Source organism: Pseudomonas sp. 8Z, assembly GCF_902506535.1.
Classification (GTDB): Bacteria; Pseudomonadota; Gammaproteobacteria; order Pseudomonadales; family Pseudomonadaceae; genus Aquipseudomonas.
Window position 1 is genome coordinate 111,616 of record NZ_LR733827.1, and the last position, 54,190, is coordinate 165,805.

58 protein-coding genes (2 of these 58 running past the window's edge) are annotated in these 54,190 nt (G+C 61.8%); 28 read left to right on the forward strand and 30 right to left on the reverse strand.

The window, feature by feature from the left end:
- The 6 genes from hemA to AERO9A_RS13275 form a co-directional block, all read left to right on the forward strand.
- Positions 1-1,263, forward strand: partial view of a glutamyl-tRNA reductase gene (hemA, locus tag AERO9A_RS13250; protein ID WP_159972428.1) — the 3' portion only. It extends 18 nt beyond the left edge of the window; the window shows 1,263 of its 1,281 coding nt (coding positions 19-1,281); its start codon lies off the left edge, out of view; the stop codon is at positions 1,261-1,263.
- Positions 1,260-2,342 (forward strand): peptide chain release factor 1, encoded by a 1,083-nt coding sequence (gene prfA, locus AERO9A_RS13255; RefSeq protein ID WP_159972429.1) that lies wholly within the window; start codon positions 1,260-1,262, stop codon positions 2,340-2,342. Before hemA ends, prfA begins: the two co-directional genes overlap by 4 nt.
- A 158-nt stretch (positions 2,343-2,500) precedes the next feature.
- Positions 2,501-3,334 (forward strand): peptide chain release factor N(5)-glutamine methyltransferase, encoded by an 834-nt coding sequence (gene prmC, locus AERO9A_RS13260; RefSeq protein WP_159972430.1) that lies wholly within the window; start codon positions 2,501-2,503, stop codon positions 3,332-3,334.
- 4 nt (positions 3,335-3,338) lie between these two features.
- Positions 3,339-4,109, forward strand: coding sequence for a molybdopterin-synthase adenylyltransferase MoeB (locus AERO9A_RS13265; RefSeq protein ID WP_159974049.1), 771 nt, complete (start codon positions 3,339-3,341; stop codon positions 4,107-4,109).
- Complete coding sequence (gene murI / locus AERO9A_RS13270) at positions 4,106-4,900, forward strand: glutamate racemase (RefSeq protein ID WP_159972431.1); 795 nt, start codon at positions 4,106-4,108, stop codon at positions 4,898-4,900. Before AERO9A_RS13265 ends, murI begins: the two co-directional genes overlap by 4 nt.
- Before the next feature lie 90 nt (positions 4,901-4,990).
- A complete protein-coding gene (locus tag AERO9A_RS13275) occupies positions 4,991-5,506 on the forward strand; it encodes an acyloxyacyl hydrolase (RefSeq protein ID WP_159972432.1) in 516 nt (171 codons plus the stop codon).
- Positions 5,507-5,738: 232 nt separating this feature from the next.
- On the opposite strand, the gene AERO9A_RS13280 is transcribed toward AERO9A_RS13275, so the two are convergent.
- The 12 genes from AERO9A_RS13280 to AERO9A_RS13335 form a co-directional block, all read right to left on the reverse strand.
- On the reverse strand, positions 5,739-6,050 hold the full coding sequence (locus AERO9A_RS13280; protein ID WP_159972433.1) for a YkgJ family cysteine cluster protein: 312 nt from the start codon (positions 6,048-6,050) through the stop codon (positions 5,739-5,741).
- A gap of 59 nt (positions 6,051-6,109) precedes the next feature.
- Complete coding sequence (locus AERO9A_RS13285; protein WP_159972434.1) at positions 6,110-6,637, reverse strand: DUF2878 domain-containing protein; 528 nt, start codon at positions 6,635-6,637, stop codon at positions 6,110-6,112.
- Positions 6,630-7,904 carry a cyclopropane-fatty-acyl-phospholipid synthase family protein gene (locus tag AERO9A_RS13290; RefSeq protein WP_159972435.1) on the reverse strand — a complete coding sequence of 425 codons (1,275 nt, stop codon included), beginning with the start codon at positions 7,902-7,904 and terminating at the stop codon, positions 6,630-6,632. Before AERO9A_RS13290 ends, AERO9A_RS13285 begins: the two co-directional genes overlap by 8 nt.
- Positions 7,891-8,691, reverse strand: coding sequence for a DUF1365 domain-containing protein (locus AERO9A_RS13295; RefSeq protein ID WP_159972436.1), 801 nt, complete (start codon positions 8,689-8,691; stop codon positions 7,891-7,893). Before AERO9A_RS13295 ends, AERO9A_RS13290 begins: the two co-directional genes overlap by 14 nt.
- A complete protein-coding gene (locus tag AERO9A_RS13300; protein WP_159972437.1) occupies positions 8,688-9,935 on the reverse strand; it encodes an NAD(P)/FAD-dependent oxidoreductase in 1,248 nt (415 codons plus the stop codon). The genes AERO9A_RS13295 and AERO9A_RS13300 overlap by 4 nt, the downstream gene beginning before the upstream one ends.
- Positions 9,932-10,687 (reverse strand): SDR family oxidoreductase, encoded by a 756-nt coding sequence (locus AERO9A_RS13305; protein ID WP_159972438.1) that lies wholly within the window; start codon positions 10,685-10,687, stop codon positions 9,932-9,934. Before AERO9A_RS13305 ends, AERO9A_RS13300 begins: the two co-directional genes overlap by 4 nt.
- Positions 10,684-11,106 (reverse strand): nuclear transport factor 2 family protein, encoded by a 423-nt coding sequence (locus AERO9A_RS13310; protein ID WP_159972439.1) that lies wholly within the window; start codon positions 11,104-11,106, stop codon positions 10,684-10,686. Before AERO9A_RS13310 ends, AERO9A_RS13305 begins: the two co-directional genes overlap by 4 nt.
- The gene (phrB, locus tag AERO9A_RS13315; RefSeq protein WP_159972440.1) at positions 11,103-12,542 is read right to left on the reverse strand and encodes a deoxyribodipyrimidine photo-lyase; all 1,440 of its coding nucleotides are present in this window, start codon (positions 12,540-12,542) and stop codon (positions 11,103-11,105) included. The genes AERO9A_RS13310 and phrB overlap by 4 nt, the downstream gene beginning before the upstream one ends.
- A complete protein-coding gene (locus tag AERO9A_RS13320; RefSeq protein WP_159972441.1) occupies positions 12,530-13,489 on the reverse strand; it encodes a MerR family transcriptional regulator in 960 nt (319 codons plus the stop codon). Before AERO9A_RS13320 ends, phrB begins: the two co-directional genes overlap by 13 nt.
- A gap of 4 nt (positions 13,490-13,493) precedes the next feature.
- Positions 13,494-14,444 carry a DUF523 and DUF1722 domain-containing protein gene (locus AERO9A_RS13325; protein ID WP_159972442.1) on the reverse strand — a complete coding sequence of 317 codons (951 nt, stop codon included), beginning with the start codon at positions 14,442-14,444 and terminating at the stop codon, positions 13,494-13,496.
- Positions 14,445-14,568: 124 nt separating this feature from the next.
- Entirely contained in the window at positions 14,569-14,799 is a 231-nt protein-coding gene (locus AERO9A_RS13330) for a TIGR02450 family Trp-rich protein (RefSeq protein WP_159972443.1), read from the reverse strand.
- Complete coding sequence (locus AERO9A_RS13335) at positions 14,796-15,782, reverse strand: NAD(P)/FAD-dependent oxidoreductase (RefSeq protein ID WP_159972444.1); 987 nt, start codon at positions 15,780-15,782, stop codon at positions 14,796-14,798. The genes AERO9A_RS13330 and AERO9A_RS13335 overlap by 4 nt, the downstream gene beginning before the upstream one ends.
- A 198-nt stretch (positions 15,783-15,980) precedes the next feature.
- On the opposite strand from AERO9A_RS13335, the gene AERO9A_RS13340 reads away from it, so the two are divergent.
- Positions 15,981-16,880 (forward strand): TIGR01777 family oxidoreductase, encoded by a 900-nt coding sequence (locus AERO9A_RS13340; protein WP_159972445.1) that lies wholly within the window; start codon positions 15,981-15,983, stop codon positions 16,878-16,880.
- Between the two features lie 21 nt (positions 16,881-16,901).
- On the forward strand, positions 16,902-17,924 hold the full coding sequence (locus AERO9A_RS13345; RefSeq protein ID WP_159972446.1) for a ferrochelatase: 1,023 nt from the start codon (positions 16,902-16,904) through the stop codon (positions 17,922-17,924).
- Positions 17,925-17,993: 69 nt separating this feature from the next.
- Here the strand turns inward: AERO9A_RS13345 and AERO9A_RS13350 are convergent, their stop codons facing one another.
- Entirely contained in the window at positions 17,994-18,359 is a 366-nt protein-coding gene (locus AERO9A_RS13350; RefSeq protein WP_159972447.1) for a hypothetical protein, read from the reverse strand.
- Between the two features lie 212 nt (positions 18,360-18,571).
- Between AERO9A_RS13350 and AERO9A_RS13355 the strand changes: the two genes are divergently transcribed.
- Complete coding sequence (locus AERO9A_RS13355; protein WP_159972448.1) at positions 18,572-19,324, forward strand: hypothetical protein; 753 nt, start codon at positions 18,572-18,574, stop codon at positions 19,322-19,324.
- Between the two features lie 43 nt (positions 19,325-19,367).
- Here AERO9A_RS13355 and AERO9A_RS13360 read toward each other — a convergent pair whose 3' ends face one another.
- The 4 genes from AERO9A_RS13360 to AERO9A_RS13375 form a co-directional block, all read right to left on the reverse strand.
- Entirely contained in the window at positions 19,368-19,709 is a 342-nt protein-coding gene (locus tag AERO9A_RS13360) for a zinc ribbon domain-containing protein YjdM (RefSeq protein WP_159972449.1), read from the reverse strand.
- A gap of 142 nt (positions 19,710-19,851) precedes the next feature.
- Positions 19,852-20,325 carry an LEA type 2 family protein gene (locus AERO9A_RS13365; protein WP_159972450.1) on the reverse strand — a complete coding sequence of 158 codons (474 nt, stop codon included), beginning with the start codon at positions 20,323-20,325 and terminating at the stop codon, positions 19,852-19,854.
- Positions 20,326-20,381: 56 nt separating this feature from the next.
- Positions 20,382-21,230: a DMT family transporter gene (locus AERO9A_RS13370; RefSeq protein ID WP_159972451.1), complete on the reverse strand. Its 849-nt coding sequence runs from the start codon at positions 21,228-21,230 to the stop codon at positions 20,382-20,384.
- Positions 21,231-21,364: 134 nt separating this feature from the next.
- A complete protein-coding gene (locus AERO9A_RS13375; protein ID WP_159972452.1) occupies positions 21,365-22,168 on the reverse strand; it encodes an outer membrane protein OmpK in 804 nt (267 codons plus the stop codon).
- An 11-nt stretch (positions 22,169-22,179) separates the two neighbouring features.
- Here AERO9A_RS13375 and AERO9A_RS13380 point away from each other — a divergent pair, with 11 nt between their 5' ends.
- Positions 22,180-22,422, forward strand: a complete 243-nt coding sequence (locus AERO9A_RS13380) for a hypothetical protein (protein ID WP_159972453.1) — start codon at positions 22,180-22,182, stop codon at positions 22,420-22,422.
- 180 nt (positions 22,423-22,602) lie between these two features.
- On the opposite strand, the gene AERO9A_RS13385 is transcribed toward AERO9A_RS13380, so the two are convergent.
- Genes AERO9A_RS13385 through AERO9A_RS13395 form a run of 3 tightly spaced genes read right to left on the reverse strand, consistent with a single transcriptional unit; the run spans position 22,603 to position 24,908 of the window.
- Entirely contained in the window at positions 22,603-23,172 is a 570-nt protein-coding gene (locus AERO9A_RS13385) for a TetR/AcrR family transcriptional regulator (protein ID WP_159972454.1), read from the reverse strand.
- A gap of 48 nt (positions 23,173-23,220) precedes the next feature.
- Positions 23,221-24,357, reverse strand: coding sequence for a thiolase family protein (locus AERO9A_RS13390; protein ID WP_159972455.1), 1,137 nt, complete (start codon positions 24,355-24,357; stop codon positions 23,221-23,223).
- 11 nt (positions 24,358-24,368) lie between these two features.
- On the reverse strand, positions 24,369-24,908 hold the full coding sequence (locus tag AERO9A_RS13395; RefSeq protein WP_159972456.1) for a PaaI family thioesterase: 540 nt from the start codon (positions 24,906-24,908) through the stop codon (positions 24,369-24,371).
- 94 nt (positions 24,909-25,002) lie between these two features.
- Between AERO9A_RS13395 and AERO9A_RS13400 the strand changes: the two genes are divergently transcribed.
- Positions 25,003-26,202, forward strand: a complete 1,200-nt coding sequence (locus AERO9A_RS13400; RefSeq protein ID WP_159972457.1) for an MFS transporter — start codon at positions 25,003-25,005, stop codon at positions 26,200-26,202.
- A 14-nt stretch (positions 26,203-26,216) separates the two neighbouring features.
- Positions 26,217-27,617, forward strand: coding sequence for a dihydrolipoyl dehydrogenase (lpdA, locus tag AERO9A_RS13405; protein WP_159972458.1), 1,401 nt, complete (start codon positions 26,217-26,219; stop codon positions 27,615-27,617).
- Between the two features lie 202 nt (positions 27,618-27,819).
- Here lpdA and putA read toward each other — a convergent pair whose 3' ends face one another.
- From putA to AERO9A_RS22495, 3 genes are all read right to left on the reverse strand, one after another.
- A complete protein-coding gene (gene putA, locus AERO9A_RS13410) occupies positions 27,820-31,755 on the reverse strand; it encodes a trifunctional transcriptional regulator/proline dehydrogenase/L-glutamate gamma-semialdehyde dehydrogenase (RefSeq protein ID WP_159972459.1) in 3,936 nt (1,311 codons plus the stop codon).
- Positions 31,756-32,014: 259 nt separating this feature from the next.
- Complete coding sequence (locus tag AERO9A_RS13415) at positions 32,015-32,614, reverse strand: LysE/ArgO family amino acid transporter (RefSeq protein WP_159974050.1); 600 nt, start codon at positions 32,612-32,614, stop codon at positions 32,015-32,017.
- Positions 32,614-32,742: a hypothetical protein gene (locus AERO9A_RS22495; protein ID WP_256665961.1), complete on the reverse strand. Its 129-nt coding sequence runs from the start codon at positions 32,740-32,742 to the stop codon at positions 32,614-32,616. The genes AERO9A_RS13415 and AERO9A_RS22495 overlap by 1 nt, the downstream gene beginning before the upstream one ends.
- Before the next feature lie 94 nt (positions 32,743-32,836).
- Here AERO9A_RS22495 and AERO9A_RS13420 point away from each other — a divergent pair, with 94 nt between their 5' ends.
- Positions 32,837-33,730, forward strand: coding sequence for a LysR family transcriptional regulator ArgP (locus AERO9A_RS13420; protein ID WP_159972460.1), 894 nt, complete (start codon positions 32,837-32,839; stop codon positions 33,728-33,730).
- Between the two features lie 100 nt (positions 33,731-33,830).
- The gene (locus AERO9A_RS13425) at positions 33,831-34,829 is read left to right on the forward strand and encodes an NAD(P)-dependent oxidoreductase (protein ID WP_159972461.1); all 999 of its coding nucleotides are present in this window, start codon (positions 33,831-33,833) and stop codon (positions 34,827-34,829) included.
- Here AERO9A_RS13425 and AERO9A_RS13430 read toward each other — a convergent pair.
- Positions 34,820-35,107 (reverse strand): hypothetical protein, encoded by a 288-nt coding sequence (locus AERO9A_RS13430; RefSeq protein WP_159972462.1) that lies wholly within the window; start codon positions 35,105-35,107, stop codon positions 34,820-34,822. The genes AERO9A_RS13425 and AERO9A_RS13430 overlap by 10 nt on opposite strands.
- A gap of 347 nt (positions 35,108-35,454) precedes the next feature.
- On the opposite strand from AERO9A_RS13430, the gene AERO9A_RS13435 reads away from it, so the two are divergent.
- The gene (locus tag AERO9A_RS13435; protein WP_159972463.1) at positions 35,455-36,306 is read left to right on the forward strand and encodes an ATPase; all 852 of its coding nucleotides are present in this window, start codon (positions 35,455-35,457) and stop codon (positions 36,304-36,306) included.
- A gap of 951 nt (positions 36,307-37,257) precedes the next feature.
- Here the strand turns inward: AERO9A_RS13435 and AERO9A_RS13440 are convergent.
- Entirely contained in the window at positions 37,258-38,307 is a 1,050-nt protein-coding gene (locus AERO9A_RS13440) for an alkene reductase (protein WP_159972464.1), read from the reverse strand.
- Between the two features lie 30 nt (positions 38,308-38,337).
- The gene (locus tag AERO9A_RS13445; RefSeq protein ID WP_159972465.1) at positions 38,338-38,658 is read right to left on the reverse strand and encodes a helix-turn-helix transcriptional regulator; all 321 of its coding nucleotides are present in this window, start codon (positions 38,656-38,658) and stop codon (positions 38,338-38,340) included.
- A gap of 102 nt (positions 38,659-38,760) precedes the next feature.
- Between AERO9A_RS13445 and AERO9A_RS13450 the strand changes: the two genes are divergently transcribed.
- The 4 genes from AERO9A_RS13450 (at position 38,761) to AERO9A_RS13465 (ending at position 43,944) form a co-directional block, all read left to right on the forward strand.
- The gene (locus AERO9A_RS13450; RefSeq protein WP_159972466.1) at positions 38,761-39,348 is read left to right on the forward strand and encodes an ACP phosphodiesterase; all 588 of its coding nucleotides are present in this window, start codon (positions 38,761-38,763) and stop codon (positions 39,346-39,348) included.
- A 167-nt stretch (positions 39,349-39,515) separates the two neighbouring features.
- On the forward strand, positions 39,516-41,627 hold the full coding sequence (gene lodA / locus AERO9A_RS13455; RefSeq protein ID WP_159972467.1) for a CTQ-dependent lysine 6-oxidase LodA: 2,112 nt from the start codon (positions 39,516-39,518) through the stop codon (positions 41,625-41,627).
- Positions 41,628-41,632: 5 nt separating this feature from the next.
- Positions 41,633-42,994 (forward strand): NAD(P)/FAD-dependent oxidoreductase, encoded by a 1,362-nt coding sequence (locus tag AERO9A_RS13460; RefSeq protein ID WP_159972468.1) that lies wholly within the window; start codon positions 41,633-41,635, stop codon positions 42,992-42,994.
- A gap of 101 nt (positions 42,995-43,095) precedes the next feature.
- Positions 43,096-43,944 (forward strand): universal stress protein, encoded by an 849-nt coding sequence (locus tag AERO9A_RS13465; RefSeq protein ID WP_159972469.1) that lies wholly within the window; start codon positions 43,096-43,098, stop codon positions 43,942-43,944.
- Here the strand turns inward: AERO9A_RS13465 and AERO9A_RS13470 are convergent.
- A complete protein-coding gene (locus AERO9A_RS13470; protein WP_256665962.1) occupies positions 43,941-44,144 on the reverse strand; it encodes a hypothetical protein in 204 nt (67 codons plus the stop codon). The two genes, AERO9A_RS13465 and AERO9A_RS13470, sit on opposite strands and share 4 nt — an antisense overlap.
- Before the next feature lie 34 nt (positions 44,145-44,178).
- Positions 44,179-44,760: a TetR/AcrR family transcriptional regulator gene (locus AERO9A_RS13475; RefSeq protein WP_159974051.1), complete on the reverse strand. Its 582-nt coding sequence runs from the start codon at positions 44,758-44,760 to the stop codon at positions 44,179-44,181.
- 723 nt (positions 44,761-45,483) lie between these two features.
- On the opposite strand from AERO9A_RS13475, the gene AERO9A_RS13480 reads away from it, so the two are divergent.
- The 4 genes from AERO9A_RS13480 (at position 45,484) to AERO9A_RS13495 (ending at position 48,565) form a co-directional block, all read left to right on the forward strand.
- Positions 45,484-46,269, forward strand: a complete 786-nt coding sequence (locus tag AERO9A_RS13480) for an SDR family oxidoreductase (RefSeq protein ID WP_218580154.1) — start codon at positions 45,484-45,486, stop codon at positions 46,267-46,269.
- Positions 46,270-46,334: 65 nt separating this feature from the next.
- A complete protein-coding gene (locus AERO9A_RS13485; RefSeq protein WP_159972471.1) occupies positions 46,335-47,147 on the forward strand; it encodes an oxidoreductase in 813 nt (270 codons plus the stop codon).
- Between the two features lie 31 nt (positions 47,148-47,178).
- Entirely contained in the window at positions 47,179-47,592 is a 414-nt protein-coding gene (locus tag AERO9A_RS13490; RefSeq protein ID WP_178111140.1) for a hypothetical protein, read from the forward strand.
- A complete protein-coding gene (locus AERO9A_RS13495; RefSeq protein ID WP_159972472.1) occupies positions 47,561-48,565 on the forward strand; it encodes an NADP-dependent oxidoreductase in 1,005 nt (334 codons plus the stop codon). Before AERO9A_RS13490 ends, AERO9A_RS13495 begins: the two co-directional genes overlap by 32 nt.
- 177 nt (positions 48,566-48,742) lie before the next feature.
- Here AERO9A_RS13495 and AERO9A_RS13500 read toward each other — a convergent pair whose 3' ends face one another.
- Together AERO9A_RS13500 and olsB are read right to left on the reverse strand one after the other, a co-directional pair.
- Positions 48,743-49,516 (reverse strand): 1-acyl-sn-glycerol-3-phosphate acyltransferase, encoded by a 774-nt coding sequence (locus tag AERO9A_RS13500; protein ID WP_159974052.1) that lies wholly within the window; start codon positions 49,514-49,516, stop codon positions 48,743-48,745.
- Positions 49,517-49,667: 151 nt separating this feature from the next.
- The gene (olsB, locus tag AERO9A_RS13505; protein ID WP_159972473.1) at positions 49,668-50,399 is read right to left on the reverse strand and encodes an L-ornithine N(alpha)-acyltransferase; all 732 of its coding nucleotides are present in this window, start codon (positions 50,397-50,399) and stop codon (positions 49,668-49,670) included.
- A gap of 146 nt (positions 50,400-50,545) precedes the next feature.
- On the opposite strand from olsB, the gene AERO9A_RS13510 reads away from it, so the two are divergent.
- The 5 genes from AERO9A_RS13510 to AERO9A_RS13530 all read left to right on the forward strand — a co-directional run.
- Positions 50,546-51,436, forward strand: a complete 891-nt coding sequence (locus tag AERO9A_RS13510) for an acyl-CoA dehydrogenase family protein (RefSeq protein WP_159972474.1) — start codon at positions 50,546-50,548, stop codon at positions 51,434-51,436.
- A gap of 66 nt (positions 51,437-51,502) precedes the next feature.
- Positions 51,503-52,288 carry an MBL fold metallo-hydrolase gene (locus tag AERO9A_RS13515; protein WP_159972475.1) on the forward strand — a complete coding sequence of 262 codons (786 nt, stop codon included), beginning with the start codon at positions 51,503-51,505 and terminating at the stop codon, positions 52,286-52,288.
- Between the two features lie 74 nt (positions 52,289-52,362).
- Complete coding sequence (locus tag AERO9A_RS13520; protein ID WP_159972476.1) at positions 52,363-53,481, forward strand: serine hydrolase; 1,119 nt, start codon at positions 52,363-52,365, stop codon at positions 53,479-53,481.
- Complete coding sequence (locus tag AERO9A_RS13525; protein WP_159972477.1) at positions 53,478-53,810, forward strand: amidase; 333 nt, start codon at positions 53,478-53,480, stop codon at positions 53,808-53,810. Before AERO9A_RS13520 ends, AERO9A_RS13525 begins: the two co-directional genes overlap by 4 nt.
- Positions 53,811-53,910: 100 nt before the next feature.
- Positions 53,911-54,190, forward strand: partial view of a phosphatidylserine/phosphatidylglycerophosphate/cardiolipin synthase family protein gene (locus AERO9A_RS13530; protein ID WP_159972478.1) — the start only. Its footprint extends 875 nt past the window's final position; only the first 280 of its 1,155 coding nucleotides appear in the window; it begins with the start codon at positions 53,911-53,913; its stop codon lies beyond the right edge, outside the window.

Genomic DNA, 54,190 nt, shown 5'->3' on the forward strand with positions numbered 1-54,190 from the left:
GGTATCAACCACAAGACCGCTTCGGTAGAGGTGCGCGAGCGCGTTGCTTTTACGCCTGAGCAGCTCGTCGAAGCGCTGCAGCAGCTCTGCCGGCTGACGCCGAGTCGTGAGGCAGCGATTCTTTCCACCTGTAACCGTAGCGAGTTGTATCTGGAGCAGGAGCACCTGCAGGCCGATGAGGTGCTGGCCTGGCTGGCTGATTATCACCGCCTGAGCCTCGATGAGTTGCGTGCCTGCGCCTACGTGCACAGCGATAACGACGCGGTGCGGCACATGATGCGTGTGGCCTGTGGGCTGGACTCGATGGTGCTGGGCGAGCCGCAGATCCTCGGCCAGCTCAAGTCCGCCTATGCCGTGGCGCGTGAGGCTGGCACCGTTGGCCCGCTGCTGGGGCGCCTGTTCCAGGCCACGTTCAGCACCGCCAAGACCGTACGCACCGATACCGCCATCGGCGAGAACCCGGTGTCGGTGGCGTTCGCTGCGGTCAGCCTGGCCAAGCAGATTTTCGCCGACCTGCACCGTAGCCAGGCGCTGCTGATTGGCGCTGGCGAGACCATCAGTCTGGTGGCGCGCCACCTGCATGATCAGGGCATCAAGCGCATCGTGGTGGCTAACCGGACGCTGGAGCGTGCCAGCCAACTGGCCGAAGAGTTCGGTGCCCATGCCGTGCTGCTGGCGGATATCCCGGATGAGCTGGTACACAGCGATATCGTCATCAGTTCCACTGCCAGCCAGTTGCCGATCCTTGGCAAGGGCGCGGTGGAAAGCGCGCTGAAAAAGCGCAAGCACAAGCCGATTTTCATGGTCGACATCGCCGTGCCGCGCGATATCGAGCCGCAGGTGGGCGAGCTGGATGACGTCTACCTCTACACCGTCGATGACCTGCACGAAGTCATCGAGGAAAACCTCAAAAGTCGCCAGGGCGCGGCGCAGGCCGCCGAAGAGCTGGTGGCCGTTGGCACCGATGACTTCATGCAGCGCCTGCGCGAGCTGGCTGCGGTGGACGTGCTCAAGGCTTACCGCCAGCAGGCCGAACGTCTGCGCGACGAGGAACTGGCCAAGGCCCAGCGCATGCTGGTCAACGGCGCCAATGCTGAAGATGTGCTGGCGCAACTGGCGCGCGGCCTGACCAACAAACTGCTGCACGCGCCCAGCGTACGCATGAAGAAATTGACTGCCGAAGGGCGCTTCGATGCGCTCAGCCTGGCTCAGGAATTGTTCGCCCTCGACGAGGGTGAGTCGCCGTCTAAAGGTCCGCAATGAAAGCTTCACTGTTGAACAAGCTGGACAACCTCAGCGATCGCTTCGAGGAACTCACGGCGCTATTGGGTGATGCCGAGGTGATCGCCAAGCAGAGCCAGTTCCGCGCCTATTCCAAGGAATACGCCGAAATCGAGCCGGTGATCGCCACCTTCCGTGAGTTGCGCAAGGTGCAGGGCGACCTCGAAGGCGCCCAGGCGCTGCTCAAGGACAGCGACCCGGATCTGCGCGAGATGGCCGAGCTGGAAGTGGATCAGGCCAAGGAGACCCTGGCCATTCTGGAAGACAAGCTGCAGCGCATGCTGTTGCCCAAAGACCCTAACGATGGCCGCAACGTCTACCTGGAAGTCCGCGCCGGTACTGGCGGTGACGAGGCGGCGATCTTCTCTGGCGATCTGTTTCGCATGTATTCGCGTTATGCCGAGAAGCAGGGCTGGCGCGTCGAGGTGCTGTCGGCCAACGAGGGTGAGCACGGTGGCTTCAAGGAGGTGATCGCCCGCGTCGAGGGTGACAACGTCTACGCCAAGCTCAAGTTCGAGTCCGGCGCGCACCGTGTACAGCGTGTGCCGGAAACCGAATCCCAGGGCCGTATCCACACTTCCGCCTGCACCGTGGCGGTATTGCCGGAGCCGGATGAGCAGGCGGCCATCGAGATCAACCCGGCTGATTTGCGCGTCGACACCTACCGCAGCTCGGGTGCTGGCGGTCAGCACGTCAACACCACCGACTCGGCGATTCGTATTACCCACATTCCCACCGGCACCGTAGTGGAATGTCAGGAGGAACGCTCGCAGCACAAGAACCGCGCCAAGGCCATGGCCTGGCTGGCGGCCAAGCTGCAGGATCAGCAGGAAGCGGCGGCGCACAAGGAAATTTCCGACACGCGTAAACTGCTGGTCGGCTCTGGCGACCGCTCCGAGCGCATTCGCACCTACAACTTTCCGCAGGGCCGGGTGACCGACCATCGCATCAACCTGACCCTGTATTCGCTCAGCGAAGTAATAGCCGGCGGTGTGGAAGCGGTGATCGAACCTTTGCTGGCCGAATACCAGGCCGACCAGTTGGCGGCGCTGGGGGACTAAAAGCGGCTGCGGCGCCGTAGGTTGGATGACGCCTTTTCATCCACCATGCTGTTCGGTGGATCGATGCAGCGTGATCCACCCTGCGCCGCTCAAGAACCGTAGCCCGGATGCAGTCCGGGGACGTACTTCCCGGATTGCATCCGGGCTACGAGAGAAATATGGCCACCATCGAATCTTTGCTCAACAGCGCCGACCTGCCCGACTCGCCCACGCCACGGCTGGACGCCGAGCTGCTGCTCGCCGATGCCCTGGGCAAGCCTCGCAGCTACCTGCGTACCTGGCCGGAGCGTGAGCTGGAGGGCGAGCAACTGGTGCGCTTCCAGGCGCATCTAGAGCGTCGCCGCCAGGGCGAACCGGTGGCCTATATCCTCGGCCACCAGGGCTTCTGGAGCCTGGATCTGGAAGTGGCGCCGCATACCCTGATCCCGCGCCCGGACACCGAACTGCTGGTGGAATCCGCGCTCGCACTGCTGCCTGCCACGCCGCTGAGCGCGCTGGATCTGGGCACCGGCACGGGCGCCATCGCCCTGGCCCTGGCCAGTGAGCGCCCGGCCTGGCAGGTGACCGGCGTGGATCGCGTCGAGGACGCCGTGGCCCTGGCCGAGCGCAATCGCCAGCGTCTGCAACTGGACAATGCCCGCTTCCTGCACAGCCACTGGTTCTCCGCCCTGGCCGGGCAGCGCTATGGCCTGATCCTGAGTAATCCGCCCTATATCCGCGCCGATGACCAGCATCTCGATCAGGGCGACGTGCGTTTCGAACCAAGCAGTGCGCTAGTGGCGGGCAGCGATGGGCTGGACGATATCCGCGCGATCATCCAGGTTGCGCCAGCGCATTTGCTGGCAGGCGGTTGGCTGCTGTTGGAGCATGGCTTCGATCAGGCCGAGGCGGTGCGCGAATTGCTGGGCGCCGGTGGTTTCGTCGAGGTGCACAGCCGCCGTGATCTGGGTGGCCATGAACGTATCAGCCTGGGACGTTTCGAGCATGAGTGACGCGATGTTGAACGATGACGAACTGCTGCGTTACAGCCGGCAGATCCTGCTGAAACAGATCGATGTCGAGGGGCAACTGCGCCTGAAGCAGGGGCGTGTGCTGATCGTTGGGCTCGGCGGCCTGGGTTCGCCCGTGGTGCTGTATCTGGCGGCTGCCGGCGTCGGCGAGCTGCACCTGGCCGACTTCGATACGGTGGATCTGACCAACCTGCAGCGGCAGATCGTCCACGATACCGCCAGCATCGGCCAGACCAAGGTGGATTCGGCCATGGCGCGCCTGGCTGCGATCAACCCGCAGATCAGCTTGGTACCGCATCGCCAGGCGCTGGATGTCGATTCGCTGGCTGCTGCAGTGAGCGCCGTCGATCTGGTGCTGGACTGCTCGGACAACTTCACCACCCGTGAGGCGGTCAACGCTGCCTGCTTTAAGGCGGGCAAGCCGCTGGTATCCGGCGCGGCGATTCGCCTGGAAGGCCAACTGTCGGTGTTCGACCCGCGCAACGATGCCAGTCCCTGCTACCACTGCCTCTACGGCCATGGCAGCGAAGCCGAGCTGACTTGCAGCGAGGCTGGCGTGGTCGGCCCGCTGGTGGGGCTGGTCGGCAGTCTGCAGGCGTTGGAAGCGCTCAAACTATTGGCCGGATTCGGCGAGCCGCTGGTGGGGCGCCTGCTGTTGATCGATGCGCTGGGCAGCCGCTTCCGCGAGCTGCGGGTCAAGCGCGATCCGGCCTGCGAGGTCTGCGGTGGGCGTTCAGGCGAGGGCGGTTTGAAATGAGTCAGTCGCAAGCGCCCGTTGGCATCTTTGATTCCGGTGTCGGCGGGCTATCGGTATTGCGCGAGATTCGCCAGTTGCTGCCGAACGAGTCACTGCTCTACGTCGCCGACAGCGGCCACGTGCCCTACGGCGAGAAGAGCCCGGAGTACATCCGCGAACGCTGTGTGCGGATCACCGAGCACCTGCTGGCGCAGGGGGCCAAAGCCTTGGTGCTGGCCTGCAACACGGCCACGGCAGCGGCTGCCGCCGAGTTGCGCGAGCGTTATCCGAACTTGCCTATCGTCGGTATGGAGCCAGCGGTAAAACCGGCAGCGGCCGCTACGCGTACGGGCGTAGTCGGTGTGCTGGCCACCACAGGTACGCTCAAGAGTGCCCGCTTCGCCGCCTTGCTCGACCGTTTCGCCAGTGATGTGCGGGTGATTACCCAGCCCTGCCCTGGGCTGGTCGAGTGCATCGAGGCGGGCGAGCTGCAAGCCCCGGCGACCCGTGAGTTATTACAGAGCTATGTGGCGCCGCTGTTGGCTGAGGGCTGTGACACGTTGATTCTGGGCTGTACGCACTATCCCTTCCTGCGTCCGTTGTTAAGCGCGCTGGTGCCTGCAAGCGTGAGCTTGGTGGATACTGGAGCCGCGGTGGCGCGGCAACTGCAACGTCTGTTGCAGCAGCACGACGTGCAGGGCGTCGGCCCGGCGCGGCCGACGTGCTACTGGAGCAGCGGCGAGCCTGAAAGGCTGCGCAAGGTTTTACCGATCTTGCTGGAGGATGATGGCGAAGTCGCGTTTTTTAACTAAATTTTGTAGATTTTTCTTTGCCTGACGCTTATGGCTTCTATAGGTTGTGCAGAACCTGACCAATCACGTTTCATCATAAGGAATGAGTGCATGAAAAAATTGTGTGCCTTGGCTGCCTTAGCGGCCTTCTCGCTCGGGGTGAGCGGTGCAGCGCAAGCGGCTGACGTTACCGCTGCTATCGGCCAGACGGGTGATTCCACCATGGTCTATCGACTGGGCGCGCAATGGGACTGGGACAAAAGCTGGATGCAGAGCAGCGTCGGTCGCCTGACCGGCTACTGGGATCTGGGTTACACCTACTGGGACGGTGACAAGACCGCGAGCAACCACAGCCTGTCGTTCGCGCCGGTATTCGTCTACGAGTTCGCCGGACAGAGTGTGCGTCCTTATATCGAGGCTGGTATCGGTGTGGCGGCCTTCTCCAGCACCGAGCTGGAAAGCAACGACCTGGGCTCGTCCTTCCAGTTCGAGGATCGCCTGGGCGTCGGCCTGCGTTTTTCCGGTCAGGAAATCGGCCTGCGCGCCATTCACTACTCCAATGCCGGTATCGCGCAGCCTAACGACGGCGTCGAAGCCTACACGGTGCATTACCGTATGAGCTTCTGAATGTAAAAGACCGGGCAAGTCCCTAATGTCAGTCATTTAAGCGTCCATATGGGGCTTGGTTTCCCAGGTTCTCAATCGTGTAGGAGCGAATTTATTCGCGATCGTGGTCAGGCACGGAGCCAAACCCTATCGCGAATAAATTCGCTCCTACAGTGGCAAGCCTTATCTGATCGGCATTAGACAAGCCCCGGTCTTTTTCATTGGTGCGCCCCTGCTAGGCGTGGCGGCAGTGTTATTGATAGGCCAGGGCAATGCCACGACGTTCCTCCAGGCACTCGCTGGCGCCCAGCTCGAATTCCCGGCAGATCAGCGGGCGCACCTCGTAGATGGTGCAGCGCATGCTGTCGCGGTCCAGTGCAGCGCACCAGTTGTCGTCCAGGCGACGCATCACCTCGCCACCCCACTGGTCGGTGTCGATAAAGCGTTGGGGGATGCCGGTCTCGCCAAAGAGCATCACTTCCAGTTGGCAGCAGCAAGCTGCACAGGTGCTGCAACTGATTTCGGGATGATCTGGCAGTTGGGTATGGGGGATGGTCTGGCTCATGGCGCGGCAGTGTACGCGATGCAATCGGTACGCGGGGTTTGGGTTGGCATGCCCGTTCTTTAAGCCGACTGGCGGCTACGCAGGCGCTGCTCGTACTGCGCCTGATAAAGCCTGGCGAAGCCGTGCAATACGGGCATCACCGCCGCCCAGATCACGGCCAGCAGGGCCAATGTTGGCCCGCTGCCCAGTGGCAGGTTGACACCGGCGAGTTGCGCGCCCGCGTAGTAAGACAGCGGCGCGCCGATGGCGCCGAGCAAGCTGGCGCGCCACCAGGGCTTGGCCGTCCACGCCAGGCAGTGGTTGAGGGTGGTGGCCAGCAGTGGCCAGAGCAGGGCCAGCCACAGTGGAATCAGTTGGCGTGGTTCGCCGAAATCGAATACGCCGAGGTTGAGCAGAAAGCTATCCAGCGCACTGCCGACCAGAAAGACGCTGAGCAGCAGTTTGCCTTGCGCAGCCCAACTGCTGACCCACAACAGATGCACCGCCAACGCTAGCCCAGCGACCAGCAGCCAGGGGCCGTCGCCACCCAACACGCAGGCCAGCCAAGCAAGCTGGAACAGGAGGGCGTTGGCGATCAGTTTAGGCATTTAGGTTTCCTAATAGAGGAGCAGGGCGCGCCGCCGGTTTGGCCAGCAGCAGTTGGGCGGTGCCAATGGTGCGTTCGAGAAAGCCCCCCTCGCAATAGCACAGGTAGAACTCCCACAGCCGGTAGAAGTAATCGTCGTAGCCCAGTTGCTCCAGCTTGTGCCGAGCACGGCGCAGATTTTCGTGCCACAGGCGTAGGGTGCGTGCGTAGTGCAGGCCGAAGTCTTCCATGTGATGCAGGTTGAGGTCGGTATGGCGGCTGACCACTTCCAGCATCTTGTGCACCGATGGCAGCGCGCCGCCGGGGAAGATGTAGCGCTGGATGAAATCGACACTGCGCCGTGCCTGTTCGTAGCGCTGGTCGCGGATGGTGATGGCTTGCAGCAGCATCAGGCCGTCGGGTTTGAGCAAGCGCGAGCACTGTTCGAAGTAGGTGGGCAGAAAGCGGTGACCGACGGCTTCGATCATCTCGATGGACACCAGCTTGTCGTACTGGCCGGTCAGATCGCGGTAATCCTCCAGTAGCAGGGTGACGCGGTCTTGCAGGCCCAGCTCGCGGATGCGCCGCTCGGTATGGGCGTATTGCTCGCGTGACAGCGTGGTGGTGGTCACCCGGCAGCCGAAGTGTGTGGCGGCGTGAATGGCCATGCTGCCCCAGCCGGTGCCGATCTCCAGCAGGTGGTCGCTGGGTTTGAGGTCGAGTTTCTGGCAGATGCGTTCGAGCTTATGTAGCTGGGCCTGCATGAGGCTGTCGTCGTTACGGCGGAACATCGCCGCCGAATACATCATGGTCGGGTCGAGGAACTGCTCGAACAGGTCGTTGCCCAGGTCGTAGTGCGCGGCGATGTTCCGCCGCGAGCCGCTGCGAGTATTGCGATTGATCCAGTGCAGGCCCTGGATCAGCGGGCGGCCAAGGCGCGCCAGGCCACCTTCCATGGCGTCGAGCACGTCGAGGTTGGCGACGAAGATGCGGATTACTGCGGTCAGATCCGGGGTGCTCCAGTAACCGTGGATATAGGCCTCGCCGGAGCCAATCGAGCCATTGCCGGCCACCAGTCCCCAGACGGCTGGGTCGTGCACCTGAATCTCGGCACGCAGGCGTGCCTGCGGATCGCCGAAGTGCAGGCTGTCGCCAGCCTCGTGGATGATCAGCAAGCCATGCTGCAAGTTCTGCAACTGGCGCAGCACGGCGCGGCGCAGCAGCCCGGCACCGATGCCGTTGCCACTGCGCACCAGGGTTTTCGCGGAGTTCAGGCTAGAGCTTTTCATGAGGCATGTCCTTCGCTAGCGGGCGAGCGACGCGCAAGCTGCCTTGCGCTGGGCTGTGGTCGAAAATCGGGATGCGTTTGAGCAACAGGCGCAAGGCCTGCCAATAGATGGCCAGCAGGGTCTTGCCGGTCATCCAGGGAAAACTGAGCAGGTAACGGTGCAGGCTGGCGCGGGTTAGCGATTGGCGGTGCAGCGACAGGCTGGCGTCGAACACTTTGCTTTCGCCTTGCCAGTCGGCCATGTGTACGCCCAGGCGCTCGCCCACTGGGCTGAGGCTCATGCGGTACTGCAGCTCGCGCGGCAAAAACGGCGAGACATGGAAGGCTTTGTCCACGCAGACCTGCAGGCGCTCGTCACCATTGGCGGGCAGCACATAGTGATAGCGCTCATGCCAGGGCGTGTTGCTGACTTCACAGAGCACGGCCATCAGCTGTTGTTCGGCGTCGTGGCAGTAGAAGATGCTCACCGGGTTGAACGCCAGGCCCCAACTGCGCGGCTGTGTCAGCACACAGATGCGGCCCTCGGGGCGGATACCGAGGGCCTCTTGCACGCGCTCGCGCACGGCCTCGTGCAGCGGCGTGCCTTGGCGCGTGGCTTCGGGCAGGTAATCGGTTTCGCGGAAGGCGAAGGGCGCCCAGCGGCTGGCACCGGCCAGGCGTGTCAGGGCGAACAGTTGCGCCTGTTCGCTCAGATCCAGATACAGCAGGCCCATGCGGTAGCGAAAGGCATGGGCGCGCGGGGTGAAGCGCCGATGCTGCACCCAGCCGCTGTACAGGGCGCTGATCACCAGCTTTCTCCCAGCTCGCGCGCCACGCGCAGCGCGCTGACCACGCCGTCTTCGTGGAAGCCGTTGGCCCAGTAGGCGCCGCAGTAGTAGCTGTGCGGTGCGGCGAGCAGTTCCTGCCAGCGCGCCTGCGCGGCGATACCGGCCAGGCTGTATTGCGGGTGGGCGTACTGGAAGCGACCAAGGATCTTGTTCGGGGCGATGGCCGCGGTTTGGTTGAGGCTGACGCAGAAGGTGGTGTCGCCCTCGATGCCCTGCAGGATGTTCATGTCGTAGGTGACCGCCGCCGGATGTGCGCTGGGGCCGCCCAGGCGGTAGTTCCAACTGGCCCAGGCCAGAGGGCGCTTGGGCAGCAGGCGGGTGTCGGTGTGCAGCACCACGTCGTTGTTGGCGTAGGGCAGGGCGCCGAGGATCTCGCGTTCGAGCGGCGTCGGCTCGGCCAGCAAAGCCAGGGCCTGGTCGCTGTGGCAGGCGAACACCACCTTGTCGAAACGCTCACTGCCAGCGGCGCTGTGTAGGGTCACGCCCTCGGCGTCGCGCTCGACGCGCAGCACCGGGCAATTGAGGCGGATGCGTTCGGCGAAGCTGGCGGTCAGCGGCGCCACGTAGCTGCGCGAGCCCCCTTCGACCACGTGCCACTGCGGGCGATTGCTCACCGACAGCAGGCCGTGGTTCTTGAAGAAACGCACGAAAAATTGCAACGGGAAGGCGAGCATGTCGACCAGCGACATCGACCAGATCGCCGCGCCCATGGGCACGATGTAGTGGTCGATGAAGCGTTTGCCGTAGCCGTTGCGGGTGAGGTAGTCGCCGAGCGTCATGTCGGCGGCGATACGGCCCTGGTCGAGGTCGTTCAAGGCGCTGCGGTTGAAGCGCAGGATGTCGCGCACCATGCCCCAGAATGCAGGCGATACCAGGTTGCTGCGCTGGGCGAACAGGGTGTTGAGGTCGTGGCCGTTGTATTCCGTACCGCTCACCGGATCGCTGACCGAGAAGCTCATCTCGGTCGGCTTGAAAGGCACGCCCAGTTCGTTCAGCAGGCGGATGAAGTTGGGGTAGGTCCAGTCGTTGAAGACGATGAAACCGGTGTCGATGGCGTAGGTGCGGCCATTGATCTCGACATCGACGGTATGGGTGTGGCCGCCGATCCAATTGCTGGCCTCGAACACTTGGATGTCGTGGTGGCGGTTGAGCAGGTAGGCGCAGGTCAGGCCGGCGATACCGCTGCCGACGATGGCGATTTTCATGGTGTTTCCTCGTTACGCGCCAGGCGGCGGCCGATGGCCAGTTGCAGACGGCTGGGCAGGCTGCCGAGCAGTTTCAGCACGGCGATGAAGGGCGTGGGGAAGGCAATTTCGTGCGGGCGTTTGTCCAGACGCTCGGCGATGTACCGTGCGGCGCGCTGCACCGGCCAGCGCATGGGCATGGGGAAGTCGTTCTTCTGTGTCAGTGGCGTGTCGACGAAACCGGGGCTGACCAGGGAGACGTCGATGCCTTCGCCAGCCAGGTCAACGCGCAGGCTCTGCAGCAGGTAGCGCAGGGCGGCCTTGGAGGCGCCGTAGGCCTCGGAGCGCGGCAACGGCAGGTAGGTCACCGAGCTGCCGACACCGACCAGGTGCGGGCGCTGACCCTTGCGCAGCAAGGGCAGCGCCACCTCGATACAGCGGCTGGCGGAGAACAGGTTGGCGCTTACCACGCGCTCGATCATCGCCGCCTCGAACTGGCTCACCTCGACGTACTCGCAGGTGCCGGCATTGAGAATCACGCAGTCCAGCGCGCCCCAGGCCTGCTCGATGTGCTGGCCGATGGTGTGTACCTGTTTGGCATCGGTGAGGTCGCCAGGCACGACCAACACCTGCTCGCCATAGCGCTCGGCCAGTGCGTGCAGGGGCTCGACGCTGCGGGCGCTGAGTGCGAGGCGATGGCCTGCGCTCAGCAGCTCTTCGGCCAGCGCCGCGCCGATGCCGCTGCTGGCGCCGGTGAGCCAGATGCGTTTCATGCCAACCTCCGTTTCAGCCAACCGATGACCCCGCCAAGAAGCGGCAGGTGTTCGTAGAGCAATGCCCCAGCGTCGAAGTAATCGCGGTGTTGGTAGACCTTGTCGCGCCAGCGCAGGTGCGAGCAGCCCTCGACGGCGATCTCGGTCCCGCCGCGCAGGCGCGGATGGCGGTAGCGCATGCTCCAGCGCAGGTAGCCTTCACCTTCGGCCACTTGATCGAAACCGTGAAACTCAAATTGCAGGGCCTCGACGTTGGCGTACAGCTCGGCGAAATAGCGTCGCACGGCGCTCAGGCCATGCACCTCGTGCAGCGGATCGCGAAACTGCACATCGTCGCTGTACAGCTCGCCGAGCAGGTCGAGGTTGTCCTTGTTCAGCGTTGCGAAACGCTCGCCGAACTGGCGGAGAAAGTTGCTCATGCCAGAGCCTCTGCGCTGCCGGCCAGATTCTTGAAGGCCGCCAGAGCGCGTTCGCGTGAGCGCGACAGATCGACGATCGGGCGTGGATAGCCCGCCGGCGCGAACAGGCCGCCGACGGCTGACGGGTCATGAATGTCGCGCTTGTTCAGTGCCACCAGTTCCGGCACCCATTGGCGGATGAAGCGTCCCTCGGGGTCGAACTTCTGCGACTGGCTGATCGGGTTGAAGATGCGGAAGTAAGGCGCGGCGTCGGTGCCGGTGGAGGCACTCCACTGCCAGCCACCATTGTTCGCCGCCAGGTCACCGTCGATCAGGTGACGCATGAAGAAACGCTCGCCTTCGCGCCAGTCGATCAGCAGGTTCTTGGTCAGGAACATGGCGACGATCATGCGCAGGCGGTTGTGCATCCAGCCGGTGTCACGCAGTTGGCGCATGGCGGCGTCGATGATCGGCAGGCCGGTGCGGCCTTCCTGCCAGGCGGCCAGCTCTTCGGGGGCATGGCGCCAGGGTACAGCCTCGGTATCCAGGCGGAAGGCGCGGTGCATCGACACGCGCGGGTAGCCGACCAGGATGTGTTTGTAGAACTCGCGCCAGAGCAGTTCGTTGATCCAGGTAACGACGCCGGGGTTGCCGCTGTCGAACTCGCCGCCGTTGGCGGCCAGCGCCGCATGCAGGCACTGGCGGGGCGACAGCACGCCAGCGGCCAGGTACGGCGACAATTGGCTGGTGCCGGGCTTGGCGGGGAAATCGCGTGCGTCCTGATAGTCGGCGACTTGCTCGTCGGCAAAGCGTGCCAGGCGCTGCAGAGCCATCTGCTCGCCAGCAGGCCAGAGGCTGCGCAGCGCCTCGCTGGGCCGCGCAAAACCGTCCACGCTGCTTGGCAGTGGGTCGCTGTCGATACGCAGTGGTGCCTGCGCTGCCGGTGGTGCGATGGTTGTAGGCAGTGCCGCATGCAGCCGCTCGTAACAGACCCGGCGGAACTGGCTGTAAACCTGAAAGTAACCGCCGCTGCGCGTCAGCACACTGCCGGGTTTGAAGAACAACTGGTCGAGGTGTGCGTGCCAGGTGATGGCTTGCTGAGCCAGGTAGGCGGCCACGGTGTGGTCACGGCGGCTTTCGTTGACGCCGTATTCTTCGTTGGCATAAACCGCGCAGACGTCATGCTGATGGCAGACCTCGGCAATGACTGCAGGTGCCTCTTGCCAGTCAGCGCAGTGGCGCACCAGTAGCGGCACGTTGAGTGATGCCAGGGTTTTGCTTAGCTCAAGCAGGTTGCGCAGCCAGAAATCGACCTTGCTCGGTGCGTCGTCGTGGCGTTGCCATTGCTGCGGGGTGATCAGGTACAGCGCCAGGGTCGGGCCGGCGCGCATGGCCTGGCTCAGTGCGGTGTTGTCCAGGCTGCGTAGGTCGCTGCGAAACCACATCAATCGGCGCATGGGCTTACCTCCTGTAGGCAGAGTAGGCCCTGATCCATCAACCAGGCATGTGCAGCCAAAGGATCAATGGCTGATTGCAGGTCGATCAGGGCGTCACGGTGAATATGGGCAGCGGGCCCTGCGATCAGCAGCGGTACTGGGCTCTGTTCGGCCAGGCGCGGCAAATGGCGGCGTACCAGCGTGCTGTCTAGCGCCTGTTCGGCGTACAGCAGCACGGCTCGCGGTGCGATCTGTTCTAGTGCAGCCAGGAGTTCATTCGGGGGTAGTGGCCAGTCGAATACCTCGACCGGACATTCGCCCGCGCTGGCCAGCCAGGCACTTAGCCACAAACCGGGCTCCATCGGCGCCTCGCCGAGATTGATCAGCAACAGCGGGGCGCCTGTGCTCTGGCGGTTGCCGTGGTAGATCCGCGTAGCCAGCTTGCTGCGCAGCCAGGAGAAAAAAAACACCTGCTCGGCACGCGCGCCGAACTGGCCCTGCCAACGCTGGCGCAGATCGCCGAGCAGTGGCCAGAGCAGTTGCTCGACCAGAGTGGCCACCGGGTACAGCGCCAGGGATGCATTGAAGCGTTCGTCCAGGTGGCGTTCGTCGAGTTGGACGATGCAAGTCAGCAGCTCGTTGCGCAGGCGTGACCAGTTGTCCGTACTGGGCGGTTGCGGTTCTTGGCCATGGTCGAGCAGCGCCTTGACCTGGCCGACAGCCACGCCGCGTGCCAGCCAGGAGAGGATGGCGTGGATGCGTTCGAGGTTGGCGGGCGAGTAAAGACGGTGCCCCTTGGGGGTGCGGTAGGGCACGATCAGGCCGTAGCGGCGCTCCCAGGCACGCAGGGTCACGGCGTTGATGCCGGTGCTGCGCGCCACTTCGCGAATCGGCAGATAACCTTCGTCGAGGGCTTGCCGGTAATCGGTGCCGACCTCTTCGTCAGCGATGATGTCAGTGCTGGTCATGTTGTCACAATGCGTTGCGCAGGCTGAGCGGTTCCGGGTGCGGCTGCAGATACGCCTGCTCGGCGATGTAGCGATCCGGGTGGCGGCGGAAGTGGTGCTTGAGTAGGGTCATCGGCACTACCAGCGGCACGATGCCGGCGCGGTACTGGCCAATCAGTTGCTGCATTTCCTGTTTTTCATCGGCGCTCAGGGCGCGTTTGAGATAGCCGCTCAGGTGCTGCAGGACATTGCTGTGGGTGCCGCGTGTGGCGCATTTGCGCAGTGCGCTCATCAGCTCGCTGAAGTAGCGCGGCGCCAGGCTTGCCAGGTCGTGCTGAGCGAGGTCGCCGAGCAGGCGGCCCAAGGACTTGTAACGCGCCGGGTCGGTGGCCATCAGCAGGTACTTGTAGCGCGAGTGGTAGGCGATCAGCGCCCGGCGGGTCAGCCCGCTGGCAAGCAATTGCTGCCATTGGGCGTAGGCGTAAACGCGGGTGATGAAGTTCTCGCGCAACACAGGATCCATCAGGCGACCGGCTTCCTCGACCGGCAGATCAGGATGGCGCGCGCAGAAGTGCGCAGCGAAGATGCCGCGCCCCGGCTCGCTTGGGCGCCCGCCGTCCTGATAGACCTTGACGCGAAACAGGCCGCAGGACGGCGACTGCTGCATAAAAATGTAGCCGCTGATTGTTTGCAGCTCATCGGCAATACGTTCGCCGTAGCTGGCCAGCGCCTCGGTCACGTCGCGCGAGCGATCCACCGTTCCCACTGCGCGCGGTGCCTGCGGATCGCCCACCAGGCGAATGGGCTCGCGTGGTGTGCTCATGCCAATGCCGACTTCGGGGCAGACTTTGATGAAGTCGAAGTGCTGGGTCAGCTCGCGGCTGCATAACTGCGAAAGCTTATGGCCGCCGTTGTAGCGGACCTCGTCCCCCATCAGGCAGGCGCTGATGCCTAGGCTGGGCTTGATCGCTTGCATCACTAACCCCCTCTGAACCTGTACTCGGTGGCGACTTTGTACAACTATGAGGGGATCATAGGCATGAACTTGTACATGCACAAGTTTCTTGTATAGCTTTTGTATTGCTTTCTGTGAGGCGCAATCAGCGCCAGCCCTGCTGCCAGCGCTCGCTGTCCAGAAGCAGGCGCCAGTCGATCTGTTCGTTGCGCCCGGTCAATACGGCCTGCAGTTCCACGGCAACGATTTGTTCCTGTTCGTCACGCAGCAGCTTGGTCACCAGGAAGTGGCGTTCGCGGTTCTGTGGGCGGCTGGCTGTCCACTTCGAGAGCAGCAGTTTGCGTGGATTGAGGCGACGCTTGGCGAGGTTGCTCATGCCAGGTGTTCGATCAGGCGGCGTGCGGCATCCTGGCCGCTGAGCCAGGCGCCCTCGACGCGACCGGACAGGCACCAATCGCCGCACGCATACAAGCCCAGGTCGGCATCGGCCAGGGCGCCCCATTGATGCGCTTGTGCCGGGCGCGCGTACAGCCAGCGGTGGGCGAGGGTAAAGCTCGGTGGCGGTACGGCGCAGCCGATCATTTCGGCGAAGGCGCCATGCAGATGTTCGATTACCGCTTCCTTGGGTAGATCCAAATGCTGGCGGCTCCAGGCGCTGGTGGCGTGCAAGACCCAGGTGTCGTGCGAGTGGTCGCGGCCCGGCTTGCTGCGGTCACGCGCCAGCCAATCGAGGGCGCTGTCCTGCACGAAGCAGCCTTCGACGCGGGTATCGAGCGGGGTGTCGAAGGCCAGGGCAACAGCCCAGGTCGGCTCCATCAGCACGCTAGCGGCCGCGCCTGCCAGTTTGGGGGCGGCGGCCAGTAGGGCGCTGGCCTGTGGCGCTGGCGTGGCGACCAGTACGTGACTGAACGGGCCATGGCTCTCGCCTTCGGCGTCGAGCAGTGTCCAGTATTGATCGCCACGGAAAACTTCGGTGATGCGGCAGGAAAAGTGTACCGGCAAGCCGCCGAGCAGGGCGCGGGTGATAGCGCTCATGCGTGGGCTACCGACCCAACGCACCTGTTCATCCGGCGATGGGCTGAGCTGGCCGACCTGGCTGTTGTAGAGGCTGGGCGTCCATTCGGCGACCCAGCCGCGTGCTTGCCATTGCTGAACTACCTCGACGAAGCGCCGATCACGCGCGGTGAAATACTGCGCGCCCAGGTCGAGGCTGCCGACATCGCTGCGCTTGCTGGCCATCCGTCCGCCGCTGCCGCGACTCTTATCGAACAGTTGAACCTCGTGGCCTGCCGCACTGAGAACCTGGGCGGCGGACAGCCCGGCCAGGCCGGTGCCGATGATGGCGATAGATGCGTTCATGCTTACCTCTTCAGCGCTGAATGCTTTACAGGCTACGTTTTAGACAAAACCTGTACAAGAATGTTTTGATGTACAGTATTGCTTCGAGCGCTTCTCTATAAGGTTTAGGTCAAACCCGGCAATGAATAAAGACGCCCGGCTTTTCAACCTGCCAGAGTGTGTAAACGCGCTGATCAATTGCCATGCGAGGAGGATGCCATGCATATCCTGTTGACCGGCGGCACAGGGCTGATTGGCCGTGCCTTGTGCGCCAATTGGGCTGACAAAGGGCACCGTCTGACGGTGTGGAGCCGCGATCCAGCCAAGGTAGCGAGCTTGTGTGGCCCTACGGTGCGCGGCATTGCACGCCTTGAGGAGCTCGACAGCGAGCCGCTCGATGCAGTGGTCAACCTGGCTGGCGCCCCGATTGCCGATCGCCCCTGGACGGACAAGCGCAAGGCGCTGTTGTGGGCCAGTCGCGTCACGCTTACCGAGCAGCTCGTCACTTGGCTGGAGCAGCGCGAGCAACGTCCGGCGCTGCTGTTGTCTGGCTCAGCGGTGGGCTGGTACGGCGACGGTGGTGACTGTGAACTGCGCGAAGACATACCGCCACAGGGCCGTGATTTCGCCGCACGGCTCTGCGCCGCCTGGGAGGTGGCGGCCATGCGTGCGCAGGCGTTTGGCATGCGTGTTGTGCTACTGCGCACCGGTCTGGTGCTGGCGGCTGATGGTGGTTTGTTGGCGCGCATGCTGACGCCGTTCCGCTTCGGCCTGGGTGGGCGCCTGGGTAATGGCCAGCAATGGATGCCCTGGATTCATATTGCTGACCAAATCGAGTTGATCGATTTTCTCTTGCAGCAAGGCGACGCGCACGGTCCTTATAATGCCTGCGCGCCATTGCCGGTGCGCAACGCCGAATTTACCCGTGCACTTGGTCAGGCCCTGAGCCGTCCGACTTTCCTGCCTGCACCTGCCGTCGTGTTGCGTGCCGCATTGGGGGAAATGGCTGGGCTGCTCTTGGGCGGGCAACGTGCCTTGCCGAGCCGTGTGCTCGATGCCGACTTCAGTTTTCGTTTTACCCATCTTGATGTGGCGCTGACAGACCTGCTCGCCCACTGACGTTACCGACTAGGATTTCGCATGACCGATCACGCACTGCTGCTGGTTAACCTGGGCTCCCCGGCGTCTACCGAGGTGGCCGATGTGCGGCGTTACCTCAATCAGTTTCTGATGGATCCGTATGTGGTGGATCTGCCCTGGCCGCTGCGCCGTCTGCTGGTGTCGCTGATCTTGATTAAGCGCCCGGCGGCCTCGGCCCACGCCTATGCCTCGATCTGGTGGGAGGACGGCTCGCCCTTGATCGTGCTCAGCCGCCGCCTGCAGGAGGCGATGAAAGCGCATTGGACGCGCGGCCCGGTTGAATTGGCCATGCGCTATGGGCAGCCGTCCATCGAATCGACCCTGCTGCGTATGGCCGGGCAGGGCATCCGCGAAGTCACCCTGGCGCCGCTTTACCCGCAGTTCGCCGACAGCACCACCACGACGGTGATCGAAGAAGCCAAGCGAGTGGTGCGTGAGCATGGCCTGGACATGCGCTTTTCCATCCTGCCGCCGTTCTTCGAACAACCTGAGTACCTCGATGCTCTGGTCGCCAGCGCCAAGCCGTATCTGGAGCAGGGCTTCGATCACCTGCTGCTGAGTTTCCATGGTCTGCCGGAACGCCACCTGCGCAAGCTCGACGCCACCGGCCACTGCCTGAAAGGGCCGGATTGCTGCCGTACGGCGTCGCCAGAGGTGTTGGCCAAGTGTTATCGCGCCCAGTGTCTGCGCAGCGCCGAGCTGTTCGCCGAGCGCATGGGCTTGCAGACCGGGCAATGGTCGGTGAGCTTCCAGTCGCGCCTGGGGCGTGACAAGTGGATCGAGCCCTACACCGAGAATCGCCTGGACGAGCTGGCCGCGCAGGGGGTGAAGAAGCTGCTGGTGATGTGCCCGGCGTTCGTCGCCGACTGCATCGAGACGCTGGAGGAAATCGGCGACCGTGGCCGCGAGCAGTTCGTCGAGGCCGGGGGCGAGAGCTTGCAACTGGTGCCATGCCTGAACGACCACCCGCAATGGGCCGCTGCTCTGAAGACGCTGTGCGAGCGAGCGCCTGTGGCGGTGTAAGGCGCTGAACTGGCGTTATCTGCATAAGAAAAGCCCGTATCCGAGAATACGGGCTTTTCGTTTTATGGCTTACCAGCGACCGTCATGCCGCCAGCCGCCGTGGTGGTAGCGTGGCGGTGGTGGGTAGGGGCGGTAGCCGGGCGTAACCACTACGGTAGCGGGAGGGTAGTAGTAGGCCGGTGGTGGTGGCGGTGAGTAGTACACCGGCGGCGCGGAGTAATACACCGGCTGCTGCGGGTAGTACACCACGGTTGGAGGCGGTGGTGCCTGGTAGACGGGGGCCGGGCGACTGGAGGCAATCACGCCGCCGATGACCGCACCTGCCACCACGCCGGCGATGGCGGCATCGCTGCGGCCAGACGCCTGGGCGCTGTTCTGGCCGACCAGCGCCAGACTGAGCACCAGGCCGGTGATGAGAGGAATGCGCGAGTGCATGTTGGGTATCTCCTGTGGAAGCGGAAGGTTCCCGCTTGATGACTCAGACAGTATCCGTTCAGCTTCGTTAGCCGTGGCAGTGTAAGTCTTGGGTAAAGGTGCGCTATGTACAGGATTGGCACTGCAGTGCTCGGGTAAGGGAATTTTGCGCTTTACTGGGTATCAGAACGATGCTGCCTATTGGCGGTATCGAAGCTGCAGGGATTGGCGCGATGCGTTCAGAGCGAAACAGGACACCCCTATCCGCACGCTGGCAGCGACTGCTACCGGTGCTGATATTGCTGTGGCTGCTTGCCGGTTGCAGTGGCCGCCTGGATAACGATTCGATCATCAACACGCGTAACCCGGTTCAAGCAGGCGAACTGCTGCAGACCGATGTTGACCGCATGGCGACGTTGGCCATGCGCAACAATCTCAACAGCCTGTATCGTCTGATGCACAAGCTTTACCAGCGTAACCCGCGCGAGTGGCGTAAGAATGCCCAGATCGACAGCGTGGGTATCGAGCGACAGATTCAGTACGCAATCGAGCACAACCAAGACTGGCCGACCCTCGGCGGGCGGCGTGACGTGGCCGCACTGGATTACGCCCTGAGCCCGGCATTTCATGGTGATCGCGTCGCCGCTTTTACCTACGCCATCGGCAGCATGTTGGTGACGGCGCACGGTGGGCATACCGAGTTCTACCTGACCGACAGCTTCAATGCGCAGTTCATTTACAACGCCGCGCGTAATCTGGAGAAGGCTGCCTGGATGCTGGGCCAGCGTCGTGACGCCAGTGGCCAGCCCTTGCTGCTGTCCAACGAAGTGTCCGAACGAACCAGCAACCTCAGCTACGCCGTGGAGTTCGGCAAGATGGTTGCGCGCCTCGATCTGCTCACTCACGTGCTGGAAGAGCGCTACCGGCGTATGGGCGCCAATTATGCGCAGAGTCTGTTTCTGCTGAATTTCCTGCCGGTGCAGTAGATATCCCGAAGGGAAGCGCCGCAGACGCGGCGCTTGCGTGAGGTCAGACCTTGCGGACGAACTCGGACTTGAGTTTCATCGCGCCGATACCGTCGATCTTGCAGTCGATATCGTGGTCGCCGTCGACCAGGCGGATGTTCTTGACCTTGGTGCCAACCTTGACCACCAGCGAGGAGCCCTTGACCTTCAGATCCTTGATCACGGTGATGGTGTCGCCGTCCTGCAGCAGGTTGCCGACCGAGTCCTTGATCACGCGCGTGTCATCATCGCTTGCGCCGGCTTCACCAGCCTTCCACTCGTGAGCGCATTCCGGGCAAACCAGTTGCTCGCCATCTTCGTAGGTGTATTCGGAGTTGCATTTGGGGCAGGGTGGCAAGGTGCTCAAGGGGGATCCTCGGTGATGGTTAGAAACCGCATAGTATATAGGGGTTTACCCTTGGCTGTCCGCTCAAGGTTAAGGGCTGCATGGCGAGGTTTTGACGGTTATCAGGCAGTCATGCTGGCGTAGGGCAAAGATGCGTCTGTCGTCAGTATGGATTGACCTGCTCCGGCCAGGTCAGGGTGCCGCTGTCGCGAAAGCGGTGCGTGCCGAACAGGCCGCCAGCCAGCTTGCCCTGGATTGTGTAGGGCAGGCCCTGGCCCGGTTGGTAGTTCGCCGCGCCCCAGGCCTGACGCACGGCGGAAAATGCCGAAATGCTCAGCGGCACGGTGATTAGCGTTTCGCCAAAACGTGCAATGCTGCCTTGCTGGTCGCTCACGCCACTGGCCAGTGGCTGGCCGTTGATATCCAGATCCAGCGCCACACCGTTGAACTCTACGGCCTGGTCATTGGGGTTTTGCACGCGCAGTTTTACCGCGAAGCGCATCTCCAGTTCCTGGCCGGGCAAGGGCTCCAGCCCGACGAGATCGACGCGCAGTGGATCCTGGTTGGTCAGGCTGGCGCAGCCTGTAATGCCGAGGGCCAGTAGCGTGATCAGGGTAAGGCGCAGCAGATGAGGCACGGAAGTCACCTGTCGATAAGGGGTCAGCACAGCAGACCGCTGTATTGGCTTTTTGCTCACTTTTTCACGTGTGGCTGACGGCTACTGAGCACCAGCGCAATGCCACCGAGCACGGCAACCGCGCTAAGCAGCAGGCGCAGGCTCAGTGTTTCATCCAGCACCAAGCTGCCAGCCAGTGCCGCGAGAATGGGCACGCTGAGCTGAACCGTAGCGGCTTGGCTGGCGCGTAGGCTCGGTAAGGCGCTGTACCAGATGGCGTAACCGATACCCGAGGTGAGCGCGCCAGAAAGCAGGGCATAGAACAGGCCCGGCACATCCCATTGCAACTGCGCGAAAAAGGGCAGAACCAGCAGCAGGCCCAGCGGGGTCGCGCGCAGAAAGTTGCCGGCGGTTACCGCCAGTGGGTCCCCCTGGCCGCGACCGAGCAGTGAGTAGGCGCCCCAGGCTATGCCAGCTAACAGCATCAGCAGAGCAGGGGGCAATGGCGGCGCACTGGCGCCTGGCAATAGCAGAGCCATAAGTCCGGCGCAGGCCATCACTGTGCCGATACTGGCCAAGGCCGGTAGGCGCTCCCCGTGGCAGAGGCCCCAAAGCAGCATGCTCAATTGCACAGCGCCGAACAGCAGTAGGGCGCCAATACCGGTATCCAGGTGCAAGTAGGCGAAGGAGAACGCCGCTGCGTAGACAAATAGTGCTAGAGCGCCGGGCCAGTTGCCGGCCATGGGGCGTGCGCCGCTGCGCAGGCGTAACAGCAAGGCCAGCATCAGCGCCCCTGCGGTTAGGCGCATGGCAGTAAAGCTGGCGGCATCGATCTCGGTTTCACGCAGTGCCAGGCGGCAGAGCAGGGAGTTGCCCGCGAATGCCAGCATGGCGAGTGCGGTCAATAACAGTGTGCGAGCAGGCATCGTCCATCCTCGATAAAAGTCTGGGATAGCCGAGAGCTAAGCACGTTAGATGGGGCGGTGGCATCGGCCGAAGGTCGCAATTTTCGGCGACCTGGGTTAGGCGCGCGCCGCTGTGAAGAGCGGCGCGGCGGGGATCAGAAGTGCACTTTGACCAGCAGGCTGGCGGTGTTCTGGTCGGTCGGGCCTACGAATTCGCTGACGGCGCCGCCATCCTTGATGCCGTACTTGTTCTTCCAATAATCGTATTCGATGCCGACGTAGAGCTGTTTCTCGCCCCACTTCAGCGCCTTGCCCAGGTCGTACTTGATCTGCGGGTTGAAGTGCAGGTTGGCCTGGTATTCGCCGCGGCGGTTCTCGTCGTTATCGACGACCCAGTCCATGAAACCGTCGATAACAATGTCCGACTCGCCCACAGGCAGGGTGTAGCTCCATACCGGGGTGATCTGCCAGACGTTCTTGCCTGGGCGGCTGCTGCCTGGCTTGCGCAGGTAGGTGTTGAGCTGGAAGTAGTCGAAACCGGGGATGTCCAGGTCGACTGCCGGGCCGATCAGGAATGCATCGACGTCTTTCTCGCCGAACTCGTAGGTGGCGGAGATCAGTACGTCTTTGATCGGTCCGAAGGACAGGTCAGCACCGGTGATTTTGCCGAACGACAGACGTGGGCTGAATTCGCCGTAGTAAGTGTGGCCATCGCCATTACCGTTTTGCGCGTCGGTGTTGAATTTGATCACGTCGGTAAAGAAGAACAGGTCACCAAAGCTCCAGCCGCTGGCGTGCTCGAAGGTGATGGTCTGTTGGATTTCCGGGTCAACCTTGAAATCGTGGCCGTAGAGGTAGGTGAGGCTATTGTTCTGCCACTGCAGTAGATCGTCAGCATTGGCCTGGGCACCCGCAAGTAGGCCGCTGGCGAGGATCAGGGTGGAAAGTTTGCGATTCATCGGAGCTCCTGATGGGTGTCGTGCTTTATGGTTATGAACCTGTCCGTATAGTCAGGCTGGTGCTGCCAGAGCAAAAACGGCGCCAATTCTCGTTATTGTGCAGATACGTTGCAAATCAATTAGATGCGCTTGTATTGAGAGGGGTGTTTAGCGCCTCTGATGCACTGTTTTCTGACCAATGGGACAAAAAAGGCCATAACTTGGTGCGTGGCTATTCGGCAGGTGGTATCAGCGAGGTTTTGAGCTGTGTTTGAGCCAGGCCTTGGCGGCTGAATCACAAGGCTTCAGCGTGCCGCGTTGGTCGTGCTGCTGGGGGCGGGGCTGCGGCGAAAGTTCGAGCGCAGTGGTGCCAACGGCCTCTATTGCCGCTGCCGATATTCACGGCGCAGGGGCGCGCTGGCGCGGCTTAGCAGCAAGCGGGCGCTACCCGCTGCTCACGCTTGAACGGTTGCGACTTTTGCCAGCAGTTGCGCGCGCGTGGTCTTGAGCAGTCGGTCGGCCAGTTCTGGATCCTTGACGCTGCGTGATAACAGCAGCGCGCCGACCATTGCCGAGAGCATCTGTACGCTTTCTGCGCTGGCGTCCTCGCCTGGCAGGTGCTGCTCTATGAGCGTCAGCAGGTTGCGTATCAGTGTGTCGGTTGTCTCGCTGGCCTCGCCGCGCTGGCCTAGCTCGGCAGAGATGGTGGGCAAGGGGCAGCCAGCGCCGGGGTTGTCGCGGTGTCGGCTGGATAAGTAGCCTTTGAGCAGGCCTTGCAGCGGCGTATCTCCCTGTGTCATCCGTGCGGTGCTGCGCTCCTGCTCTGCCGCGGCATGTTGCAGCGCAGTTTCCACTAGGTCGTCCTTGGACTTGAAGTGGGCATAGAAACCGCCATGGGTCAGACCCAGCCCTTTCATTAGCGACTGCAAGCCTGTGGCGCCCACACCGTCACGGCGAAAGCGCAGAGCGGCTTCTTCGACGATGCGTTGATGGGTCTTGGCCTTGTGGTCTTCTGAATAGCGCATGGCGATCCTCGTCTTTCAAATGCAGCCGGTCATGTTACACAGGGGCGCTCATATATCGGCAGCTTCGAGCAAGGTCGCTACACCCTGGCCGCCAGCGATGCACTGGGTGGCGATGGCGTAGCGCCCACCGGTACGGCGTAGCAGGCTGGCTGCTTTGCCGGTGATGCGGGCACCCGTTGCCCCGAGTGGATGGCCGAGCGCCATGGCGCCGCCGTCGAGATTGACCTTGGCCATGTCCAGCCCCAACTCCTGAACGCATGCCAGTGATTGGCTGGCGAAGGCTTCGTTGATCTCCACCAGATCGATGTCATCGATCGACAGGCCGGCGCGTTGCAGGACTTTGCGCGTTGCCGCCACCGGCCCCATGCCCATGATTTCTGGCGCGCAGCCTGCTACAGCGACTGCTTTTATCCGCGCCAGCACGCTCAGGCCATGCTCGCGGGCGAAGGTCTCAGTGCAGACCAATACAGCGGCGGCGCCATCGGTCAGGGGGGACGAGGTGGCGGCCGTGACGCTGCCGCCGAAGGCGGGCTTGAGTTGCGCCAGAGCTTCCAGGCTAGTGCCTGGGCGTAGGCAGCCATCCTGCTCGACCAGGCCTTGCGGTGTGTCGATGCTCAGCAGTTCATCGTTGAATAGGCCCAGCTCGCGGGCGCGTACGGCCTTGGCGTGAGACTCGACTGCCATGGCCTCCTGATCTTCGCGGCTGATGGCGTAGCGCCGTGCCACTTCCTCGGCCGTGTGCCCCATGGCCATGTACACCTGCGGATACTGACTCAGTAGCGTTGGGTTGGGCGATATGTTGAAGCCGCCCATGGGTACGCGGGTCATGGACTCCACGCCTGCGCACAGAAACGCCTCGCCCGCGCCAATGGCAATCTGCCCGACGGCGTAATGTACGGCGCTCATCGACGAGCCGCAGAAGCGGTTCAGCGTGGCGCCGCCGAGGGTTTGCGGGAAACCTGCACGGAAACTGGCGATGCGGGCGATGTTCATACCCTGTTCCGCTTCTGGGTAGGCGCAGCCCATGATCACGTCTTCGAGCGTTGCCGGGTCGAGTTGGAGTTTATCGACCAGGCCACGCAGCACCTGGGCGGCGAGGTCGTCCGGGCGCAGATCGATCAGGGCGCCCTTGCGTGCGAAGTGGAAGGGGGAGCGGGCGTAACCGGCAATCACGGCGAGAGTCATGGCGAACTCCTTCAGGACTTCATGTCGAGGATCAGGCAGGTCGTGGAGGCGACGGCGTAGAGACGCTCATCGACATCGTAGAGGCGACCTTCCGCCAGGGCGGTGGAACGGCCCAGGTGAATGATGCGGCCCTCGGCCCGCACGGGGCCGGCTTCGCTGCGCAGGGCGCGGATGTAGCTCACGCGCAGGTCGGAGGTGGTGTAGCCCTGGCCAGGCTTGAGTTGGGTGTGCACGGCGCAGCCCATGCAGGAGTCGAGCAACGTGGCGATGTAGCCGCCGTGCACACTGCCCAGTGGGTTGTAGTGGCGCTTGTCCGGTGTGCCCTGAAAGATGAACAGTCCGCTGGCCCAGTGCACCGGGGTGAAATCGAGCACCGCGTTGATCGGCGGCGAGGGGAGCTCACCTTGGCCAATGCCGTCGAAGAAGTCCATCGGCGTCATGGCCGCCACTTGCGCCAGAGTGAGGGTGCCAGGCGCGGCGAGTTTGCTGCGTACGGCCTGCTCTTCGGCGATCCAGGTGGCGAGTCGGGTGTCTCGTGATTGATCGGTCATTGCGGCTCCAAATAATATGATGGACGACATTTAATGTTTCATATTATGGTCGAAATATAAATGGCCGCCAGTCACTGTCCTGTGGAGCTTTGCCATGCAGCCTTCCCGTACTCTGCTGATCATCCTGATGCTTCTCACGGCGCTGGGGGAGACGTCCACGCAGTTGCTTATTCCCGCGCTGGGCGAGCTGGAGCGCGGGCTCAACGCTGCGCCTGGCAGCAGTTTGCTGGCGCTGTCACTGTTCGTCGGTGCTTTTGGTCTTGGCCAGTTGCTGCTGGGGCCGCTGTCGGATCGCCTGGGGCGTCGCCCGATTCTGTTGGTCGGCTTGAGCCTCTATGTGCTGGCGACTCTGGGCATGCTGCTGGCGCCGAATATCGATGTGCTGATCGGCATGCGCGTACTGCAAGGGCTTGGCGCCTGCGCCGCGCTGGTGCTGGCGCGTGCCACCGTGCGTGATGTGTGGCAGGAACGGGCCGGGCCTGTACTGGCGCTGACGGTGCTCGGTATGTTCGCGGCTATTGTTCTGTCGCCGGTAGTGGGCGGTCTGCTGACGCAGTACGGCGGCTGGCATGGGCCGCTATTGGCCACGCTGGTGCTGGGCAGTCTGGCGTTGCTGGCGACCTTGACCGGCTACCGTGAGAGTCATCTGCAGCGCGACCCACAGGCTGGGCGGCTCAAGGGGTTGCTCGCCAATTATCTGCAGGTGCTACCCAGTTGCCGCGCGCTGGCGCTGACCATCGCCTGTACCTACGGTGCGATGTTCGTCGTGGTGGCCGGTTCGTCATCGGTGTATATCGGTTTGTTGGGGTTGAGTGCGGCGCAGTATGGGCTGACCTTCGGCTTGATCGTTTCCGGCCTGCTCGGTGGTGCGTGGTTCACCTTGCGTAATGTGCAGCGCCTGGGGCCGCAGCGGGTGGTCGGCATTGGCGTGGCGCTGGTGCTGGCAGGCTCACTGCTGACCTCGGCGGTCTATCTGCTGTTCGGTCTGTCGCTGCTGGGGCTGTCGCTACCGCAGGTGCTGGTGACGCTGGGCGGCGGCATGTTGCTGCCTGCGGCTGTGGCCGGTGCGGTGATTCCCAACCCGCAGCGTGCTGGCCTGGCGGCGGGGTTGATGGGCTTCTCGCAGATGGCTGGCGCGACCTTGGCTGGCCTGCTTCTGAGCGCGCTGCAAGATGGCTCGGCTTGGCCTATGGTTGGCTTGAATGCGCTGTTCGCCGTGCTGGCATTTCTTTTGTTCCACCTCTTGCGAGTGCGCCCGGCCGCTACGGCTGCGCTTGCCAGCAAGCTTCCCTGATCTGAGGACAAGCGATGAGCAGTTATGACGTGGTCATTATCGGTGCCGGCCCTGGCGGTTATAACGCCGCCATTCGTGCCGGCCAGTTGGGCTTGAAAGTGGCCTGTGTCGAAGGGCGCGAAACCCTCGGCGGCACCTGTCTGAATGTCGGCTGCATGCCGTCCAAGGCCCTGCTGCATGCCTCCGAGCTTTACGAGGCGGCGGCTGGCGGTGAGCTGAGCGCACTGGGTGTGGAAGTCACGCCAACGCTCAACCTGGCGCAGATGATGAAGCAGAAGGCCGATAGCGTCGAAGCGCTGACCAAGGGCGTGGAGTTCCTGTTTCGCAAGAACAAGGTGGAATGGGTCAAGGGCTGGGGGCGTATCGACGGCCCTGGGCGGGTGCAGGTGAAGCTGCGCGAAGGCGGTGAGCGTCTGCTGGAGACGAAGAACATCGTCATCGCCAGCGGTTCCGAGCCGACACCGTTGCCGGGCGTTGAGATCGATAACCAACGCATTCTCGATTCCACCGGGGCGTTGTCGCTACCCGAGGTGCCCAAACATCTGGTGGTGATTGGCGCCGGGGTGATCGGCCTGGAGCTGGGCTCGGTATGGCGCCGCCTGGGCAGCCAGGTGACCGTAGTGGAATACCTCGACCGCATTTGCCCCGGTCTGGATGGCGAGACGGGCAAAACCCTGCAGCGCACCCTGGGCAAGCAAGGTATGAGCTTCAAACTCGGCACCAAGGTAACGGGCGCCAAGACGGGTAAAAGCGGCGTGACTCTGAGCCTTGAGCCGGCCGCAGGCGGCGCGGCAGAGAGCCTGGAGGCCGACTACGTGCTGGTGGCCATCGGCCGGCGCCCCTACACCGAGGGGCTGGGCCTGGAAAGCGTCGGTCTGAACACTGACAAGCGCGGCATGCTCAGCAATAACAAACACCAGAGCGGCGTACCCGGCGTATGGGTGATCGGCGATGTCACCTCGGGCCCGATGCTCGCGCACAAGGCCGAAGATGAAGCGGTCGCCTGTATCGAGCGCATCGCCGGGCACGCGGCGGAGGTCAACTATGGGGTGATTCCTGGGGTGATCTACACCCGCCCGGAGGTGGCCAGCGTCGGCAAGGGCGAGGAGGAACTGAAGGCCGAGGGCCGTGCCTATAAGGTCGGCAAGTTTCCCTTCACCGCCAACAGCCGGGCGAAGATCAACCACGAAACCGAAGGCTTCGTGAAGATCCTGGCCGATGCCAATACCGACCAGATTCTCGGCGTGCACATGATCGGCCCGAGCGTGGGTGAGCTGATCGGCGAGTACTGCGTAGCCATGGAGTTCTCCGCCTCGGCTGAAGATATCGCGCTGACCTGTCACCCACATCCAACCCGTTCCGAAGCCGGGCGCCAGGCGGCGATGGGCGTGCATGGCTGGACGATGCAGGCGTGAGCGAATAGGCGGGAAAGCGGGCGGGGCGGTTAGCCCCGCGCGATGCGCTGGCCGGGTAGGCTGGCGCAGACCCGAAGGTCGGAAGGAAAAAGCACGACGCCGGGCGGGTAGCCCCTGCAGGCAGTTGCGTCATGTGGCTGCAGCATGCCGTGGCAAGCTTTCAGGCAGCTTCCACGGCATGACTTATCGATGACCCTGGCGCTTAACCAATGGTCATCAGACTGGCGTTACCACCAGCGGCTGCAGTGTTGACGCTCAGCGCGTGCTCGATCAGCAGGCGTTCCAGCGGGATGTCGGTCTCGCCCTTGTTCAGGCCGTGCACGCCGACGATGGCGCCCTTGCGCTGCGCTGCCTGCTCGCTCACCGCGCGCAACTGGTCGGAGTCGCCGTGGTGCAGGATGGCGTCCAGTTCCACGTCGACGCTGTTCCAGTCGGCCACCAATTGGATGTGCTTCTGCACCTCTTTCGGCAGCTCGCTATGCAGCGCGCGTTGGCTTTCCAGCCAGATCGCCCGGCTGCCGACGGCCAGGGTGGCAGCCAGTTGCGCCAGCAGGTCGCCGCGCTCGTCGGCCAGGTTCAGCACGTGCTCGCGCGGCAGCAGGGTGTAGCTGTTGCGCTCGCCGGTGGGGCCGGTCAGTGTGTGCGCGCTGTAGCTCTGCGACAGGCCGCGGTACTGCTCGAACAGCGCGGCGATGACCGGCTCCTGCTTGCCCGCCCATTCGGCGAAGGCGGCGCGCACTTTGTCCAGCTCGGTCGGAACCGGCAGGGCCTGCACCTCGGCCTGTTGCAGGTACTGGGCGACAGCTTCCTGCGGGCGGGTCGACAGCAGGCGGAACAGGTACAGCGGGCCACCGGCTTTCGGCCCGGTGCCGGACAGACCTTCACCGCCGAAGGGCTGCACGCCGACCACGGCGCCGACCATGTTGCGGTTCACATACAGGTTGCCGACCTTGGCCGTGCCGACCACCTGGGCGATGGTCTCGTCGATGCGTGTGTGCACGCCGAGGGTCAGGCCATAGCCGCTGTCGTTGATCTGCTGCAACAGCTTGCCCAGATCGGCGCGCTGGTAGCGCACCACGTGCAGCACCGGGCCGAAGATCTCGCGCTTCATCTCATCGAAGCTGTCCAGCTCGATCAGGGTCGGCACGACGAAGGTGCCGCGCTTGATTTCTTCACCGTTGACACGCGCCAGTTGCGTGACCTTGCGGCCTTTCTCGCGCAGCTTGGCGATATGGGTTTCGATGCCGGCTTTGGCTTCGGCGTCGATCACCGGGCCGATGTCGGTATTGAGGCGCTCCGGGTTGCCCAGGCTGTATTCGGCCATGGCGCCCTTGAGCATGGTCAGCACGCGGTCGGCCACGTCGTCCTGCACGCACAGCACGCGCAGGGCCGAGCAGCGTTGGCCGGCGCTGTCGAAGGCGGAAGCGACCACGTCCATTACCACCTGCTCGGTCAGTGCCGAGGAGTCGACGATCATGGCGTTGAGGCCGCCGGTTTCGGCGATCAGCGGAATGGTGCGGCCCTGTGCATCCAGGCGACCGGCAATGTTGCGTTGCAGGATGCCAGCCACTTCGGTGGAGCCGGTGAACATCACCCCGCGCACGCGCTCGTCACCCACCAGACGCGCGCCGACGGTTTCGCCACGGCCCGGCAGCAGTTGCACGGCGCCAGCCGGTACGCCCGCTTCACGCAGGATGCGTACACCTTGCGCGGCGATCAGCGGGGTTTGCTCGGCAGGTTTGGCCAGCACGGTATTGCCAGCGGCCAGTGCGGCGCAGACCTGGCCGGTGAAGATCGCCAGCGGGAAGTTCCACGGGCTGATACACACCACCGGGCCCAGCGGGCGGTGGCTGTCGTTGCCGAAGCTGCGCGCCTGGATCGCGTAGTAACGCAGGAAGTCCACCGCCTCGCGCACTTCGGCGATGGCGTTGGCGAAGGTCTTGCCGGACTCGCGCACCAGCAGGCCCATCAGTTGCTGCAGCTCGGCCTCCATCAGGTCGGCGGCGCGCTCCAGTACGGCGGCGCGCTCGTCGGGCCGGGTGGACTGCCAGATCTGCCCGCTGGCCATGGCGCAGAGGATGGCGTTGTCGACGTCGGCAATGCTCGCCTCGCGTACGTGGCCGACCAGATCGCGGTGATCAGCCGGGTTGCGCACGGGCTCCGGCTCGCTTGGGTTGACGCCATCGCAGCCGAGCATCGGCTCGGCCAGGTAGCTCTGGTTGGCGGTCGACAGCAGCGCCGAGGACAGTGAACCGAGGCGGTGTTCGTTGGCTAGATCCAGGCCCTCGGAGTTGACCCGGCTCTTGCCGTACAGGTCACGCGGCATCGGGATGCGCGGGTGCGGCAGGCCGATGGTGCCCTCTTGCGCGGCCATCTGCTCGACCTGCAGTACCGGGTCGAGCACCAGGTCTTTCAGCGAGATGCTGTGGTCGGCGATGCGGTTGACGAAGCTGGTGTTGGCGCCGTTTTCCAGCAGGCGGCGTACCAGGTAAGCCAGCAGGGTTTCGTGGCTGCCCACCGGAGCGTAGATGCGGCAAGGACGGTTCAGCTTGCCGTCGGCAATCTTGCCCACCACCTGCTCGTACAGCGGCTCACCCATGCCGTGCAGGCACTGGAACTCGTACTGGCCCGGGTAGTAGTTCTGCCCGGCCAAGTGGTAGATGGCCGACAGCGAGTGGGCGTTGTGGGTGGCGAACTGCGGGTAGATGGCTTCCGGTGCGGCCAGCAGCTTGCGTGCGCAGGCGATGTAGGACACATCGGTGTACGGCTTGCGGGTGTACACCGGGTAGCCTTCCAGACCATTGACCTGAGCCAGCTTGATCTCGCTGTCCCAGTAGGCGCCCTTGACCAGGCGGATCATCAGGCGATGACGGCTGCGCTTGGCCAGGTCGATGACGTAGTCGATCACGTACGGGCAGCGCTTCTGGTAGGCCTGGATGACGAAACCGATGCCGTTCCAGCCGGCCAGGCTCGGCTCGAAGCACAGGCGCTCGAGCAGATCCAGCGACAGCTCCAGGCGGTCGGCTTCCTCGGCGTCGATGTTGAGGCCGATGTCGTACTGCTTGGCCAGTTGAGTCAGGCCCAGCAGGGTCGGGTACAGCTCGTCCATCACGCGCTCGTACTGGGCGCGGCTGTAGCGTGGGTGCAGGGCGGACAGCTTGATCGAGATGCCCGGCCCTTCGTAGATGCCGCGACCGTGCGAGGCCTTGCCGATGGCGTGGATGGCCTGCTGGTAGGAGGCCAGGTAGCGCTTGGCGTCTTCCTCGGTCAGCGCGGCTTCACCGAGCATGTCGTAGGAATAGCGGAAGCCTTTGCTTTCCAGGGTGGCGGCGTTGGCCAGGGCTTCGGCGATGGTTTCGCCGGTGACGAACTGCTCGCCCATCAGGCGCATGGCCATGTCCACGCCCTTGCGGATCACCGGCTCGCCGCTCTTGCCGATGATGCGGTTGAGCGCCGAGGTCATGCCGGCTTCGGTGTGGGTCGACACCAGCTTGCCGGTGATCAGCAGGCCCCAGCTCGCCGCGTTGACGAACATCGACGGGCTCTGGCCCAGGTGCTGGCTCCAGTTGCCGTTGGCGATCTTGTCGCGGATCAGGGCGTCACGGGTGGCCTTGTCGGGGATGCGCAGCAGCGCTTCGGCCAGGCACATCAGCGCCACGCCTTCCTGCGACGACAGCGAGAACTCCTGCAGCAGGCCCTGCACCAGGCCCTGACGGCCGCTGGCGTTCTTCTGATTACGCAGCTTTTCGGCGATGCCCAGTGCCAGCTTCTGCGAGGCGTCGGCTTGTTCCTTACTCAGGCGCGCCTGCTCCAGCAGCATCGGCACCACTTCGGGCTCTGGGCGGCGGTAGGCGCTGGTGATGGCGGCGCGCAGCACCGACTGCGGCAGGATGCTCTCGGCGAAATCGAGAAATACCTGCAAACCTGCATCGCTCAGCGATTCCAGCGCTTCTTCACCGGCAGCAGCGGCCAGGCCGGCATGCTCGGCGGGCGTCAGGCCACTCTCGATTTGCTCCAGATAATTGAAAATCGCCTGCTTGATCATCCAGTGCGGCGTACGGTCGATCTGCGCGGCAGCCTGTTTCAGGCGCTCACGTGTTGCATCGTCGAGTTTTACGCCAAGCGTGGTGGTGGCCATGGGAAGTCCTACGGGTCAGGTTGGGCACGGTAAGCAATTGCCGGAGCAATCGTCATGTCGCCTGCGACGGCAAAAAGGCTGCCGACATCGCTGGCCGACAGCAAGAAAGTTGCAGGAGAGTAAACCCGAGAATATGCAAGGTGCAACTAGGTGCAACCAATAATTGGCACGGTGCGACGAACGATCATGCGTGCTGATTAAAGCCACTCGGATGCACTCGGCGCGGCTCCCGTAGGTTTCAATCAGGCAAGGCGCCTTCTTATGCGGCGAAGATCAACTGCACTGCCACGGCCAGCATCATCGCGGCTACGCCTAGATCGATCAGACGCCAGGTCAGCGGTTTGGCCAGCCAGGGCGCGAGCCAGGCCGCAGCAAACGCCAGGGTGCTGAACCACAGCACCGATGCACTGGCCGCGCCCGCGGCATAGGCGCCAGGCGCAGTTTGCTGTGCACCGAGTGAGCCGATCAGGAGCACCGTGTCCAGGTAGACGTGTGGGTTGAGCAATGTCACTGCCAGGGTTGCCAGCAGCACGGCGCGCCGTGAGCGTGACTCGTTGCTGGCCGCCTGCAGTGATTGTGGCCGCATGGCCCGCAGCAGCGCCTGGCCGCCGTAGACGAGCAAGAAGGCTGCGCCCCCCCAGCGGGCGATGGCGAGCAGGATGGGGCTCTGGGTCAGCAGGCTGGCCAGGCCGAATACGCCGGCGGCCACCAGAACGGCGTCGCAGAGCATGCACAGAGCAGCTACGGATAAATGGTGTTCACGCCGCAGGCTCTGTGCCAGGACGAAGGCGTTCTGCGCGCCGATGGCCATGATCAGGCCGATGGCGACCAATAGGCCGTTGCTGTAGCTCTGCCACATCATGCCTGCTCCGTGGTGTTCGTCGTCGCCAGAGTGTGCGGGTGGCGCAATGGCTGCTGGGCGCTGAAGCCGCGCAGTACGCAGCCGGTGCTGTGCCGTGGGCGTGTGTGGTTGTTTTTGCTGGGCATGGCGGGCTCCTTGTCTGCTGTGGTGCTGGCAAGTCTGCTGTGGTGGGATGTATAAGAGAAACCAATAATGCTGATCGCTCATTAGGAAAATCGATTGTTCGATTACAAACTTCTGGCTGCCCTGGCGGCAGTGGTGGAGCAGGCCGGCTTCGAACGCGCGGCGCAGGTGCTGGGGCTCTCGCAATCGGCGGTGTCGCAGCGCATCAAGCTGCTCGAAGCGCGTGTCGGCCAGCCGGTGCTGGTACGCGCTATGCCGCCTGCGCCCACTGAAATCGGTCGACGCTTACTCAATCATGTGCAGCAGGTGCGTCTGCTGGAGCGGGCTCTGCAGGGGCAGGTGCCGGGTCTGGATGAGCAGGTTCAGCACGAGCGCCTGCGCATCGCGATCAACGCCGATAGTCTGGCCACTTGGTGGGCGGCAGCGGTTGCCGAGTTCTGCGCCGAGCAGCGTGTGCTGCTGGAGTTGGTGGTGGAGGATCAGGAGGTGGGCCTCAAGCGCATGCGAGCGGGGGAGGTGGCTGGCTGTGTTTGCTCTGTCGAGCGCCCGGTCGCTGGGGCGCGTAGCCTGGCGTTGGGTTCAATGCGCTACCTGGCGGTGGCCAATGCCGATTTTATCGCGCGGCATTTTGGCGCGGAGCCGACGGCGGCCAACCTGGCGCGTGTACCGGCCATCGTTTACGGGCCGGATGATCAGTTGCAGCATCGTTATCTGGCTGAGCTAGGCGTGACGGGGAGTTTCGCTTATCACGTGTGCCCGTCTTCAGAGGGGTTTGTGCGTCTGACTGAAAGCGGCCTGGGCTGGGGCTTGGTGCCGGAACTGCAGGTGCGTGGTGAGCTGGCCAGTGGCGCTCTGTTGGCGTTGCTGCCGGGGCATGTCATCGATGTGCCGCTGTATTGGCACTACTGGCGCAGCGGCGGTGAATTGCTCAGTGGTTTGACCGAGCAATTGCGTCGCGCCGCCGCCGGGGCGTTGGTGCAGGCCGGTTGAGGCGAGCGGCTTGCATGGCCGCTTTTCTGGCGCGCGTTGTCAGGGCGAATTGCCGGTACGACTGCTAAATTGCGCCGACATTCAGTCAGCGGAGGGAGCAATGAAAATCCTGGTCACCGGAGCAAGCGGTTTCATCGGTGGACGTTTCGCCCGCTTCGCCCTGGAGCAGGGCTTCGAGGTGCGCGTTAATGGGCGTCGTGCCGAAGGCGTGCAACACCTGATTAGCCGGGGGGCTGATTTTGTGCAGGGTGACCTGGCTGACGCCGAATGGGTGCAGCACCTGTGCGAGGGCGTTGAGGTGGTTGTGCATTGCGCCGGGGCGGTTGGTGTGTGGGGTGATTACGCGCACTTTCACCATGGCAATGTCACCTTGACCGAGCATGTCGTCGATGGCTGCCTGAAGCAGAAGGTGCGGCGCCTGGTGCACCTGTCGTCACCGTCGATCTATTTCGATGGCCGGGCTCATGTTGGTGTGCGCGAAGACCAGTTGCCACGGCGGTTTTCCGATCATTACGGGCGCACCAAATTCCTCGCCGAACAGCGTGTGTTCGCTGCTCAGCAGGCCGGTTTAGAGGTGCTGGCGTTGCGTCCGCGCTTCGTCACCGGCGCGGGTGATACCAGTATCTTCCCGCGCTTGATCGAGATGCAGTGCAAGGGGCGCCTGGCGATCATCGGCAATGGTCTGAATAAGGTCGATTTCACCAGCGTGCACAACCTCAATGCCGCGCTGCTCAGCGCGCTCAAGGTCGAGGGCGCAGCGTTGGGCAAACCCTATAACATCAGCAATGGCGAGCCAGTGCCGTTGTGGGATGTGGTCAACTACGTGCTGCGTCGGCTTGGCTTGCCAGCGGTTAACCAGCATCTGCCATTTGGCCTGGCTTATGCGGCGGCGACGGTCAACGAGAGCATCTGCCGCTTATTGCCGGGCAAGCCGCAGCCGAGCCTGTTTCGCCTGGGTGTGGCGGTGATGGCGCGGGATTTCTCCCTCGATATCAGCCGTGCCCGCGAGTATCTCGACTACCAACCGCAGGCGAGTCTTTGGGATGCGCTGGATGAGTTCTGCGCCTGGTGGCAGGCGCAGACGGCTGATCAGGCGTAGACGCGCTGGCCGCGATAGATACGAACCGACCCGGCTGGTGTGTCAGCCGAGCGCTCGGAGGCGGCTGGCGGCTTGGGCGCACTGCGCTGCGGCAGGTCGGAGAACTGGGCCAGGCGCTGGCCCAGGTGACGGGTTTGTTCGTCACTCGAACGCAGGCTGCCATCGAGCATCAAGGTGATTGCATCCGGCTGGCTCAGGCGAATGTCGATGGCCTGCTCGTCGCGCAGACGACGGCGTAGCTCTTTCATGCAATCCAATACTTCTTTGTTCAGTTCCATGCCAATACCCCCCGGTTGTTAGCAAGATCACGGCGTAGGCTTCCTCAACCTTCCGTAACCGAACCAGCCTTTCCCTGTGGCTGGGAACCTATCTTCTTGTCGTACAGAACGCTTGGCTGCCTGCTGATTCGTGCGCGACATCTGTGTGGCGCGGCACGACAAATCAAAAAGCAAAGTGTGTACCAGTTCAAACTTTGTGGAACTGCTGGGCTGTAGGCCGGTCGATGGCCCTATCGCGCCCTTCGTCGGTGCGCTATGCACCGGCTTGGCGCGACGCTGAAGTGGTGATGGCGAATCGGTATACTGCGCGCCCTTTCCGCTTATCCGTTCCAGCCATAGGTCCGATCATGCGCAACGACGCCAACGACGAACTCGACAATCTGCCCAGCCTGATGCCTGAGCGCCGTGAAGAATTCGCCGAGCCCGAGGACGAACCCGCGCCACGTGTTGCGCGTAGCGCCAGCGCTCGTGCCCCCGTGGTCAAGGCTGCCAGCACTGGTCCGCTGTGGGCGCTGGTGGGCGCGCTGAGCTTCGCCCTGGCTGGTCTTGGTTGGTGGAGCCTGCAGCAAATCGGCTTGATGGAGCAGCGCTTGGTGGCCACGCAAGAGAGTTTTGCGCGCATCAGTGAGGAGGCGGCAGGGCGTATTCAGGATATTTCCGGCAAGGTGGTGGCGACCGAATCGAACGTCACCACGGGCAGCGAGGCGCTCAAGTTGCAGGTCAAGCAGATGGAGGCTCGCTTGGCTGAGTTGAGCAAGCAGCAGCAACAGAGCAGCGCCGCTCAGGCTGCACTGAACAAGCGTGTCGAGCAATTGGGCGCGGATCTCAAGAGCGGTATTGGCGCTAGCGCCGATGTCGACAAGCGTTTGCAGGCGCTGAGCAGCGAGCAGGCCACGTTAAAAGCCGCTCTGGCTGACGCCAAGACGGATCAGGCTGATCTGGGCAAACTCGATGCGCGCATTAAGAGCTTGAGCGGCGATATCGAGACGTTGAAAAAACAGGGCAATCAGAGCCAGGCGATCCGCAGCCTGGAGCAGGATCTGGTGGTGCTGCGCAGCGAGATGGACAATCGTCCGGCGGCCGCCAGTGCTGGCCCGAACACGGCTGAGTTCGATGCCTTCCGCGCGCAGGTCACGCGCAATATCAATACCTTGCAGAGTCAGGTGGTGAATCTGCAGCAGCAGATCGATGCACGCTGAGCCATACGCCGGATAAACGAACGCCCCGCATTGTGGGGCGTTCGTTTATGGGGCATCGCATTTTGTGGTTGAGATCGGACTGGCAAGTTGGTGTTGGCTTGCTGGTTGTTCGGGTGTTTGTTCCAGATTGCCGCGTTTCTGCTGATGTTTTTGGTTTCGCCTTCCCAGGCGAGTCACTTTGCGGGCAAAGTAACCAAACCCTCCGCCCGTTCATCCGGCCCTGGCTGCGCCAGGGTTCGCTCACTCCATCGCCGCTCCAGAGGCCCGCCACGATGGGCCATCCCTGGCCCTCCGTGGCTCTCGGCTTTGGCATCCTGCGTCGCTCTACCTCCTGCATCCATGCAGTCGTCGCGACATCCTGTCGCTCGACCTCTTCCACGACGATTCCGTTCGCCCTCCTGGGCGGGCTCTGCACGCGCCTAAACGGTAGGTAATCCCCTGCCCTAACGGCGTACTGCTTCCGAGCGGTCGGCGTCCCGATACGCCCTACGCACTGGTATAGCTCGGAGTGCTTTAGCAAGAGCAACAGCGAACGACAGTCCCGTCGAGTTAAACCCATAGTTTCAGGCGCGCAAATGGCCCCTTCAGGAGGGTGAGTGGAATCGTTGTGTAGAGGGTTGAGCGGCATGGATGCCGCGAGAGCTGCGATGGGCCAGGGATGGCCCTTCGCAGCGTGCCCTCGGAGCAACGATGGAGCGAACGAACCCTGGCGCAGCCAGGGCCTGATGATGGGGTGCGCTTTCTTTTGCTTACTTTTCTTTGCGCATTTCAAAGAAAAGTGAGTCGCCCGAGGGGGCGAAACGCGGAATATCTGAAACACCCAAAGCGGCGTTTAAAACACCAACGCAAGCCAACAAGATCACACAAACCTGCCAGTCCGGTATCAAGCTCATCGGTCGCGGCTAAAGCCCCTGCCACAACTGTCATGTTGTGGCAGGGGCTGGGCAGTGATTACAGCCGCGGATAGTCGATATAGCCGACCGGGCCGGGGCCGTAGAAGGTCTCCGGGCGTGGCTCGTTCAGCGCCGCGTCCTGCTCCAGGCGGGCCGGCAGATCCGGGTTGGCGATGAAGGGCACACCGAAGGCGACGGCATCGGCCTTGTCTTCGGCCAACCAGGCGTTAGCTTGCTCTTTGGTGAAGCGTTCGTTGGCGATAAACACGCCGCCGAACTCTTTCTTCAGTTGCGGAGTGAGGCTGTCGTCAGCGGCCTTCTCACGGGCGCAGATGAAGGCGATGCCGCGCTTGCCCAGTTCTCGGGCGACGTAGCCGAAGGTTTCGGCGCGGTTGGCGTCGCCCATGTCATGGATATCGGCGCGCGGCGCCAGGTGTACGCCAACGCGGCCTGCGCCCCATACGGAGATGGCAGCATCGGTGACTTCCAACAGCAGGCGGGCGCGGTTCTCGACGCTGCCACCGTACTGGTCGGTACGCTGGTTGGTGCTGCTCTGCAGGAACTGGTCGAGCAGGTAACCGTTGGCGCCGTGGATTTCCACGCCGTCGAAACCGGCAGCCTTGGCGTTCTCGGCACCCTGACGGTAAGCCTCGATGATATCGGCGATCTCTTCGGTTTCCAGGGCACGCGGGGTGACGAATTCCTTCATCGGGCGCACCAGGCTGACGTGGCCTGCGGGCTGGATGGCGCTCGGCGCCACCGGCAGTTCGCCGTTCAGGTAGATCGGGTCGGAGATACGGCCCACATGCCACAGTTGCAGGACGATTTTGCCGCCATTGGCATGCACCGCCTGGGTGACGTTGTTCCAGCCACGAATCTGCTCGTCCGACCAGATGCCGGGGGTGTCCGGGTAGCCGACGCCCATCGGCGTGACGGCGGTGGCTTCGCTGATGATCAGGCCAGCCGAGGCGCGCTGCACGTAATACTCGGCCATCAGCGCATTGGGCACGCGGCCTTCGTCGGCGCGGCAGCGGGTCAGCGGCGCCATGATGATGCGGTTGTTCAGGTGCAGATCGCCGATCTGAATGGGGTCGAACAGAGTAGGCATGGTGAATCCTCCAGTTGGGACTTTAGGTGTTCAGAGTTGTTGACCGAGATGCACGACGAAGGCCTGAATCAGCTCATCGTTACGCTTGAAAAAATGCCACTGTCCGACTTTGCGGCTGGTCACCAGGCCGGCGCGTTGCAGGCTGGTGAGGTGGGCGGAAACGGTGGATTGCGACAGCCCTGTGCGCTGATAGATCTTGCCGGCGCAGACACCGATTTCCAGCGGGTGATCCTGCTCGGCGAAGTGGCGCTCGGGCTCCTTCAGCCAGTCGAGGATATCGCGGCGTACGGGGTGGGCGAGGGCTTTGATGATGGCGTCGATGTCCATGGCGAGTTCGTCGTGTATCGGCATGTGGCGAACCTTATATCGGCTCTGAGCGATATACAGATCGATTGTTCCGATAGTCTTCATCAACCGCTTCGATTGTCTCGTGTGCGACGGTAAGCTGACTGGATGAACTACCTGGCTCATCTGCATCTCGGCGGCGATACACCGTCACAATTACTGGGCAGCCTCTATGGCGATTTCGTCAAAGGTCCGCTCGATGGCCGCTGGCCGACGGATATCGAGGCCGCTATTCGTTTGCATCGGCGCATCGATGTGTTTACCGACAGCCATCCGTTACAGGCGCGCGCTCGGGCGCGCTTTCCCCTGGCGCGGCGGCGTATAGCGGGCATGCTGCTGGATCTGTTCTTCGATCACTGCCTGGCTCGCGACTGGGGCGACTATGCGGCGCAGCCATTGCAGCACTTCACCGCGCGGGTGTATCAGGTGCTGGCTGCTGAGCCCGCACTGCCAGGGCACTTGGCACTGGTGGCGCCGCGCATGGCGGCGCAAGACTGGCTAGGTAGCTACCGCGAGTTTACGGTGCTGGAGCAGGTCATCGCCGGTATGCAGCGGCGTTTGTCCAAGCCGCAGTTGCTCGACGGCAGCCTGGGTGAATTGGCGGATCTCTATGAGCCGCTCAGCGAAGACTTTCGCGCCTTCTATCCCGAGCTGATGGCGTTCGCCGAAGCAGAGTTGAGCCGGATGTCGGGTTAGGCTGGCGCGTCGGGCCCATCGACCCGGCAGGCCGGGTAGGCCTAGCTTTTTTCTGTCTTAACTTGACGAACTCACGTTCCCTTCAATAATGAGATAGCTTAATGCTATCAAGCGCATCCAGCGCCTAGGCATGTAGAGCATGAGTGCCCAACGGAGGGGTTATTCGGATGAGTTCGACTTACGAAATTTTTCCTAAGATTGGCGTTGCGCGTCTTGGTAACAGTCCGACAGAGTTCTACTTGTCGCCCCAGGCTACGGGTGGTTTGCCACTGGAGTGCGATGCCCAGGGCAATCTGCTTCTGGACAACGACGGCAAGCCGAAAACTGTCAATGCCTTCAAGGACAGTGTGGGGCGCATCAAGCGTCAGGCGACCAAGTTCCAAATTGTTCGAACCGATGGGCAGAGCCCACAGGCTGTCACCCTGGACAGTCATGACATCAGCTCGATTGAGTGGACTGTCCATATCGCCAACAAGAAGCCGATCTGGTTCACGTTCTCTGAACTGCAAGGCAACCTGGAGTTCGGCCCGGACAACAGCTACGAAGCTCAACATATTCCGGTTAACAACCCTGACACCACCGAGCCCCAGTCGCGCCAGCAACTGATCATCGATCCGGGCCCGCGCAGTATTTGCGGTGCAGGTAAAAGCATTGCGTTCTCGCGCTACAACATCCCGGATGACTACCCCAAGGGTTCTTTCCCTCCGGTTGGTGCCGGTGGGGAGCAGATCGATGTGCTGGGCGAACTGAAAACCGATAGCTGCGGCAATCTGGTTGCGCTTGGTGGCTTTGGTAAGGTCACCGGTTCGGGCGATATCTCTTCTTTTCGCGGTGCATCGGGCTATTGGGACGATATTTCCGATGGTTTTGTCTGCGCGCAGATCACCCTGAGCAATGGCACGATCATTTCGCCTGAGCCTGCATGGCTTATCGTTGGCAGCCCGAAATTCGTGCCTGAGGTGAACAACGTCATCACCCTTGCCGATACCCTCTACGATGTTGCTGTGCGCAAGATGGGCTCAGAGCCGACGCTCTTTGATCAGGCCCAATACAATGCGCAAAACACCGGAGATTACTTTGCCGCGGTTGGTGCGTACTGTCCGCTGTATGGGTTCAACCCCGCGTTCAAGATCAGCTTCGATGCTCACATCCAGCCGATTCTTGACGCGATGTCTCGCTACAAATGGGTCGCTAACATTCCGACAATGGATGAGTTTGCCCGACCATCCTTTGATATGCGCGATAACAGCGAGGCTAACCGGGCCCGGCGCATGGCCTACTTCAAGTATTTCCGTGTGCCGCTGCTGCCTGAGGATTATGAGCGTGAGTACGCCAATATGGCGTTCGGCCCGGCCCAGCTTGAGCGTGACGGGCAGCCGATGATGCCGCTCAACTCCGGTGATAACTCTGTTACGAACACCGGGCCGATCTACAAGTTTCTAACCCTCACGCCGACCCAGTACTTCTTCCTCTACCAATGGGCGCAAGGTTGTTTTACGACTGCCCGTGACAGTCTCAGCGGCCCTCAGCATGCGCTGCAGCAGCACTATCATCACGTCCATCATGCCGCTGGTGAGGCCCCTAGCACCCAGTTGGCCCTGGTCGATATCAGCAACTGCGTCGGCGGGCCGTTCTCGCCAGGTATCGAAGTGACCTGGAGCGTACGCAGCGAGAATATCTACGATGCGCCCTTCCACATCATGCTGGCCTACGCGGGAACAGGGCAGGCCGACATGCAGGCCCATTACCGCCAGCATGGTTTGTCTATCCAAAACCGTAACGAAACGGCCACTGATGCCAATGGCAAGAAAATAGGCTGTGAGCCGGGGGATTTGACCAAGCGCATGGCGATCCCATGGATGGCTGATTTTCAGGAGTGTACGGTTCAAACGCCGAATATTTCTGACATCAATGTCAACCAACTTGCCGATGGTTCCGGCATCGAATTACCACCGACCTACTACGTGTACTGGTGGCCGCCACAAAGCCCATTCAACATCACCACCGGCGCGACCCATCCGCAGGATCAGGTGCTCGATGCCTACGTCAGCCAGATCGATGGGCAGGGCGTCATTCCCGCTGGGCAGAATGCCGAATACCAGCGCGGTATTCTCTCGCCGCAAGACATGATCAGTAACTGGTTCATGCTGGGCTTCGTGGTGAACCAGGGCAGTGAAGAGATTCCTTATCTTGTGGAGAAAGAACGCAATTTCGGGCAGTTGGCGCAGTTCAAAATGAACAACGCTTACAACCTCCAGCTTGCGGCCCAGGGTAAGTAAACGCCATGACCACCTCTGTCGAAGAACCGTTGCCGGGCTTCGATGTCGTGATAATCGGGGGAGGGCCGGCCGGTACTTCGGCCGCCCTGACCCTGCTTAAACGCAGCGACATTTCAGTTCTGGTTTTAGAAGCGGGCAATTATGAACGGGCCAAGTCTGGCGAGTCCCTGTCGCCTGGGGTGCGTAACCTGCTGGACTACCTGGCCGTGTGGGATGATTTTGCTGCCATGGGGCCATTGCAGACATGGGGCAATCAGGCTGCCTGGGGCGGTGAGCATCTGGAGTCGTTCGACTTCATGTTCAACGTGCATGGGCATGGTTGGGCGATAGACCGCAGCCGTTTTGAACGCATGCTGGCCAAGCTGGTGACCCGCCGTGGCGGGCGCCTGGACTGCAACACGCGTTGCCTCTCGCGGCGGCAGTTGACGGCTGATCATGACCAATACGAAGGCTGGCAACTGACACTGCGTGGCGCTGATGAACAGGAGTACGAGGTTCGTGCCAGGGTGGTGATTGATGCGGCAGGTCGCACCTCTCGCTGCAATGATGCATTGCACCATCGTCATGATGATTTGGTTGGCATCAGCGCTCTTCTGGATGTCTCAACCACTCATGCGCCAGCCGCCTTGACGACGGTTGAAACCGTGGCCAACGGATGGTGGTATGCCGCTCCCGTACCCGGTGGCCGCGTTGCCGTGTCCTTTATGAGTGACTCCGACATCATTCATCAGGCCAAGCTGTCGCGCCCCGAGCATTGGCTGTCTGCCCTTGCCGAGACGCGGCATATCGCTCAACTCATTACACCTACCAATAGCGATTTTGAGCTGCGCACCGATCCGGCTTTCTCGGCCTGCCTTGTGCCAGGTACGGGCACTGGAATCATTGCCACTGGCGATGCTGCCGCGTCGTTTGACCCGCTGTCCTCTGGTGGTATCCCTCATGCCCTGGCTACCGGCATACAAGCTGCTCGTGTCGCCTCGGATCGCCTGCATGGCGCAGGGTTGCTGGTGTCTGCCTATGAAATCGCCATCGCTGCGGATTTTCGCCAATACCTGCGCACGCGTTGGCGCATTTACAGCATGGAAACCCGCTTTCGCGGCTCGCCATTCTGGTTGCGGCGGCAAACGTCGGTTGCGCTACCGCCAGAAAGCATGCTGATCGCTGACTCGCAGACTGACAGCCAGACCATCTTCTTGCCGCGTCAGGTGGCTGATCTGATCCGCAGCGCAGCGATCAGCCCCATTTCGGCTGCTGAGCTGGTGGGAAATATCGGCGCGTCGTGCCCTGCCTACCCGGCCGAACGGCTGATCCTTGGCGTACAAGACATGATTGGTAATGGGCTGGCGGCTTACCCGCTGCCTGCTTGAGCCTTTGTTTGGGTCGAAGCGCTGCTCTGATCTGAGTCAAGGTTTGAGTGGCGCGTAGGCGGTTGAATGTATCTCGGTGCTAATCCCAAGGAGCAGACGAGATGATCAAGATATTGGTGGCGACCGACCTGTCCGAGCGCTCTGCGCATGCGGTGCAGCGCGCTGTGCAACTGATCCGGCGCCAGGGTGGCGGCGAGTGGTGCCTGCTGCATGTGATTGATGACGATGCTCCAGCAGAGCTTGTACAGCGTCAGGTGGCGCAGGCTGAAGTATTGCTGCAGGCACAGGCTGAGCGTCTTGCCGAGCAGGCGGGAAGCCGACCGCAGGTGAGAGTGGGCGCGGGGGATGTGGCGGCTGTTGTGGTCGATGCAGCTAAGGGACTGGATGCAAATTTGCTGGTTGTGGGCGCGCATCGCAAGTCGTCGCTGCGTGATTTCTTCATTGGCACTACGCTCGAGCGGGTGGTGCGCAACAGTCATTTGCCCGTGTTGCGGGTCAATGGTCCGGTGACTCATGGCTATCGGCGTGCGCTGCTGGCAGCGGATCTTTCGCGCACCTCGCTGTCGGCCTGGGGGTGTGCGGGTGAGCTGGGCTTGATCGATGATATTCAGGTGGAGATCGCCTGCGCGGTCGAGCCATTGGCTAGTGGCGCGCTGATGGATGCCGGTGTCAGCGCCGAGGTGCTGGATAACCAGCGTGTTCTCGTGCATCAGCAACTGCTCGAACGATTCTCACAGGCCGACTTCAATGTGGCTGATGAGCGCCTGCATGTGCAGGTAGGGTCCCCCACTGGTGTGGTCGGTGAGGTGCTGCGTCAGTCTGGGGCTGACCTGCTGCTGCTGGGTACCCACGCTCGCGAGGGCGTCTCGCGTCTGGTTTTGGGTAGCGTGGCTAGTGCGTTGCTGGCGTCGATCGAGTGTGATGCATTGATTGTGCCGCCTGCTGGCTAAGCCGCTTCGGCCTGCTGCTGCGCGATGTCCGGCTGTATAACATCGGCAATCAGCGCCTGGCTGTGACGCGACAGTTCGTTGCGGCTGCGGGTGTCGCTGGACACCGGAGCCAGCAGGCGGATCTCCACCTCGCAGGCCGGGCTGGCCAGCAGGCGCAGTAGGTGCGAGAGCATGTCGTCGTCGCCGATGAAGGGGGCCACTGTAGCCCTTTCAGGGATGGTGTTCGGCTCAGCATTAGTCTTTAGATGCACTCTTTAAGTGGCTCAGGATGTCGCTGCAACAAGTCTCTAGGATTTCATCGGCAAAAGGTGAGTCGTCTGGGCAGGATCGTGACAACACGAGCGCGCCTACAGCTTGTGCAATCATCGCTATGTGCTTGGCGCGGGCTTCACGTCGCTCGCTTTCGCTCTGAGCTACATCATGATGTGTCAGCGTATCTAGCTGCTTCTCAATACCCGCGGCAAAGGCTTCTTTGACAGGCTCTGACTGGCGTGTCGCATCTGTACAAAGCGCGGCCATAGTGCAGCCAGTACCAGGTGCATCCCGATGCTTACGTGACAGGTAGTGACGCACAAAATCAGCCATATCTGCCTGTGAAGACTCTTCGGCTGACTGCGTAAAACTGTAGGTCGCAGCTTCTGCCATCAAGTCAGCTTTAGACCCAAAGTGTTTGTAAAAACCACCATGGGTAAAGCCTGCTGCCCCCATCAGGTCAGCTACACCAACGCCATCGTAGCCACGCTCGCGAAACAGCACCGAGGCTGTCTCGACAATGCGCTGACGATTTTCCATCGCCTGTGCTTTCGTAACCTTCATTGCTTGCATGCCTCCCATCGTCAAACGACGGATCAAGATACTTTGATTATGGTCGTAATCAAAGATCTTGACATTTTAGATTATGGTCATCATCATTGCGTCATGTTCCATCGTCCTCGCCGGTCTGGCCTGAGGTGCCCTAAGGTTGGTTTTGATGACGCGAGGCTCGCTGCGTCAATGGCTGTCCGTTTCTGTAATGAATGAGCGATGGGGTGGCAAAGTCAGCGTGGCAACTCTATGTATCTTGACTGAATCCGTGCATACCTGAATTTAGAGCTGACCGGAGCTAAAAAGGCATAGCAATGTTCGAAATTATTGGGTCGGTGCATGCACATTGATCAACCACAGGAATGCCGCGAAGACAGCAGCAAGTTGGTTAAATGGCTAGTGCTGTATAGCTAGACACTGTCAGCAAGTGACAAGGCGACGTGCGCGATTTGATGTGGCGGCCTTACATACTAAATGCCAGGCATGGTTCTATTCTGCAGACCGATCGCGCGATAGCTGTTTTCCTCTTCGTGCGTTTATTCGCTCAGTCATTGGCTTGGCTGAATTGCGAGAGATAAGTGCGCGGTTTGCGAGCTTGATGGCGTAACTTCTTCGGTTGGGTATGTGCGAGTCTGTGCCGGTTGCGGACGAGTGCTGATATGTACGGTCGAGTTTTTAGTTGCGAGGCGCTGATGCGAACTCGTGGCTTTTCTTTCACGTGTTAAAAGGGTAACTATTATGAGCGTGTCCACTGTTCTGATTACTGGCGCCTCTACAGGCATTGGCGCGATTTATGCAGATCGCTTTGCGCGTCGAGGTCATGATCTTGTTCTCGTCGCTCGTGATGAAGCAAGGCTGGAAGCGCTTGCTGCCCGTTTGCGTCAAGCCTACAGCGTAAATGTCGATGTGTTACCCGCTGATCTGACTCAAGCGGATAATCTTGAAGTTGTTGAAAAGCGCCTGCAGGAAGATGCGCGTATCGATACGCTGATCAACAACGCAGGCATTGCTCAGACGGGGCAGTTTATTGAACAAACCCCTGAATCAATCGGAAAACTGATTGCACTCAATGTGACGGCACTAACACGACTAGCCAGTGCAGTGGCACCGCGGCTGGTCAAAGAAGGCAAGGGGGCCATTGTGAATGTGTCCTCTGTTGTTGGTCTGGCGCCGGAATACCAAATGACCGTGTATGGTGCGACTAAGGCGTTTGTCCTGTTCTTATCGCAAGGTATGCATCAGGAGTTGTCATCCAAAGGTATTTATGTTCAAGCGCTTCTACCCGCTGGCACGTATACCGAGATCTGGGAGCGTGCCGGAATCGATATCAGTAATTCCTCTCCGATGATGGAAGTCAATGAGCTCGTGGATGCGGCGCTGGTTGGCTTTGATCGCCGTGAGCCTGTCACTATTCCTCCTCTGCATAATGATACGAGTTGGCCAAATTTCGACGCGTCACGACAAGCATTGCTTGCTCACATCAAAATGTCAGAAGCCGCTGTGCGCTATAAAACGGCATAAGTAAACCGTGCTTGCTGTACCGCCGGTGAGACGTATGAACATGAATGTTGCTAGGGAATTGAACAATGACTAAGAAACGGGTTGCGTTGGTGACCGGTGCTTCATCAGGCATCGGTGCGGCCACTGCAATACAACTTTCGGCAGCAGGTTACCGTGTCTATGGCACAAGCCGACGTGGGGCTGCAACAGGCCAGACGCGCTTTCCAATGCTGGCGCTTGATGTGACAAGTGATGAGTCAGTAGCGGCAGCGATTACTGAGTTGCTTAATCTTGAGGGGCGCATCGATCTGTTGGTTAACAATGCGGGATTCGGATTGTCCCCGGCTGGCGCTGAGGAAAGTTCAATCGAGCAAGCGAAGGCACTGTTCGATACAAATTTTTACGGCATTGTCAGAATGACGCGCGCTGTTGTACCTCATATGCGCCGCCAAGGTGGCGGAAGAATCATCAATATTGGATCTATCCTGGGGGTTGTCCCTGTCCCTTATGTGGCGCTTTACTGCGCCAGTAAACATGCCGTCGAAGGTTATTCTGAAGCCCTTGATCATGAGCTACGCACACAGGGCATAAGGGTATCGGTGATTGAGCCTGCGTATGTGAAAACGCAGTTCGAGACCAATAACATCGAACCCGATTCCAAAATCAGTGAATACGATGCTATTCGGAAAAAATTGGCTCATGTTGTGGGTGAAGCTATGTCCAAAGCTGATGAGCCAGAGCAGGCTGCCGGGGTTGTGGTGAAAGCTGCTCAGGCTGCTCACCCCAAACTCCGCTATACCTCAGGGAACATCGCCCGCACATTTAAGTTGTTGCGGCGGTTTGCTCCGGCTTCGGTGTTGGACAAGGGGCTGCGTAAGAACTTTCAGCTCGATTCTTAAGGGGCGGCCCGTGACTTTTCGGCGAGTGTCGATGATGGCGTCCTTTTTACTTCTCGCTCTGGCATTTGCATGGCTGTTTTCGCCTGAGTCAATGCTGGCTCAATGGGGGGTGCAATACAGCGATGGGGCGGGGGTTATGAGTCGTCGTGGCGCAGCCTTTTATATCGGGATCGCGGCGATGCTGTTTATGGCAAGAGGCGCCGAACATTCTACTGCTCGAATGGCCATTGTGCAGGGGGTGATAGTCGCTCTGGCTGCATTGATGCTGTTAGGTGTGTATGAATTTTTTGCGGGTCACGCCAGTGGCCAGATCCTTGTTGCAGTATTGATAGAGTTTGTTTTGGTACTGATGTTTAGCTGTGTTTGCTGTGTGTCTACTAAGGCAGAGGCTCGTGATAATTTGAGGAGAGGCGATGAAAGCGCTCGTGTTAAAAAAGTACAGTAAATCAGCACCACTCATTGAGTTTTGTGACGTCGCCAAACCGAAGATTAAACCGCACGAAATGCTCGTCCAGGTCTATGCTGTGGGCTTGAACCCTATCGACAATATGATCCCGAGCGGGATGTTTAAACCGGTTCTTAAATTTCAACTCCCGGCGACACTGGGCAGTGATCTAGCCGGTGTCGTCACCGAGGTGGGCAGCCAAGTAAAGCGCTTCAAGCCGGGTGATGAGATTTTTGCCAGTATCTTTGATCGAGGTATTGGGTCGCTCGCAGAGTTCGCTGTTGTGCCGGAAAATACGGCGGCGCTCAAGCCTGCAAACCTGAATTTTGTACAAGCGGCCTCAATTCCCATGGTGGGCTTGACATCTTGGCAAGCGTTGCAAGAAGTCGCCAATATTCAGCCCGGTCAAAAGGTATTTATCCCTGCCGGGTCTGGTGGTATTGGCAGCTTTGCCATTCAGTTGGCCAAGCACTTTGGCGCTAACGTGTCGACGACAACCAGCACGCGCAACCTTGAGTGGGTTAAAGGACTGGGCGCAGATAAAGTAATCGACTATACCAAGGAGGATTTTCAGCGCACGCTACAGGCTTACGATATGGTCCTGGGCACTACAAGGGGCGATGCAATCGAGCAGGCGCTCGGTATTCTGAAGCCAGGCGGCAAGGTCGTTTCTTTGGTCGGGCCGCTCGATGCAGCTTTTGCTGAGAAACGGGGGCTTAATTTTTTGCTGAAGTTTGTCTTCGGTCTGATGAGCCGAAAAGTTATCGGTTTAGCAAAGCAACGGAGTGTGCACTATTCCTTTCTTTTTGTGCGCCCAGATGCGGTTCAACTTATGGAAGTCGGTAAGTTGCTTGAGGCTGAACGTATCAAGCCTGTAATCGACAGAGTTTTCTCCTTTGATCAGGCAAAAGATGCATTGGCTTATCTTGCTCAAGGGCGTGCCAAGGGGAAAGTTGTAGTTGAAATTATATGAGTGACAGTGTCGGCATAAATGTGGCGCTTGCGTTGTGATCGCCGCGTTTAAAACAGGCTCGGAATGCTCATTTGCAGCTCGTACACTCGAATGCGAGCCCAGTCTGTTCCTCACCTGTTTTTGCGGTGCCGCCATCGGTATCGCCTGACCTTCGCTCGACGACTGTTCGTACAACCCCTAAGCCGCTTCGGCCTGCTGCTGCGCGATGTCCGGCTGTATAACATCGGCAATTAGCGCCTGGCAGTGACGCGCCAGTTCGTTGCGGCTGCGGGTGTCGCTGGACACCGGCGCCAGCAGGCGGATCTCCACCTCACAGGCCGGGCTGGCCAGCAAGCGTAGTAGGTGCGAGAGCATGTCGTCGTCACCTATGAAGGGGGCCACCGGGCAGGGCTGGCCATCGCGCAGGTAACGGATGGCTACTGGCTGTAGGGCGACGCCGCTGTCGATGGCGCTGCTCAGTAGGCGACCATGGAAGGTGCGTACGCCAAGGCCGTCGGTGGTGGTGCCTTCGGGGAAGATCACCAGCGGGCGCTTTTGTTGCAGGTGGCGGGTGAGCTGCTGGCTGATCTGGCTGCTGTCGCCCGAGCCTCGGCGGATGAACAGGGTGCCGGCCTTGTGCGCCAGCCAGCCGGCCACCGGCCAGTCGCGTACTTCGGCCTTGGACAGGAAGGAAATCGGCTGCAGGGCGCCGAGCAAGGGGATGTCTGTCCACGACACATGATTGGCGACCCACAGCATGGGTTGCTCGGGCAACTCGCCTGCGATCTTCACACGAAAGGGCAGGGCGCCGCTCAGGCGTGCCAGGAACCAGCGCGTCAGACGTTGCCGTAGCGGCATCAGATCATGCCGGGCGACGCGTTCGCAGAGGCTGACGATGCCCGCCAGCAGCGTACCGAAGAGGATCACCAGGACCAGGTGAACGAGGCGCAGAGACAGACGCAGTTTGGCCATCGCGGCCTCCGGTTGAGAGCGGGTGTCGGCATTATCCATAGCTAGGCTCGCTTGGCGAGGCTTGGGAGCATGTGCTCGTGTAGGAGCGAGCTTTGCTCGCGCATGCTGAACACTCTTGTTCGCGAGCAGAGCTCGCTCCTACGGTCAGGCCTCAGACGGCGGCTTTGAAGTGGCGGGCATAACGCGGGCACAGTTCGTCGCGCTTGAGCAGGATGAACACGTCGGCCACCTGAAACTCCTTGTCCCAGCACGGCTCGCCACAGATTTTCGCACCCAGGCGCATGTAGGCCTTGAGCAGTGGTGGCATCTCGGCGATGACGTTGCCCGGCAGGTCCAGTTGCGGCAGCGGATGCTTGGGCTCGGCGCGCAGGTGTTCGGTGCTCAGGTAGCGTTCGCGCAGACGCTGCATGATGGCCTGAGCCTGAATGCCGCCGTCTTGCATGGAGATGCTGGCGCAACCCATCAGGTAGCGGTAGCCACCTTCGTTGAGCACTTCGGCCAACTCGCCCCAGAGCACGGCGATGGTGGCGCCATTGCGGTACGCCGGATCGACACAGGTGCGGCCGATCTCCAGTACCGGGCCTTGCAGTTTGGCCAGGCCATGCAGGGAAAATTCTTCTTCGCTGTAATAGCGACCCAGACCGGCGGCGGCCTGGTGGTCGAGTAGGCGAGTCGTGGCCACCAGCTCGCCGCTGTTCATGTCGCGTACGCCGATATGGCGGCAGTGAGTGTCGTAATGATCCATGTCCAGACCCAGTTCGGCGCCGTTGAGCTTGGCGTCGAACTCCGCGCTGAATACGCGGTAGCGCAAGGCCTGAGCTTCACGCAGGGCGGCGGGGCCTTGCAGGCGTTCGGCTTGCAGTCGGCGAGTGGTTTGAGTCATGCCAGATCCTCCGTGTGCCGGCTGGACACTTGCAGCCGGTCGATCTTGTTGGGCAAGCTCAGGCTAGGTTGGCGCGGTGTCACCACCGTGACGGTTTTTTGATGCTTGTGTGACAGCGCCTGCGTGTTGCCGCGAGGAGGTCTGCGATGCCTTGGTCGAGTCTGTTTCAGCCTATCGAACGCCTGACTGCTGAGCACGGTTTGGAGGATTGGTATGGGCGCTTGCTGAGCCGTTTGGGTGGCGCGCCTGCGCCCTTCGAGCTGGCGTTGCTGGGCGGTCTGCAGGCGGCGACGCCGGGCCTGGCGTTTCTCGCCGGGTATCAGGCCGCACTGCGCATGCTTTGGCCAGCGGCGCCCTGGACGGCAGGCGCGTTGTGCGTGACGGAGAACCGCAGCACCCGCCCGGCAGACATGAGTACGCGCACCTACGGGCTTTACATCAGCGGGCGCAAGGACTTCGTGACCGCCGCCGAATGCGCTGACTGGCTATTGGTGGCGGCGCGTGAGGAGCAGGCAGATGAGGCGCCGCGTCTGGCCCTCGGGGTAGTGCGCCAGGGGGCGCCTGGGGTACGCATCGAGCCCTTACCGGCGCTGCCGCTGATGCCCGATATCGGGCATGCCCGCCTGCATCTGGATCAGGCGCAAAGCGAGCGTCTGGCCGGTGACGGCTGGGACGATTACGTGAAACCCTTCCGCACGTTGGAGGATGTCCATGTGCTCACGGCGGTGAGTGCCTGGCTGTTCGGTATCGGCCAGCAAAGCGGGTGGCCGCAGGCACTGCTGCTGCGTCTGCAGGGGCTGCTGGCCGGCTGTGCCGAGGTGGCGCGGCAAGCGCCCAATGCTCCCGCTACTCACTTGTTGTTGGCTGGATTATTCGCTCAGCAGCAGGCGCTGGACGATGAGCTGGAGGTTGCTCTGGCAAACGGCCCGGCGCACTGGGCCGCGTTGTGGCAGCGTGACAAGGGCCTGCTGCGCATCGCCGAGGCAGCGCGTGACAAACGGCTGGAGAAAGCGCGACGAATTGTCGCCGCGTGTTGACCCATATCAGTACCGGCTGATCTGCCTGCGCATAAGGTGACGTTGCGATTTATCAACGAGGTTTCCATGCGCCGCGAGCCCATCGTGCTGTTCGATAACGGCAGCCACCAATGCCTGATGTTCGATGACCTGGTCAGCGGCGAAGGCGTGCAATCCAACCAGTTCCTGATCACCGACAACGAGCAATATCTGCTGCTCGATCCGGGTGGTGACCTGACCTACACGCCGCTGTCGCTGGAGCTGTCCAAGCACATTCCGGTGCAGGATCTGACCTACATCTTCGCCTCGCACCAGGACCCGGACATCATCGCCTCGCTGGACAAATGGCTGCTGCACACCCGTGCGCGGGTCATCTGTTCCAAGCTCTGGGCGCGTTTTTTGCCGCACCTGACCGCCAACTACCTGGCGCTGAGCCGGGGCATCAACACCTTTGACCGCATCATCGCGCTGCCCGATCGTGGCGAGAGCATTGCGTTGGGCAAGTCCATTCTCAAGGCGGTGCCTGCGCACTTTCTGCACTCGGTGGGTAACTTCCAGCTCTATGACCCGGTGAGCAAGATTCTTTTTTCCGGCGACATGGGCGCCTCGCTGGTCGACGACGCCACGCCGGTGCGCGACTTCGTCAACCACGTGCCGAACATGGAGGGCTTCCATCGCCGCTACATGGCGGGCAACAAGGCTTGTCGCCTGTGGGCGGCGATGGTGCGACAGATGGATGTGGCGATGATCGTGCCGCAGCACGGGCGGCCCTTCGTCGGGGCAGAGATGATCAACGCCTTCCTGAACTGGATCGAGAGCCTCGAATGCGGTCTCGACCTGATGGGCCCGGAGGATTACTGCCTGCCCAGATGAATGTCGAGGGCGGCGCTTCAAGGCGTCATCGTCGGCATGCTAGGGTGCGCCTCGATTTCTTATCGAGGCCGCCCATGCCCACTTTCTCCCTTCGTCGTCTAAGCCTGACGCTTGGCTTCAGCGTGCTGAGTGCTGTCGCCCACGCAGAAAACTGGCCGCAACCCGATTGGCAGAGTCAGCCTGCACCACCGTCCGCTGCCGTTACCGAGCTGGAGACCTATGCCTTCGCTCCGCGCGACGATGCCGAGCGCAAGGGCATTCGCACCGATGCCTTGCTGGTGATCCGCGACGGACAGATCGTCTACGAGCGTTATGCCGCACCGACCACCGCGCAAACGCCGCACCTTTCCTGGTCGATGGCCAAGAGTCTGTTCGCCACCGTGCTCGGCGTTGCCTATGGCGAGGGGCGCTTCAAGCTCGATGCGCCGGTGGCGCAGTATTACCCACCGATGGCCGAACATCCGCAGGTCAAAATAGGGCATTTACTCAACTGGGCCTCGGGGCTGGACTGGCAGGAAGACTACGAATACGCGCCGCTGAAATCCTCGGTGGTGGCGATGCTCTACACCCGTGGCCGTGGTGACATGGCCGCCTTTACCGCCGCGCATGAGGCGGCGGCTGCGCCGGGTACAGGTTTTCACTACTCCAGTGGCGACAGCAACCTGCTGGCCGCCGCGCTGCGTGGCATGGTCGGCGAGCAGGCTTACGCCGACTACCCCTGGACGGCGCTGTTCGAGCCGCTGGGCATCAAGCATGCGGTGTGGGAGCGTGATGCCAGCGGCACTTTCGTCGCGGCGTCCTACGCTTATCTGAGTACGCGCGACCTGGCCCGCGTCGGCCTGCTGATGCAGCGTGGCGGACGCTGGGGCGAGCAGCAGTTGCTGCCGACAGCCTGGGTCGATTTTGTCTCCACGCCGTTTTCTGCTTATCAACCGCAGCGGGCCAAACCGGGGGAAGCTGTGCCAGGCGGGCAGTGGTGGCTCAATGTCGAACTGCCCGGCAGCCGACGCCCCTGGCCGGATGCGCCGACCGATACCATCGCCGCGCTGGGCCACTGGGGCCAGGGCCTGTACGTGATGCCGAAGGAGAAACTGGTGGTGGTGCGCTACGCCGATGACCGCGATGGCAGCTTCCAGCACAACGAACTGCTCAAGCGCGTACAGGCGGCGTTCGCCACGGAGGTGCAGCCATGATCCGCCGTCATCCGCTGCTCAGTGCGCTGGCACTGCTGCTCATCCTGCTGCTGGCCTGGGCCTGGGCCTGGGCCTGGCCGAACCGCGTTTATTTGCAGGCCTTCCCCGACATCATCGGCGCCTACACGGCCAAGGAGTATTGCTCCTGCCGCTACGTCAGCGGCAACCCGGCAGCCTATTGCGAGGGTTTTGTGAAGCAATACGTGCCGATCAGCAGCCTGCTCGATGATGTAAGCGCCAAGCGCGTGACCGCCAGCGGCCTGGGCCGTACCCACAGCGCCGCCTGGTTGGGTGAGCGGCAGGGTTGTCAGTTACTACCGACTGAATGAGGCGCGCCGCTTGCCTGTCGCGCGCGGCGCGTTGAACTTGTCAGCGCGCCGCGTGACGAAGAGCTACGTGACAGGCGTGATGCTCACGGAGGACTGAACGGTGTCCACTCGCGGGACTATTTTTCCCTGGCGTAGCGGCAACCGCTTCGAACTGCTGCTCGACGGCCCAGTGTTCTTTCCACGCATGCTGGCTGCCATCGACGCGGCGCAGCGGCAGGTGGAGCTGGAGCTGTATCTGGTCGAAGACGGCCAAGCCAGCGAACGCTTGGTCGAGGCGCTGTGTCGTGCAGCGGCGCGAGGCGTAAGCGTGCGCGCGCTGTTCGATGCTTATGGGGCTGCTGGCCTGGGCGCGGTTGCCCGTGAGCGTCTAGTGGCTGGCG

Excerpts from the sequence above, each read along its gene's own strand:
- prfA (WP_159972429.1), top strand. The coding sequence starts at position 1,260 with ATGAAAGCTTCACTGTTGAACAAGCTGGACAACCTCAGCGATCGCTTC.
- AERO9A_RS13400 (WP_159972457.1), top strand. The coding sequence starts at position 25,003 with ATGCAGCCTTCCCGTACTCTGCTGATCATCCTGATGCTTCTCACGGCG.
- AERO9A_RS13380 (WP_159972453.1), top strand. The coding sequence starts at position 22,180 with ATGGGTGTCGTGCTTTATGGTTATGAACCTGTCCGTATAGTCAGGCTG.
- AERO9A_RS13385 (WP_159972454.1), bottom strand. The coding sequence starts at position 23,172 with ATGCGCTATTCAGAAGACCACAAGGCCAAGACCCATCAACGCATCGTC.
- AERO9A_RS13290 (WP_159972435.1), bottom strand. The coding sequence starts at position 7,904 with ATGAAAAGCTCTAGCCTGAACTCCGCGAAAACCCTGGTGCGCAGTGGC.
- AERO9A_RS13350 (WP_159972447.1), bottom strand. The coding sequence starts at position 18,359 with ATGCACTCGCGCATTCCTCTCATCACCGGCCTGGTGCTCAGTCTGGCG.
- AERO9A_RS13285 (WP_159972434.1), bottom strand. The coding sequence starts at position 6,637 with ATGCCTAAACTGATCGCCAACGCCCTCCTGTTCCAGCTTGCTTGGCTG.
- AERO9A_RS13320 (WP_159972441.1), bottom strand. The coding sequence starts at position 13,489 with ATGACCAGCACTGACATCATCGCTGACGAAGAGGTCGGCACCGATTAC.
- AERO9A_RS13390 (WP_159972455.1), bottom strand. The coding sequence starts at position 24,357 with ATGACTCTCGCCGTGATTGCCGGTTACGCCCGCTCCCCCTTCCACTTC.
- AERO9A_RS13415 (WP_159974050.1), bottom strand. The coding sequence starts at position 32,614 with ATGTGGCAGAGCTACAGCAACGGCCTATTGGTCGCCATCGGCCTGATC.
- AERO9A_RS13395 (WP_159972456.1), bottom strand. The coding sequence starts at position 24,908 with ATGACCGATCAATCACGAGACACCCGACTCGCCACCTGGATCGCCGAA.
- AERO9A_RS22495 (WP_256665961.1), bottom strand. The coding sequence starts at position 32,742 with ATGCCCAGCAAAAACAACCACACACGCCCACGGCACAGCACCGGCTGC.
- AERO9A_RS13375 (WP_159972452.1), bottom strand. The coding sequence starts at position 22,168 with ATGAATCGCAAACTTTCCACCCTGATCCTCGCCAGCGGCCTACTTGCG.
- AERO9A_RS13430 (WP_159972462.1), bottom strand. The coding sequence starts at position 35,107 with ATGGAACTGAACAAAGAAGTATTGGATTGCATGAAAGAGCTACGCCGT.
- AERO9A_RS13485 (WP_159972471.1), top strand. The coding sequence starts at position 46,335 with ATGACTAAGAAACGGGTTGCGTTGGTGACCGGTGCTTCATCAGGCATC.
- lodA (WP_159972467.1), top strand. The coding sequence starts at position 39,516 with ATGAGTTCGACTTACGAAATTTTTCCTAAGATTGGCGTTGCGCGTCTT.
- AERO9A_RS13280 (WP_159972433.1), bottom strand. The coding sequence starts at position 6,050 with ATGAGCCAGACCATCCCCCATACCCAACTGCCAGATCATCCCGAAATC.
- AERO9A_RS13525 (WP_159972477.1), top strand. The coding sequence starts at position 53,478 with ATGATCCGCCGTCATCCGCTGCTCAGTGCGCTGGCACTGCTGCTCATC.
- AERO9A_RS13370 (WP_159972451.1), bottom strand. The coding sequence starts at position 21,230 with ATGCCTGCTCGCACACTGTTATTGACCGCACTCGCCATGCTGGCATTC.
- AERO9A_RS13265 (WP_159974049.1), top strand. The coding sequence starts at position 3,339 with ATGTTGAACGATGACGAACTGCTGCGTTACAGCCGGCAGATCCTGCTG.
- prmC (WP_159972430.1), top strand. The coding sequence starts at position 2,501 with ATGGCCACCATCGAATCTTTGCTCAACAGCGCCGACCTGCCCGACTCG.
- lpdA (WP_159972458.1), top strand. The coding sequence starts at position 26,217 with ATGAGCAGTTATGACGTGGTCATTATCGGTGCCGGCCCTGGCGGTTAT.
- AERO9A_RS13305 (WP_159972438.1), bottom strand. The coding sequence starts at position 10,687 with ATGAAACGCATCTGGCTCACCGGCGCCAGCAGCGGCATCGGCGCGGCG.
- putA (WP_159972459.1), bottom strand. The coding sequence starts at position 31,755 with ATGGCCACCACCACGCTTGGCGTAAAACTCGACGATGCAACACGTGAG.
- AERO9A_RS13325 (WP_159972442.1), bottom strand. The coding sequence starts at position 14,444 with ATGCAAGCGATCAAGCCCAGCCTAGGCATCAGCGCCTGCCTGATGGGG.
- phrB (WP_159972440.1), bottom strand. The coding sequence starts at position 12,542 with ATGCGCCGATTGATGTGGTTTCGCAGCGACCTACGCAGCCTGGACAAC.
- AERO9A_RS13510 (WP_159972474.1), top strand. The coding sequence starts at position 50,546 with ATGCCTTGGTCGAGTCTGTTTCAGCCTATCGAACGCCTGACTGCTGAG.
- olsB (WP_159972473.1), bottom strand. The coding sequence starts at position 50,399 with ATGACTCAAACCACTCGCCGACTGCAAGCCGAACGCCTGCAAGGCCCC.
- AERO9A_RS13310 (WP_159972439.1), bottom strand. The coding sequence starts at position 11,106 with ATGAGCAACTTTCTCCGCCAGTTCGGCGAGCGTTTCGCAACGCTGAAC.
- AERO9A_RS13520 (WP_159972476.1), top strand. The coding sequence starts at position 52,363 with ATGCCCACTTTCTCCCTTCGTCGTCTAAGCCTGACGCTTGGCTTCAGC.
- AERO9A_RS13435 (WP_159972463.1), top strand. The coding sequence starts at position 35,455 with ATGCGCAACGACGCCAACGACGAACTCGACAATCTGCCCAGCCTGATG.
- AERO9A_RS13275 (WP_159972432.1), top strand. The coding sequence starts at position 4,991 with ATGAAAAAATTGTGTGCCTTGGCTGCCTTAGCGGCCTTCTCGCTCGGG.
- AERO9A_RS13465 (WP_159972469.1), top strand. The coding sequence starts at position 43,096 with ATGATCAAGATATTGGTGGCGACCGACCTGTCCGAGCGCTCTGCGCAT.
- AERO9A_RS13500 (WP_159974052.1), bottom strand. The coding sequence starts at position 49,516 with ATGGCCAAACTGCGTCTGTCTCTGCGCCTCGTTCACCTGGTCCTGGTG.
- AERO9A_RS13440 (WP_159972464.1), bottom strand. The coding sequence starts at position 38,307 with ATGCCTACTCTGTTCGACCCCATTCAGATCGGCGATCTGCACCTGAAC.
- murI (WP_159972431.1), top strand. The coding sequence starts at position 4,106 with ATGAGTCAGTCGCAAGCGCCCGTTGGCATCTTTGATTCCGGTGTCGGC.
- AERO9A_RS13345 (WP_159972446.1), top strand. The coding sequence starts at position 16,902 with ATGACCGATCACGCACTGCTGCTGGTTAACCTGGGCTCCCCGGCGTCT.
- AERO9A_RS13300 (WP_159972437.1), bottom strand. The coding sequence starts at position 9,935 with ATGAAAATCGCCATCGTCGGCAGCGGTATCGCCGGCCTGACCTGCGCC.
- AERO9A_RS13490 (WP_178111140.1), top strand. The coding sequence starts at position 47,179 with ATGATGGCGTCCTTTTTACTTCTCGCTCTGGCATTTGCATGGCTGTTT.
- AERO9A_RS13355 (WP_159972448.1), top strand. The coding sequence starts at position 18,572 with ATGCGTTCAGAGCGAAACAGGACACCCCTATCCGCACGCTGGCAGCGA.
- AERO9A_RS13340 (WP_159972445.1), top strand. The coding sequence starts at position 15,981 with ATGCATATCCTGTTGACCGGCGGCACAGGGCTGATTGGCCGTGCCTTG.
- AERO9A_RS13335 (WP_159972444.1), bottom strand. The coding sequence starts at position 15,782 with ATGAACGCATCTATCGCCATCATCGGCACCGGCCTGGCCGGGCTGTCC.
- AERO9A_RS13330 (WP_159972443.1), bottom strand. The coding sequence starts at position 14,799 with ATGAGCAACCTCGCCAAGCGTCGCCTCAATCCACGCAAACTGCTGCTC.
- AERO9A_RS13425 (WP_159972461.1), top strand. The coding sequence starts at position 33,831 with ATGAAAATCCTGGTCACCGGAGCAAGCGGTTTCATCGGTGGACGTTTC.
- AERO9A_RS13445 (WP_159972465.1), bottom strand. The coding sequence starts at position 38,658 with ATGCCGATACACGACGAACTCGCCATGGACATCGACGCCATCATCAAA.
- AERO9A_RS13475 (WP_159974051.1), bottom strand. The coding sequence starts at position 44,760 with ATGAAGGTTACGAAAGCACAGGCGATGGAAAATCGTCAGCGCATTGTC.
- AERO9A_RS13495 (WP_159972472.1), top strand. The coding sequence starts at position 47,561 with ATGAAAGCGCTCGTGTTAAAAAAGTACAGTAAATCAGCACCACTCATT.
- AERO9A_RS13460 (WP_159972468.1), top strand. The coding sequence starts at position 41,633 with ATGACCACCTCTGTCGAAGAACCGTTGCCGGGCTTCGATGTCGTGATA.
- AERO9A_RS13515 (WP_159972475.1), top strand. The coding sequence starts at position 51,503 with ATGCGCCGCGAGCCCATCGTGCTGTTCGATAACGGCAGCCACCAATGC.
- AERO9A_RS13450 (WP_159972466.1), top strand. The coding sequence starts at position 38,761 with ATGAACTACCTGGCTCATCTGCATCTCGGCGGCGATACACCGTCACAA.